General features: G+C 65.6%; 34 protein-coding genes and 1 other annotated feature. Of the genes, 19 read left to right on the top strand and 15 right to left on the bottom strand.

Annotation, left to right across the window (positions count from 1 at the left end):
• Nucleotides 1-78: 78 nt before the first annotated feature.
• On the top strand, nucleotides 79-831 hold the full coding sequence (locus tag QZS21_RS05880; RefSeq protein WP_295581272.1) for an SDR family NAD(P)-dependent oxidoreductase: 753 nt from the start codon (nucleotides 79-81) through the stop codon (nucleotides 829-831).
• Between the two features lie 352 nt (nucleotides 832-1,183).
• Here QZS21_RS05880 and QZS21_RS05875 read toward each other — a convergent pair whose 3' ends face one another.
• Nucleotides 1,184-1,699, bottom strand: a complete 516-nt coding sequence (locus QZS21_RS05875) for a CarD family transcriptional regulator (RefSeq protein WP_295581270.1) — start codon at nucleotides 1,697-1,699, stop codon at nucleotides 1,184-1,186.
• Nucleotides 1,700-1,972: 273 nt separating this feature from the next.
• Here QZS21_RS05875 and QZS21_RS05870 point away from each other — a divergent pair, with 273 nt between their 5' ends.
• The 8 genes from QZS21_RS05870 to QZS21_RS05835 all read left to right on the top strand — a co-directional run bounded on the left by QZS21_RS05870 (nucleotide 1,973) and on the right by QZS21_RS05835 (nucleotide 13,463).
• On the top strand, nucleotides 1,973-2,872 hold the full coding sequence (locus QZS21_RS05870; RefSeq protein ID WP_295581268.1) for a phosphatase: 900 nt from the start codon (nucleotides 1,973-1,975) through the stop codon (nucleotides 2,870-2,872).
• On the top strand, nucleotides 2,848-4,932 hold the full coding sequence (gene ppk1, locus QZS21_RS05865; protein ID WP_295581266.1) for a polyphosphate kinase 1: 2,085 nt from the start codon (nucleotides 2,848-2,850) through the stop codon (nucleotides 4,930-4,932). The genes QZS21_RS05870 and ppk1 overlap by 25 nt, the downstream gene beginning before the upstream one ends.
• Nucleotides 4,933-5,037: 105 nt before the next feature.
• Nucleotides 5,038-5,291, top strand: a binding site (T-box leader).
• Between the two features lie 63 nt (nucleotides 5,292-5,354).
• Complete coding sequence (locus QZS21_RS05860) at nucleotides 5,355-6,872, top strand: 2-isopropylmalate synthase (protein WP_295581274.1); 1,518 nt, start codon at nucleotides 5,355-5,357, stop codon at nucleotides 6,870-6,872.
• A gap of 16 nt (nucleotides 6,873-6,888) precedes the next feature.
• Nucleotides 6,889-8,148 carry a 3-isopropylmalate dehydratase large subunit gene (gene leuC / locus QZS21_RS05855; RefSeq protein ID WP_295581264.1) on the top strand — a complete coding sequence of 420 codons (1,260 nt, stop codon included), beginning with the start codon at nucleotides 6,889-6,891 and terminating at the stop codon, nucleotides 8,146-8,148.
• A gap of 5 nt (nucleotides 8,149-8,153) precedes the next feature.
• A complete protein-coding gene (leuD, locus tag QZS21_RS05850; protein ID WP_295581262.1) occupies nucleotides 8,154-8,651 on the top strand; it encodes a 3-isopropylmalate dehydratase small subunit in 498 nt (165 codons plus the stop codon).
• A complete protein-coding gene (gene leuB, locus QZS21_RS05845; protein ID WP_295581259.1) occupies nucleotides 8,648-9,718 on the top strand; it encodes a 3-isopropylmalate dehydrogenase in 1,071 nt (356 codons plus the stop codon). Before leuD ends, leuB begins: the two co-directional genes overlap by 4 nt.
• A 176-nt stretch (nucleotides 9,719-9,894) precedes the next feature.
• Complete coding sequence (locus QZS21_RS05840) at nucleotides 9,895-11,733, top strand: NAD(P)-binding protein (protein WP_295581257.1); 1,839 nt, start codon at nucleotides 9,895-9,897, stop codon at nucleotides 11,731-11,733.
• Nucleotides 11,727-13,463, top strand: coding sequence for a [FeFe] hydrogenase, group A (locus tag QZS21_RS05835; RefSeq protein WP_295581255.1), 1,737 nt, complete (start codon nucleotides 11,727-11,729; stop codon nucleotides 13,461-13,463). The genes QZS21_RS05840 and QZS21_RS05835 overlap by 7 nt, the downstream gene beginning before the upstream one ends.
• Nucleotides 13,464-13,513: 50 nt before the next feature.
• Here the strand turns inward: QZS21_RS05835 and QZS21_RS05830 are convergent, their stop codons facing one another.
• The 5 genes from QZS21_RS05830 to QZS21_RS05810 form a co-directional block, all read right to left on the bottom strand.
• Nucleotides 13,514-14,077, bottom strand: a complete 564-nt coding sequence (locus QZS21_RS05830; protein WP_295581253.1) for a chromate transporter — start codon at nucleotides 14,075-14,077, stop codon at nucleotides 13,514-13,516.
• Nucleotides 14,074-14,637: a chromate transporter gene (locus QZS21_RS05825; protein WP_295581251.1), complete on the bottom strand. Its 564-nt coding sequence runs from the start codon at nucleotides 14,635-14,637 to the stop codon at nucleotides 14,074-14,076. The genes QZS21_RS05830 and QZS21_RS05825 overlap by 4 nt, the downstream gene beginning before the upstream one ends.
• Before the next feature lie 89 nt (nucleotides 14,638-14,726).
• On the bottom strand, nucleotides 14,727-16,352 hold the full coding sequence (locus tag QZS21_RS05820; protein ID WP_295581249.1) for a gamma-glutamyltransferase family protein: 1,626 nt from the start codon (nucleotides 16,350-16,352) through the stop codon (nucleotides 14,727-14,729).
• 108 nt (nucleotides 16,353-16,460) lie between these two features.
• Nucleotides 16,461-17,666 carry a hypothetical protein gene (locus QZS21_RS05815; RefSeq protein ID WP_295581247.1) on the bottom strand — a complete coding sequence of 402 codons (1,206 nt, stop codon included), beginning with the start codon at nucleotides 17,664-17,666 and terminating at the stop codon, nucleotides 16,461-16,463.
• Nucleotides 17,667-17,703: 37 nt separating this feature from the next.
• Complete coding sequence (locus QZS21_RS05810; RefSeq protein ID WP_295581245.1) at nucleotides 17,704-18,831, bottom strand: M20/M25/M40 family metallo-hydrolase; 1,128 nt, start codon at nucleotides 18,829-18,831, stop codon at nucleotides 17,704-17,706.
• 142 nt (nucleotides 18,832-18,973) lie between these two features.
• Between QZS21_RS05810 and QZS21_RS05805 the strand changes: the two genes are divergently transcribed.
• The 3 genes from QZS21_RS05805 (at nucleotide 18,974) to QZS21_RS05795 (ending at nucleotide 22,128) form a co-directional block, all read left to right on the top strand.
• Nucleotides 18,974-20,314 (top strand): helix-turn-helix domain-containing protein, encoded by a 1,341-nt coding sequence (locus tag QZS21_RS05805; protein ID WP_295581242.1) that lies wholly within the window; start codon nucleotides 18,974-18,976, stop codon nucleotides 20,312-20,314.
• Between the two features lie 190 nt (nucleotides 20,315-20,504).
• Entirely contained in the window at nucleotides 20,505-21,293 is a 789-nt protein-coding gene (locus QZS21_RS05800) for an SDR family NAD(P)-dependent oxidoreductase (RefSeq protein WP_295581240.1), read from the top strand.
• 22 nt (nucleotides 21,294-21,315) lie between these two features.
• Nucleotides 21,316-22,128, top strand: coding sequence for a gluconate 5-dehydrogenase (locus tag QZS21_RS05795; RefSeq protein WP_295581238.1), 813 nt, complete (start codon nucleotides 21,316-21,318; stop codon nucleotides 22,126-22,128).
• Between the two features lie 58 nt (nucleotides 22,129-22,186).
• On the opposite strand, the gene QZS21_RS05790 is transcribed toward QZS21_RS05795, so the two are convergent.
• The gene (locus tag QZS21_RS05790) at nucleotides 22,187-23,227 is read right to left on the bottom strand and encodes a LacI family DNA-binding transcriptional regulator (RefSeq protein ID WP_295581236.1); all 1,041 of its coding nucleotides are present in this window, start codon (nucleotides 23,225-23,227) and stop codon (nucleotides 22,187-22,189) included.
• 490 nt (nucleotides 23,228-23,717) lie between these two features.
• On the opposite strand from QZS21_RS05790, the gene QZS21_RS05785 reads away from it, so the two are divergent.
• The 5 genes from QZS21_RS05785 (at nucleotide 23,718) to QZS21_RS05765 (ending at nucleotide 29,433) form a co-directional block, all read left to right on the top strand.
• Nucleotides 23,718-24,776 (top strand): C4-dicarboxylate TRAP transporter substrate-binding protein, encoded by a 1,059-nt coding sequence (locus QZS21_RS05785; protein WP_295581234.1) that lies wholly within the window; start codon nucleotides 23,718-23,720, stop codon nucleotides 24,774-24,776.
• Nucleotides 24,777-24,893: 117 nt separating this feature from the next.
• Complete coding sequence (locus QZS21_RS05780; RefSeq protein ID WP_295581232.1) at nucleotides 24,894-26,129, top strand: enolase C-terminal domain-like protein; 1,236 nt, start codon at nucleotides 24,894-24,896, stop codon at nucleotides 26,127-26,129.
• 41 nt (nucleotides 26,130-26,170) lie between these two features.
• A complete protein-coding gene (locus tag QZS21_RS05775) occupies nucleotides 26,171-26,674 on the top strand; it encodes a TRAP transporter small permease (protein WP_295581230.1) in 504 nt (167 codons plus the stop codon).
• Nucleotides 26,671-27,957 carry a TRAP transporter large permease gene (locus QZS21_RS05770; protein ID WP_295581228.1) on the top strand — a complete coding sequence of 429 codons (1,287 nt, stop codon included), beginning with the start codon at nucleotides 26,671-26,673 and terminating at the stop codon, nucleotides 27,955-27,957. The genes QZS21_RS05775 and QZS21_RS05770 overlap by 4 nt, the downstream gene beginning before the upstream one ends.
• A 117-nt stretch (nucleotides 27,958-28,074) precedes the next feature.
• Entirely contained in the window at nucleotides 28,075-29,433 is a 1,359-nt protein-coding gene (locus tag QZS21_RS05765) for an acetyl-CoA hydrolase/transferase family protein (protein WP_295581226.1), read from the top strand.
• A 258-nt stretch (nucleotides 29,434-29,691) separates the two neighbouring features.
• On the opposite strand, the gene QZS21_RS05760 is transcribed toward QZS21_RS05765, so the two are convergent.
• From QZS21_RS05760 to QZS21_RS05725, 8 genes are all read right to left on the bottom strand, one after another.
• The gene (locus QZS21_RS05760) at nucleotides 29,692-31,029 is read right to left on the bottom strand and encodes an acetyl-CoA hydrolase/transferase family protein (protein ID WP_295581224.1); all 1,338 of its coding nucleotides are present in this window, start codon (nucleotides 31,027-31,029) and stop codon (nucleotides 29,692-29,694) included.
• 15 nt (nucleotides 31,030-31,044) lie between these two features.
• The gene (locus tag QZS21_RS05755) at nucleotides 31,045-32,250 is read right to left on the bottom strand and encodes an MFS transporter (protein WP_295581222.1); all 1,206 of its coding nucleotides are present in this window, start codon (nucleotides 32,248-32,250) and stop codon (nucleotides 31,045-31,047) included.
• Between the two features lie 58 nt (nucleotides 32,251-32,308).
• A complete protein-coding gene (locus tag QZS21_RS05750) occupies nucleotides 32,309-33,697 on the bottom strand; it encodes an aldehyde dehydrogenase family protein (protein WP_295581220.1) in 1,389 nt (462 codons plus the stop codon).
• A 91-nt stretch (nucleotides 33,698-33,788) separates the two neighbouring features.
• A complete protein-coding gene (locus QZS21_RS05745; RefSeq protein WP_295581218.1) occupies nucleotides 33,789-34,997 on the bottom strand; it encodes a CynX/NimT family MFS transporter in 1,209 nt (402 codons plus the stop codon).
• Nucleotides 34,998-35,044: 47 nt separating this feature from the next.
• Nucleotides 35,045-35,995 (bottom strand): amidohydrolase family protein, encoded by a 951-nt coding sequence (locus QZS21_RS05740; RefSeq protein ID WP_295581216.1) that lies wholly within the window; start codon nucleotides 35,993-35,995, stop codon nucleotides 35,045-35,047.
• A gap of 41 nt (nucleotides 35,996-36,036) precedes the next feature.
• Nucleotides 36,037-37,713 (bottom strand): amidohydrolase, encoded by a 1,677-nt coding sequence (locus tag QZS21_RS05735; RefSeq protein WP_295581214.1) that lies wholly within the window; start codon nucleotides 37,711-37,713, stop codon nucleotides 36,037-36,039.
• Between the two features lie 123 nt (nucleotides 37,714-37,836).
• Nucleotides 37,837-38,655, bottom strand: coding sequence for a helix-turn-helix transcriptional regulator (locus QZS21_RS05730; protein ID WP_295581212.1), 819 nt, complete (start codon nucleotides 38,653-38,655; stop codon nucleotides 37,837-37,839).
• 18 nt (nucleotides 38,656-38,673) lie between these two features.
• Entirely contained in the window at nucleotides 38,674-39,930 is a 1,257-nt protein-coding gene (locus QZS21_RS05725) for an MFS transporter (RefSeq protein ID WP_295581210.1), read from the bottom strand.
• 96 nt (nucleotides 39,931-40,026) lie between these two features.
• Between QZS21_RS05725 and QZS21_RS05720 the strand changes: the two genes are divergently transcribed.
• Together QZS21_RS05720 and QZS21_RS05715 are read left to right on the top strand one after the other, a co-directional pair.
• Nucleotides 40,027-40,398 carry a nuclear transport factor 2 family protein gene (locus tag QZS21_RS05720; protein WP_295581208.1) on the top strand — a complete coding sequence of 124 codons (372 nt, stop codon included), beginning with the start codon at nucleotides 40,027-40,029 and terminating at the stop codon, nucleotides 40,396-40,398.
• Nucleotides 40,399-40,694: 296 nt separating this feature from the next.
• Entirely contained in the window at nucleotides 40,695-43,205 is a 2,511-nt protein-coding gene (locus QZS21_RS05715; RefSeq protein ID WP_295581206.1) for a LuxR C-terminal-related transcriptional regulator, read from the top strand.
• Nucleotides 43,206-43,226 lie beyond the last annotated feature (21 nt).

Here is a 43,226-nt window from a genome sequence, read left to right as displayed (position 1 = left end):
AGTACATGAAGGCCATGGAGAAAATCGTGGACATTGAGCGGGCCGCCAGCCGGTTCGCCAAATAAGGAGGAGATACAAATGAAACAATTGGTGAAGGGCAAGATTGCCATGGTTACCGGCGGCGGCGCGGGCATGGGCGCCTGCGACTGCTGGAAATTTGCGGAGGAGGGCGCCGCGGGCATCCTCATCGTGGACCTGAAGGTGGAGGACGCCGAGAAGGTGGCCGGGGAGATCATGGCCAAGTACCCGGACTGCAAGTGCGTCCCCGTGAAGTGCAACGTGGCCAGCGAGGCGGATGTGGACCACTGCTTCGAGGTGCTGGACCGGGAGTTCGGCACCCTGGACATTCTGGTGAACAACGCCGGCGTCACCAACAAGATTCCCTTCGACGAGATGACGCTGGAGCACTGGAACTTCACCTACGGCATCAACATCACCGGCGCGTTTATGTTCGCCCAGCGGGCGCTGCGGATCATGAAGGCCAAGGGCTACGGCCGCATCATCAACATGGCCTCCGTGGCCGGCCACGTGGGCGGCCTCACCTCCGGCGTGGACTACGCCACCACCAAGGGCGCCATGCTGACGCTGACCAAGTCCGTGGCCAAGCAGGGCGCGGCCTTCGGCGTCACCTGCAACAGCGTGGCCCCCGGCAACATCAAAACCGCCATGGAGAAGGTCTTCGGCAGCGACTGGGACCCCATGGCCGTCCCCATGCACCGGCTGGGGGAGCCGGAGGACATCTCCGACGTGGTGCTGTTCCTGGCCTCCGACATGTCCCGGTACATGACCGGCTGCTGCCTCAACGTCAACGGCGGCCTCTTCATGCAGTAAGCGGCGCTCCGCGCAAGAGAAGTCCCGCCCTCTCCGGAGGGCGGGACTTCGGGCTGTTCAAGCGCCTGGGCGCCATTGGGGGGCCGCGGTCCGCTGCGCCCTTGGCCTCCCGCCGATACCGCCGATACACCTGCGGACCGGGCGGGAGGTTCTGCCGCGCATCTGCCGCGGGAGAACCGCACCGGCTCGTCCCGCAGCGCCTCCGGTGTTCCACGGTTCTGCCGCATACCTGCCGCGGCAGAACCGCGCCCAGCGCTCCGGCGGCGAAAGCCCGTAAGACGCGTTTATACCAAAGAAGTCCCGTCCTCCTGGGAGGACGGGACTTTTTCACACGGAAGGGGAATGCCGGGCGTCAGGACTTTTTCATCTGCGCCACCCGGTCGGCGATGTAGGGGGGGACGGCCTCGAAGGGAATGCCCAGGGCGGCGGACAGCTCCCCGTGGAGCAGGCGCTCCGCCTGGCGCATGTAGCGTTCGTCCACCATGCCCAGGCGGCGCTTCTGGGCTTCCGCCTGCTTCTGCTTGGCGTAGATGGACATCACCATCTCAATCAGGTCCTTGCAGTCGTTGCTGCGGACGGCGGTCTGATAGTGCTGGGCCAGCGCCTGCAGGGTGGGGGCCCGGCAGACCTTCGCCTCGACGGTGGGAATCAGGTCGATGAGGGCCTCCGCCTCCTTGGCGGAGATCACCGGGCGCATGGGGACCTTGCTGCTGTCCGCGGGGGTGTAGATCACGCCGTCCTGATGCAGCGGCTTGAGCAGGTAGTACTGCCGGTCCCGGTCCGGGCCGCTCTTGTTCGGCCGGGCAATCTCCTCCACTCTGCAAACGCCGGTGGTACCGTATATCACCAAGTCTCCTGGCTGAAACATGGAAAATCCCTCCTTATAAAAAACACGTGCCTCCCGGCAACCGAACTTCCGTCTGCCAGGATCACACGCTGCACGTATAGTTTACCACAAAATGACCCGAAAAGAAAGGGGAATTTTACGAAAAATCGGCCAAATCCATAAAAAAGACAACCAATTTTCTGTAAAATGGGAAAATGTTTTTCACAAATTTAACAAAAAAATGCCTGCAAATTTCACAGGGAAACCGATATCCTAAGAGGAGGAGCAACGGACGCTTCCAGAGGAGGAGACGGAATGAAGTACGCCATCGTGGACCTGGGGTCCAACACCATCCGCCTTTCGGTGTACCACACCCTGCCCGGCGGGGGATTTGAGCTGCTGTTTTCGGAGAAGGAGATGGCGGGGCTGGTGAACTATATCGAGGGGGGCGCGCTGTCCCCGGCGGGCATCCGGCGGGCCTGCGCCGCCATCCAACACTTTCAGGCGCTGCTGGGCCAGTTTGACATGGGGACCCTCCACGTCTTTGCCACCGCCTCCCTGCGGAACATCCGCAACACCGCGGAGGCCGTGGCGGGCATCCGCCAGGGCACCGGCGTGGAGGTGGAGGTGCTCTCCGGCGATCTGGAGGCGGAGCTGGGTTACTACGGCGCGCTGCGGACCCTGGAGCTGCGGGACGGCGCCCTGTTCGACATCGGCGGCGGCAGCACGGAGATCGTAGAGGTGCGGGAGGGCCGCATCCTCCGGGCCCAGAGCCTGCCCATCGGCTCGCTGAACCTGTTCCGGCGCCATGTGTCCGGCATCTGGCCCAAGCGGCGGGAGCTGGAGGCCATGAAGGACACCGTGGCGGAGGCGCTGGCGGCGGCCAACCTGCCGGAGCGGCGGGCGGAGCGGGTCTGCGGCGTGGGGGGCACCGCCCGGGCGGTGCTGAAAATTGCCAACGCCCGGGGCGGGCGGCCGTGCCTGGAGCGGCGGATGACCCCCGGGGAGCTGCACAAGCTGAAAAAGGTGCTGCTGGCCCGGGACGAGCAGGCGAAGGGCCTGATTCTCAACGCCTGCCCGGATCGCATTCACACCATCCTGCCCGGCATTTTGCTGATGGACGCCGTCTGCGGCGCCCTGTGCGGCGGGGAGCTTTATATCAGCCAAAACGGCGTCAGGGAGGGATACCTTTGCCACCAATTGATCGGGACCTGAGCTATACCCAGGACCGGGAGCTGAGCTGGCTGCAATTCAACCAGCGGGTGCTGGAGGAGGCCGCCGACGAGACGGTGCCGCTGATGGAGCGGCTGCGCTTCCTCTCCATCTTCACCAGCAACCTGGACGAATTCTTCATGGTGCGGGTGGGGAGCCTGCTGGATTTGAACGTGCTGGACCCGGAGACCCGGGACAACAAGGGCGGCCGCACCCCGGGCCAGCAGCTCGCCGCCATCTACGCGGCGGTGGGACCGTTGATCCGCCGCCGGGACGGCATCTACGCCCAGGTCTCCCGGGCCCTGGCAGAGCGGGGTGTGGAGGATGTGCCCTACGAGGCTCTGCGGGGGGCGGAGCGGGAGTATATCCGTGGGTACTACCGGGAGAACATCCGGCCGCTGCTCTCTCCCCAGATCATCGACCCCAGCCACCCCTTCCCCCACCTGAAAAACAAGGCGCTGTACGCGGCGGCGCTGCTGCGGGACGGGGAGCGGCTGCTGCTGGGTATCGTGGGCGTGCCGGAGACGGCCCCGGCGGTGCTGGAGCTGCCGGCCCGGCCCGGCGCCTTCGTGCGGACGGAGACCGTCCTCTCCCACTATCTGCGGAAGATCTTCAAAATCTACGCCGTGGAGGAGCAGGCGGTGGCGGCGGTGACCCGGAACGCGGACATCAGCTTCGACGAGCGCTTCGACGAGGAGGACCTGGACCTGCGCAGCCACATGGCCCGGCTGCTGCGCCAGCGGGACCGGCTGGCGCCGGTGCGGCTGGAGATGCAGGGGGAGGCCCCCCGCCTGCTGGAGCAGCTCCTGCGGCGGCTGAAGCTGGAGGCGGCCCAGAGTTACGTGTCCACCTGCCCGCTGTCCCTGGGGTACGCCTACCAGCTCACGGCGGACCCGGCGCTGTTCTACCCGCCCCACGCCCCTCAGTGGCCGTCCTACCTCCGGCGGGAGACGCCCATGTGGGACCAGGTGCGCCAGCGGGACGTGCTGCTGTTTTACCCCTACCACGCCATGCAGCCCTTTCTGGACCTGCTGAAGGAGGCGGCGGCGGACCCGAAGGTGCTGTCCATCCAGATCACGGTGTACCGCCTGGCCCGGAAGTCCGCCGTGGTGAAGCACCTGTGCGCCGCGGCGGAGAACGGAAAGGCCGTCACGGTGCTGGTGGAGCTGCGGGCCCGGTTTGACGAGCAGAACAACATCACCTGGGCCCGGGAGCTGGAGGAGGCGGGGTGCCGCATCCTGTACGGCCCCACCGGCTACAAGTGCCATGCCAAGCTGTGCCTGCTCACCCGGCGGGAGAAGGGCGGCCTCTCTTACATCACCCAGGTCGGCACCGGAAACTACAACGAGAAGACCGCCGGGCTGTACACGGATTTCTGCCTCATGAGCGCCAGCCCCGCCCTGGCGGCGGACGCGGTGGCCTTTTTCCAGAACATGCTGATCGGGGACCTGCGGGGCAGCTACCAGAAGCTGCTGGTGGCGCCGGTGTCCCTGAAGCAGACGCTGCTGCGCCTGATCGACGGGGAGATCGCCCGGGGGGAGCGGGGCCGCATTCTCATCAAGGCCAACTCCGTCACCGAGCGGGACTTGATCGACAAGCTCTCCCAGGCCTCCCGGGCGGGGGTCCGGGTGGATTTGATCGTCCGGGGCATCTGCTGCCTGGTGCCGGGAATCCCCGGAAAGACGGACCACATCACCGTCACCAGCCTGGTGGGGCGGTTTTTGGAGCACTCCCGCATCTACTGCTTCGGCGAGGGGGCGCTGCGGCAGGTGTACCTCTCCTCCGCGGATATCATGACCCGCAACCAGGAGCGGCGGGTGGAGGTGGCCTGTCCGGTGGAGAGCCGGGAGCTGAAGGACTTTTTGTGGGCGTATCTGGAGCGAATCCTGGCGGACAATGTGAAGGCCCGGCGGCTGCTGCCGGACGGGAGCTACGTCCCCGTGGGCGGCGGCGCGCCGCCGCTGTCCGCCCAGCAGTACGATCTGGAGCACCCGCCCCGCCTGGCCCCCTCGGAGGAGAAGCGGCCCGCCGGCTGGCTGCGCCGCCTGCTGGGCCGGGGGTGAGGCGGCGGGGGGAGGCGGGCGGCCGCCTCCCCCTAAAAAAGTGAAAATTCCCACTTGACAAAACGGAGCGGGTCCTGTATGGTAATAGGCAACAACAAAAAACCAACAAATACGATGACAGGGAAAAAGTCTCCCCAGGACGCTTCAGAGAGTTGCCGGGCGCTGCGAGGCAATGCAGAGCGGAGAGATGTACTGGCCCTTGAGTATTCCCGCTGAGACGTGCGTTTAGGCGGGGACGGAGTTCCTCACCGTTACCAAAGAGGCGGGATTCGTCCGGCGGGGCCGGGCTGATGCCGGAAGCGGGCATGGAGACATGCCAACAAGAGTGGTACCGCGGAAGCTGAGCTTTCGTCTCTTCAATGGAGGAGACGGGGGCTTTTTTTGTTGCCCGAAACGGGAAAATACGAGCAGGAGGAGCCATGATTATGAAGCGCATCAAAATTTTCGACACCACTTTGCGGGACGGGGAGCAGTCCCCCGGATGCAGCATGAACCTCTCGGAGAAGATCGAGATGGCCCGGCAGCTGGAAAAGCTGGGCGTGGACGTCATCGAGGCGGGCTTTGCCATCGCCTCCCCCATGGACCACAAGAGCGTGAAAACCATCGCCGCCGCCGTGTCCGCGTGCACGGTGGCCAGCCTGGCCCGGTGCACCAAGGGCGACATCGACGCCGCCTGGGACGCGGTGAAGGAGGCCAAACACCCCCGCATCCACGTGTTCCTCGCCACCAGCGACATCCACATGGAGTATAAGCTGAAGATGACCCGGGAGCAGGTGCTCCAGCGGATCAGCGACATGGTGGCCTACGCCAAGGGCTTCTGCGACGACGTGGAGTTCTCCGCCGAGGACGCCTCCCGCTCCGACCCCGCCTTCCTGGCCCAGTGCTACACCAACGCCGTGGCCGCCGGGGCCACCACACTGAACGTCCCCGACACCGTGGGCTACTCCACCCCCCAGGAGATGGCGGACCTCATCGCCTACCTGCGGGCGCATGTGGAGGGCATTGAGAAGACCGACATCTCCGTGCACTGCCACAATGACCTGGGCATGGCGGTGGCCAATACCCTGGCCTGCATCCGGGCCGGCGCCACCCAGGTGGAGTGCACCGTCAACGGCATCGGCGAGCGGGCGGGCAACGCCAGCCTGGAGGAGATCGTCATGGCCATCCACACCCGGCGGGACTTCTACGACGCGGAGACCGGCATCAACACCCGGCAGATTTACCGCTCCAGCAAGCTCCTCAGCAACATCACCGGCGTGCCCATCCCCCCCAGCAAGGCCGTGGTGGGGGCCAACGCCTTCGCCCACGAGTCCGGCATCCACCAGCACGGCGTCATCTCCAACGCCCAGACCTATGAGATCATGAACTCCACCGACGTGGGCATCCCCCAGAACACCATGGTCCTGGGCAAGCACTCCGGCAAGCACGCCCTGCGTGAGAAGCTGGTCTCTATGGGCTACGAGCTCTCCGACGAGGAGCTGGAGAGCGTGTTCACCCGGTTCAAGGACCTGGCGGACAAGAAGAAGAACATCACCGGCAGCGACATCGAGGCCCTGGTCCTCCACCGCCGCAACGCCGCCGTGGGCGCCTGCGAGCTGATGAGCCACGTGGTGAACACCGGCCACGGCGTGCCCAACACCTCCTACATCCGCCTCAAGCGGGGGGAGGACGTGCTGGAGGAGGTGGCCATCGGCACCGGCCCCCTGGACGCCTCCTTCCAGGCCATCAACCGGATGCTAGGGCTGGAGGACGTCCGGCTGGACAGCTTCAGCCTCAACGCCGTCACCGACGGCGAGGACGCCGTGGGCGAGGCCGTGGTGAAGCTGGAGGCCAAGGGCGGCGCCGTCTACACCGGCACCGGCCTTTCCACCGACATCATCGAGTCCTCCATCCGGGCCTATGTAAACGGCATCAACAAGATGATGGAAGCCGCCGACTGAGAAGGAGAGAAGAACAATGGGAATGACCATGACGCAGAAAATCCTGGCCCGCCACGCGGGGGTGGACAGCGTCCGTCCGGGACAGCTGATCCAGGCCCGGCTGGACTTGGTGCTGGGCAACGACATCACCACCCCGGTGGCCATCAACGAGTTTGAGGCCGCGGGCTTTGACCAGGTGTTTGACAAGAGCCGCATCGCCCTGGTGATGGACCATTTCACCCCCAACAAGGACATCAAGGCCGCCACCCAATGCAAACAGTGCCGCACCTTCGCCCGGCGGTTTGACATCGACCATTTCTACGACACCGGCGCCGTGGGCATTGAGCACGCCCTGCTGCCGGAGCAGGGCCTGGTGGCCCCCGGCGAGGCGGTAATCGGCGCCGACTCCCACACCTGCACCTACGGCGCCCTGGGCGCCTTCTCCACCGGCGTGGGCTCCACGGACATGGGCGCCGCCATGGCGGCGGGGGAGACCTGGTTCAAGGTGCCCTCCGCCATCCGGGTGCACCTCACCGGAAAGCCCGGCCCCTACGTCTCCGGCAAGGACGTGATTTTGACCCTCATCGGCATGATCGGCGTGGACGGCGCCAGATACCAGTCCCTGGAGTTCACCGGCCCCGGCGTTGGAGCCCTCTCCATCTACGACCGGCTGACCATCTGCAACATGGCCATCGAGGCCGGCGCCAAGAACGGCATCTTCCCGGTGGACGACGTGACGCGGGCCTATGTGGAGGGCCGGGTGAACCGGCCCTGGACCGCCTACGAGGCGGATGAGGACGCGGAGTACGAGCGCACCGTGGAGCTGGATCTGGGGAAGGTGGACTGCACCGTGGCCTGGCCCCACCTGCCGGAGAACGCCCGCAGCGCCCGGGAGGGCGGAGACGTGGCCATCGACCAGATCGTGATCGGCTCCTGCACCAACGGCCAGCTTCCCGACATGGCCGCCGCCGCCGCGATTTTGAAGGGGCGGCATCTGGCCCCCGGCGTCCGGGGCATCGTCATCCCCGCCACCCAGGAGGTCTACCGGGCCTGCATGCGCCAGGGGTACACCGACATCTTCCTGGATGCGGGCTGCATCGTCTCCACCCCTACCTGCGGCCCCTGCCTGGGCGGCCACATGGGCTGCCTCGCCGCCGGAGAGCGCTGCGTCTCCACCACCAACCGCAACTTCGTGGGCCGCATGGGCCACGTGGAAAGCGAGGTCTACCTGGCCTCCCCCGCCGTTGCCGCCGCCTCCGGCGTGGCCGGCCACATCTGCCATCCTGAGGAGGTATAAAGCTGATGAATGCACACGGAACCGTCCATAAATACGGAGACCACGTGGATACCGACGTCATCATCCCCGCCCGGTATCTGGCCAGCCAAAACCACAAGGAGCTGGCCGCCCACTGCATGGAGGACATCGACAAGTCCTTCGTCCAGAAGGTGAAGGAGGGGGACATTCTGGTGGCCGGGGTGAACTTCGGCTGCGGCTCCTCCCGGGAGCACGCCCCCATCGCCATCCAGGCCAGCGGCATCGGCTGCGTCATCGCCGCCAACTTCGCCCGCATCTTCTACCGCAACGCCATCAACATCGGCCTGGCCATTTTGGAGTGCCCCGCCGCCAGCCGGGGCATTGACGACGGCGACGAGGTGGCGGTGGACTTCGATACCGGGGTCATCACCAACGTCACCAAGGGGGAGACCTACCAGGCGGAGCCCTTCCCCCCCTTCATCAAGGAGATGATCGCAAAGGGCGGGCTGATGGCCTCCCTGAAGGCAAAGGGGGCGGCCCAGTGAACAAGCACATTGCGGTAATCCGGGGCGACGGCATCGGCCCTGAGATTGTGGAGCAGGCCGTCCGGGTGCTGGACGCCGTGGCCGCCAAATTCGGCCATACCTTCACCTACCAGGAGGCGCCCATGGGCGGCGGCGCCATCGACGCCTTCGGCGTGCCCCTGCCGGAGAGCAGCCTGGCGGCCTGCCTGGCCGCCGACAGCGTGCTGCTGGGCGCCGTGGGCGGCCCCAAGTGGGACAGCCAGCCCTCCGCCAACCGGCCGGAGCGGGGCCTTTTGCAGCTCCGCAGCGCCATGGGGCTCTACACCAACGTCCGGCCCGCCCGGATGTTCTCCGACCTGGCCGCCGCCTGCCCCCTCCGGGCGGACATCTCCGCCCGGGGCATCGACTTTGTGGTGGTCCGGGAGCTGATCGGCGGGGTATACTTCGGCGAGCACACCACCCGGGAGGCGGACGGCGAGCAGCGGGCCACCGACATCATGGCCTATTCCGAGCATGAGGTCCGCCGGGTGGCCCACGTGGCCTTCCAGATGGCCCGCAAGCGGCGGGGCCGGGTCACCTCCGTGGATAAGGCCAACGTGCTGGATACCTCCCGCCTGTGGCGGCGGGTGGTGACGGAGGTGGCGGCGGAGTATCCCGACGTGGAGCTGCTGCACATGTACGTGGACAATGCCGCCATGCAGATTGTCCGGGACCCCAGCCAGTTCGACGTCATCGTGACGGAGAACCTCTTTGGCGATATCCTCTCCGACGAGGCCAGCCAGATCACCGGCTCCATCGGCATGATCCCCTCCTCCAGCATGGGGGAGGGCACCCGGGGACTGTACGAGCCCATCCACGGCTCCGCCCCGGACATCGCCGGGCAGAACAGGGCCAACCCCATCGGCACCATTCTGGCGGCGGCCATGATGCTGCGCTACAGCTTCGACATGGCGGCGGAGGCCAACGCCGTGGAAGCCGCCGTGGACGCCGCGCTGCAGGCGGGGTGCCGCTGCGGCGACATCCTGCAAAGCGGCGGGACGCCGCTGGGCTGCCGGGAGATGGGCAGCGAGATCTGCCGGCGCATCTGATCGAAACGGGGCGCCCCGGAGCCATGGGCTTCGGGGCGCTTTTCCGCGCCCGGAGGCGGGGCGGTTTGCGAAAAGGCGGGCAGGCGGAGAAGAATTGCAAGCAGAACTTCCGAAATAACCATTGCAAAAACCAAAGATCTGTGGGATGCTGAGAGGCAAAGGAGTGGACGCCAGATATGAGCAGATTGGAAGTCAAAACCCCCGGCCAGGCCCAGGCTGTGGTGGAGCAGCTATACCGGAATATGGAGCGGCGGATCGCCGGCAGCCCGCCGGGGCTGTGCCCGGTGGACATGGCGCTGAATTTTCTGAATCTGTGCCAGGCCCAGACCTGCGGCAAGTGCGTGCCCTGCCGCATCGGGCTGACGCAGCTGTCCAACATGATCCGGGAGGTGCTGGACGGGGAGCCCGCCATCGGCATCCTGGGGCGCATCGAGAGCACCGCCCAGGTCATTGTGGACACGGCGGACTGCGCCATCGGCATCGACGCGGCCACCCTGGTGCTGATGGGGCTCAAGGGGTTCCGGGACGACTACGAGGAGCACATCCTCCACCACCGGTGCCTGGGCTCGCTGCGCAACCCGGTGCCCTGCGTGGCGCTGTGCCCCGCGGGGGTGGACATCCCCGGCTACATCTCCCTGGTGAACGAGGGCCGCTGCGCCGACGCGGTGCGCCTCATCCGCAAGGACAACCCCTTCCCCACGGCCTGCGCCTACATCTGCGAGCACCCCTGCGAGGCCCGCTGCCGCCGGAACATGGTGGACGACGCGGTGAACATCCGGGGGCTGAAGCGCTACGCGGCGGACCACGCCGGGGAGGTGCCCCAGCCCCGGCGGGCGAGCGCCACCGGCAAGTCCGTGGCCATCATCGGCGGCGGCCCCGGCGGCCTCTCCGCCGCCTACTACCTGGCCCTGATGGGCCACCGAGTCACCATCTACGAAAAGCAGAAGCAGTTGGGGGGCATGATGCGCTACGGCATCCCCAGCTATCGCTTGCCTCGGAAGCTGATGGAGGCGGAGATCGACTCCATTCTCTCCGTGGGCATTCAGGTGCGCACCGGCGTGGACGTGGGCACCGACGTCACCTTCGACGAGCTGAAGGCGGAGTACGACTGCCTGTACCTGTCCATCGGCGCCCACACCGACAAGAAGACCGGCATCGAGGGGGAGGACAGCTACGGCGTGGTGTCCGCAGTGGAGCTGCTGCGCCACATCGGCGACGACGAGATGCCCAACTTCACCGGCCAGAAGGTGGTGGTCATCGGCGGCGGCAACGTGGCCATGGACGTCACCCGCAGCGCCCTGCGCCTGGGGGCGGAGAAGGTCACCTGCGTCTACCGCCGCCGCCAGGAGGACATGACCGCCCAGCGGGAGGAGGTGGAGGGCGCCATCGCCGAGGGCGCGGAGATTCTGACCCTCCAGGCGCCGCTGCGGATCGAGGCCAACGGCGACGGCCACGTGGCCGCCCTGTGGACCCAGCCCCAGATCATCGGGGAGATCGACCGGCAGGGCCGCCCCCGGCCGGCCACCGCCGCGGTGGAGCCCCGGCGCATCCCGGCGGACACCATCATCGTGGCCATCGGCCAGGGCATCGAGTCCCACGGCTTTGAGCAGAGCGGCATCAAAATCCAGCGGGGCGGCGCCCTGCTGGCGGACGCCAGCACCCGCCTGCCGGACATGGAGGGGGTCTTTGCCGGGGGCGACTGCGTCACCGGCCCCGCCACGGTGATCCGGGCCATCGCCGCCGGAAAGGCGGCCGCCGCCAACATCGACGAGGCCCTGGGCTTCCACCACGAGATCGAGGTGGACGTGAAGCTGCCCATGCCCCGCTGCACGGACCTGCGGCCCCGGGGCCGGGTCAACGCCACGGAGCGGGACGCCTGCGAGCGGAAGGAGGACTTCCTGTGCATCGAGTGCGGCATGACCTGGGAGGAGGCCCGGCAGGAGTCCTCCCGCTGTCTGCGGTGCGACCACTTCGGCTACGGAAACTTTAAGGGAGGACGCGTGGAAAGATGGTGACATTCAAAATCAACGACCGGGAGCTCTCCGCCGCCAAGGGCACCACCATCCTCAGGGCCGCCGGACAGGCGGGCATCCCCATTCCCCACCTGTGCTTTTTGAAGGACATCAACGAGATTGCCGCCTGCCGCATGTGCGTGGTGGAGGTGGAGGGCACCAACCGGCTGGTCCCTGCCTGCAACACCGCCGTGCTGGACGGCATGGTGATCCACACCAACTCCCCCCGGGTCCGGCAGGCCCGGAAGACCAATCTGCGCCTGATCCTCTCCCAGCACAGCTCCAACTGCACCGTCTGCGTCCGCAGCGGAAACTGCGAGCTGCAGCGGCTGTCCCACGACCTGAACATCCACTTCCAGCCCTACGAGGTCCAACTGGAGCGGTCCCACGTGGACCTGGAGGCCCCGGTGGTCCGGGAGGCCAGCAAGTGCATCAAGTGCATGCGCTGCGTCCAAATCTGCGACAAGGTCCAGGGCATGCACATCTGGGACGTGGCGGGCACCGGCTCCCGTACCACGGTGGACGTGAGCTACAACCGCGCGCTGAAAAACACCGCCTGCACCTTCTGCGGCCAGTGCGTCACCCACTGCCCCACCGGCGCCCTGACGGTCCGGGACGACACCAACCGGGTGCTGCGGGCCCTGGCGGATCCGGAGATCACCACCGTGGTCCAGGTGGCCCCGGCGGTGCGGGTGGCCTGGGCGGAGGCCTTCGGCCTGGGGCCCAAACAGGCCACCACCGGCCGCATGGTGGCGGCGCTGAAGCGGATCGGCTTTGACTACGTGTTCGACACCAACTTCGCCGCGGATCTGACCATCATGGAGGAGGGCAGCGAGTTTTTGGAGCGGTTCACCCACCGGGGCAAGTACCGCTGGCCCATGTTCACCAGCTGCTGCCCCGGCTGGGTCCGGTTTGTGAAGACTCAGTTCCCCGCCTACACGGAAAACCTCTCCACCGCCAAGTCCCCCCAGCAGATGTTCGGCGCGGTGGCCAAGAGCTACTTTGCCGAGGTGAAGGGCATCAGCCCCCGGAAGATGTGCGTGGTGTCCATCATGCCCTGCTCCGCCAAGAAGGCGGAGCGGGAGCTGCCCACCATGCGCAACGCCTTCGGCGACCCGGACGTGGACGTGGTGCTGACCACCCGGGAGATGTGCCGGCTGTTCCGCAGCGACTGCGTGGTGCCTGCCGACCTGGAGGAGGCGGCGTTCGACAGCCCCCTGGGCAGCGGCAGCGGCGCGGCGGCGGTCTTCGGTACCACCGGCGGCGTCATGGACGCGGCGCTGCGCAGCGCCTACGCCCTGGCCACGGGGGAGAACCCCGACGCCGACGCCTTTTCCCAGGTCCGGGGCGGCAAGCCCTGGAAGGAGGCGGTCTTCCCCATCCCCGGCCTTGGAGAGGTGCGGGTGGCGGTGGCCAGCGGCCTGGGCAGCGCCCGGAAGCTGATGGAGGCCGTGGACAGCGGCCGGGCGGACTACGACTTCGTGGAGATTATGGCCTGTCCCGGCGGCTGCGCCGGCGGCGGCGGACAGCCCATCCGGGACGGCGCGGAGCTGGCGGCGGCCCGGGGGAGCCGCCTGTGGAAGCTGGACGCCGGGGCGGCGGTTCGCTTCTCCCATGAAAACCCCGACATCCAGGCCCTGTACCGGACCTTCCTGAAAAAGCCCCTGGGGGAGAAATCCCACCACCTCCTGCACACGGACCACGGCGCCTGGTCCGCCGGCGGGGAGGCGTAAGACGCAAAAACGAGGCCCCCTTCCATTCGGAAGGGGGCCTCGTTTGCCTGTCAGAAGGACAGCAGGATGCCGATGACGGCGGCGCTGGCGATGTAGACGATGGGATGGAGCTTGAACTTCTTGACGGCGACGAAGGCCAGGGCGAAGAAGATCAGCTTCTTGAAATTGAAGATGTCCAGCAGGACGCCGCTTTGCCGGTACAGGTCGAAGTGGAACATGGACACCTGCACCACGCTGAGGCCCGCGGCGGCGATGAGGCCGGTGACGGCGGGGCGCAGCCCATAGAAGGCGGCGTCCACCAGCTTGCTGCCCCGGAACCGCTCCAGGGACTTGGACACCAGGACCACGATGATGATGGAGGGCAGAATCTCGCCCATGGTGGCCACCACGCCGCCGAAGAAGCCCGCCACGTTGCAGCCCACGTAGGTGGCCATGTTGATGCCGATGGGGCCGGGGGTGGACTCGGAGATGGCGATCATGTCCGTAATGAGGGCCTGGGAGTACCAGCCGGTGGATTCCGCCAGATCCTGGAGGAAGGGCAGGGTGGCCATGCCGCCGCCCACGGCGAAGAGGCCGATTTTCAGAAATTCCCAAAAGAGCTGTAAGTAGATCATTTCCCGTCACCCTCCTTTGCCCTACGGGCGGAAATCCGCTTGGCGCCGATGCCCAGCAGGGCGCAGGCGATGACCAGCAGAATGGGGGAGAAGTCGGTGAACACGCTGAGCGCCAGCATCGCCAGGCACAGCACGATGCCGAAGGCGTCCTTCACGCCCTTTTTCCACATGCTGATGACCGCGTCCAGAATCAGCGCCGCCACGCAGACGGAGATGCCCGCCAGGGCGTGCTGGACATAGGGGTTGTCCTGGAAGCTGGAGAGGAAAAACGCGATGACGGAGATGATGATGATGCAGGGGGACACCATGCCCAGCGCGGCGGCCACGGCGCCGGGGACGCCCCGCCGCCGGTAGCCGATGAACACGGAGACGTTGATGGCGATGATGCCGGGCAGGCCCTGGCTCAGGGCGTAGTAGTCCATGATGGACTCCTCGTCCATCCACTGGTGGTTTTGGATGATCTCACGCCGCAAAATGGGCAGCATGGCGTAGCCGCCGCCGAAGGTCACGGCGCCCATGCGGAAAAACAGCGTGTACAGGATCAGTAAATCGTGCAGCATTTCGGCCCTTCTTTCTCTCGGTTTGACGACAGTGCGCCGCGCACCGATCGGTGCGCGGCCGCAGTCGCGTTATGATGATAGCACACTTCTCACCAGGCTGCAATAGTGCCGTCGGCCCGGGGCTCTGTGCCGCCCACCAGCGTGCCCTCTCCGGTGCGCCAGATGATCTGGCCCCGGCCCATGCCCAGGTTGGTGTTGACGACCTCCACCTGGTGGCCCATCTCGGACAGCTTCTGGGCCACGTGGGCGGGGACCTCCCGCTCCAGCTGGACCTTTTTCTCCCCCACCCACTGGAACCGGGGGGCGTCCAGGCACTCCTGGGGGTTCATGTGGTAGTCCACGGTGTTCACCACCACCTGGACGTGGCCCTGGGGCTGCATGAAGCCGCCCATGACGCCGAAGGGGCCCACCGCCTGGCCGTCCTTGCAGAGGAAGCCGGGGATGATGGTGTGGTAGGCCTTCTTGCCCCCCTCCAGATAGTTGTCGCTCTCCGGGTCCAGGGAGAAGTTGGCCCCCCGGTCCTGGATGGTGATGCCGGTGCCGGGCACGGCGATGCCGGAGCCGAAGCGGTTGTAGTTGCTCTGGATGAAGGAGACCATGTTGCCCTCGCCGTCGGCGGTGCAGAAGTACACCGTGCCGCCGCAGGCGGGGTCCCCGGCCTCGGGATACACGGCCCGGTCGGTGATGAGGGCCCGGCGCACGTCGGCATACCGCTGGGAGAGCATGTCGGAGACCTTGGTGCGCATGTAGCGGGGGTCCGCCACAAACTTCTTGGTGTCCACAAAGGCCAGCTTGGTGGCCTCGATCATCTTGTGGTAGGCCCCGGCGGTCTCCCGGCTGTCGCCCAGGTCCAGGCCCTGGAGCATGTTCAGGGCCATCAGGGCGGTGATGCCGTGGCCGTTGGGGGGCATTTCAAAGACGTCGTAGCCCTTGTAGTTGACGGAGATGGGGTCCACCCACCGGGCGTGGTAGTCCGCAAAGTCGCGCTCGGCGAAAAAGCCGCCAGTCTGGTTGGAGAAGTCCACGATCTTGCGCATGATCTCCCCCCGGTAATAGCTCTCGCAGTCGCTCTCCGCCAGGGATTCCAGGGTGGCGGCGTAGTCGGGGCTGCGGAAGACGTCGCCGGGGCCGTAGGTCCGGCCGTCCTTGGTGAAGTAGTCCATCCAGGGGCCGTAGACCGCCGGCTCCTCCTTTGCAGCGGCGGAGAAGCGGGCCACGTCCCCCGTCCACTGCTTGTAGACGTTCACGGGGATACAGAAGCCCTCCCGGGCGTACCGGATGGCGGGGGCCATTAGCTCCGCCAGGGACTTGGTGCCGAAGCGGCGCCGCAGCTCCGCCCAGGCGCTGGGGGCGCCGGGGACCATGGTGGACATCCAGCCGTTCATGGGGACTGCGGAGAAGCCGGCGGCCTTCACCTTCTCGGCGGAGAGGGCCATGGGGGCCACGCCGGAGCCGTCCAGGCCGAAGAGGCGGCCCTCCCGGGCGCTCCACACCAGGGCGAAGCAGTCGCTGCCCAGGCCGTTGCCGGTGGGCTCCACCAGGGGCAGCGTGACGGCCATGGCGATGGCGGCGTCCATGGCGTTGCCGCCGGCCTTCAGGGCGTCCAGGCCCACCTGGGAGGCGATGGGGGAGGAGGAGCAGGCCATGCCCCTGCGGGCATAGACGATGTTGCGGTGGGAGGGATAGGCGTATTTCAGAGGATCAAACTGAGGCATGGGGAGAACCTTCCTTTCGCGTTTCAGTTGCGGCCCGGAGCGGACTCTGGGCCGGGGGAGGCCTGCGGCGGCGGTGCCGCCGCGGGGCGCGGATGGCGGGGAGGCCCCTCAGGCCCCCATGAGTTTCGCCAGGAAGCTGGCGATGAACACCGACAGGATGGTGACGGAGGTGAAGCCGGAGATGACGTAGGCCGTCTGAATCTTGTTGGAAACGGCGTCCCGCTCCTCCGGGGTCTGGGCCACGGCGTTGGTGATCTCGGCGGCGATGAGCTCCGTGCCGGGATAGCCGATCAGCTGGCACATGGCGATGCCGATGGAGAGGCCCTTGCTGCCCACGATCTTCCAGGCGGGGGTCAGGTAGAAGACGACGAAGGTGAAGAGCAGGACGAAGGCGAAGATCACCAGGGCCTTGAAGCCGATGACGGGCAGCTGGGCCCAGTCCACCTTGGCCAGGGAGGGGATGATGGTGCACAGGGAGAGGAAGGAGAAGAAGCCGTTGGCCTTGGCGTAGTCCCGCAGCATGTTGGAGGGTACCAGACCGGTGTTGCGGCAGGCGATGCCCAGCACCATGCACCAGATGGAGGTGTTGACCCAGCCCTGGCACAGCGTGCCCAGGACGGAGGCCAGCAGCATCATGCCGGCGGCCACGGCCAGGCAGATGAAGGTGGTGTAGTACTTCTTGTACTTCTCCCAGAAGCAGGGCTTCTTCTCCGCGTCGGCGGTGTGGGAGAGCTCATTGTACCAGCTGTAGCCGGGGTCGGCGGCGTGCTTGCTGCGCAGGTCCTCCACAAGCTGCTTGGCCACGCTCAGGCCGCAGTTGGAGGCGGGCAGGGTGCCCACAAACTTTTGCACGGCGTAGACGAAGGTGGCCAGGGCGGCGGCGGTGTCCAGACCCAGCTCGCCGCAGGCGGCCACCATGGTGTTGGTGGCCACGATGCCGCCGTTGACCACGGGGGCGGCGGCCAGGGCGAACTCCTGGCCGATGAGGGGGATGGCCACCACGCAGCCCAGAATGGCGGCGGCCATGCCCACGGTGGCGCAGACCACGGTTCGCCACTCCCGCTTCAGGGCGTTGATGTCCACGGACGTGCCCATGTTGAACAGCAGGAAATACATGCCGATGTTGGCCACGGCGGAGAAGCCGGAGATCTCCATGATGTTGGCCGGGTAGACCCCGGTGATGAACAGGACCAGGAAGCCCATCATGATGACGAACATCGACGAGATCTTGGCCTTGGTGAGGGCCCCCACCAAATCTCCCAGGAAAAAGATCAGCAGTACGGCGAATACCGCCTGATATACATTCATTTCCATTGTTGCGTTACCTCCTAAATGTTATGACACACAGATCTTATAAAGACACGCAGCCCGCTGCGTAGGTCTCAATGAGGGCCGCCGCCAGGCGGCCGGAGAGGAAGAAGTCCTCCAGCACCAGTTGCTCCTCCCGGGTGTGGTTTTTGGTGTAGCCGGTGGCCACGCCCACGCAGGTCATCCCCCGGGCGTTGAAGATGTTGGCGTCCATGCCGCCGCCGCCCACCTCGATGCGGCAGGGGAGATCCAGCGCCCGGCAGGCCGCCCGGGCGATTTCCAGGGCGGGGTCCTCCAGGGGGATCAGGAAGGGGCGGAAGCTCTCCTCCTTGATCAGCTTCCACCCGGCGCCGTGGGCCTCCGCCACGGCGCGGCAGTGGTCCTCGAAGTAGGCCACGTATGCCTCCAGCCGCCGGGCGTCCCGGCTGCGGGCCTCCCCCTGGAAGGAGGCGGCGTCGCAGACCACGTTGCTGGCGGTGGAGCCGGTGCGCAGGATGGGGAAGTTGGCGGTGCTCACCTCGTCCAGCCGCCCCTGGCGCAGGGTGGAGAGCATGTCGCACAGGGTTTTGGCGGCGTCGATGCCCTTCTCCGGCTCGTTGCCCGCGTGGGCGGGGCGGCCGGTGATCTCCCCGCCCAGCCGGTAGTGGCCCGGGGCGCCATGGACAAAGCGGCCCACGGGGCCGGGGGAGTCGAACATATAGCCCAGGCGGGCGCGGAGCCGGGTCATGTCCATGGCCTTGGCGCCGTGCAGGCCGCTCTCTTCGCCCACGGTGAACAGCACCTCCAGCCGCGGCAGGGGCCTGCCCGCCTGGAGAACCTGGCGCACGCCCTCCAAAATGGCGCACACGCCGGAGATGTCGTCGGCGGCCAGAATGGTGGTGCCGTCGGAGTACAAAACCCCGTCCCGCTCCACCGGGCGGATGCCCAGGCCGCCCGGCACCCGGTCCATGTGAGAGCAGAGGAGCAGGGCGCCCTCCAGCTCTCCCTCCCGGACGCCCAGGACGTTGCCGCAGGACCCGCCGAAGGTCTCCCCGGCGCTGTCGGTGGTCACAGTGAAGCCCAGGGCCGCCAGCTTGCGGTGCAGCAGGCGGGCGACGGCGGTTTCTTCACCGGAAGCGGAGTCGGTGGTGAGTAATTCCAACAGCTCCGCATACATGGTTTCGTTGCTCATAAATGTCGCCTCCAGGGGGTTTTCCGGGAAAAACCGGAAAATATATGATTTAAAGTACCATTTGCAAAGAGTCCTTAATAGGTGTAAAATAGTGTCCGAAATATTTCGCAGTGTCTTTAATGGAAAAAGGAGGCGGCAGACCATGAAAATCGGCGTCATCGGGCCGGAGACCACGGCGGCGGTGATCCGCCAGGTGGCGGAGGAGGAGCTGCCGGACGTGCAGCTGGTGCTGCGTTGCTCGGCGTTTTTCGAGGAGTCCGCCGCCATTGCGGAGGCCTTTCAAAACGAGCGGGAGGTGGACGCCCTGCTCTTCACCGGCCCCACCAACTACGCCTACGCCCGCAAGCGGCTGACCCCCACCATCCCCTGGAACCACCTGCCCCACAACCGGACCTCCGCCTTTCAAGCCCTGTTTGAGGCGGCGGTGGTCCACCACAGCGACCTGCGGGCCATCAGTGTGGACCGCTATGAAGTGGAGCTTTTGCGGGAGGTGCTGGAGGGGAGCGGCCTCCGGGGGACGGAGATTCTCCGGGCGCCCTACGACGAGGAGACCTACGACTTTGAGCGAAAGCTCCTGGAGTTCCACCGGGCCTGCTACCGGGAGGGGCGGGTCTCCGTGTGCATCACCAGCATGGAGCACATCCACGAACCCCTGCTGGCGGAGGGCATCCCCTGTATCCGGGTGTATCCGGCCAAGGAGGTGGTGAAGGAGCAGATTTACCACCTCCAGCTGCTGAACCTCTCCGCCGCCGAAAACCGGGGCCGCCTGGCCATCATCGCCATCCACTTCGACTACGTGTTCGACGACGAGCGGGACCTGGTGCTCCGGGAGTGGGAGAAGATGCGGTACCAAAATGCGTTCAAAGAGCGCATCTACACCATCGCCCAGCGTCTGGAGGCGGCGGTGTTCGACGCTGGCGTGGACCACTTTTTCATCGTCACCACCCGGCGGATGCTGGAAAACGCGTTTTTGAAAAACCACGAGCACGCCAAGCTCCTCCAGTTCGGCCGCCGGGCCCCCCAGTACCAGGTGTGGCTGGGCATCGGCATCGGCAACACCCTGCTGGAGACCAAGTCCCGGGCGGCCATGGCCCTGAACCACGCCATCGCAGACCGCTCCGGCGCATCCTATCTGGTGGAGAGCGAGCAGGCCATCTCCGGACTGCCGGCGTCCTGGGACGGGGAGAACACCGCGGCCTACGGCCTCCAGCGCCTGGCCCGGGAGACCGGGCTCAGTGCCGCCACGCTGCGGAAGCTGGCCGCCGCCCTGGACAGGGACGGCGGGGCCGTCACCTCCGAACAGCTCTCCCGCCGCCTGCACATCACCCCCCGCAGCGTCAACCGCCTGGTATCCCGGCTGGAGGAGGCGGGCTGCGTCACCACCGTGGGCAAGCAGACCGCCGGAAAGGGCCGTCCCGCCCGGGTCATGCGGATCACGCTGCCGGACGAGGCTGGCCTCACCGGGCCGAAAAATAAGGAGTGAACGCGTGTAAGATTTCCTTGCACATTCGTTGGCCCTGTGCTATATTGAAAGGGAAAAGAGCACGCCCCGCGCCAGGATTCCAGGCGGTTTGCGGGGAAGGAGGAGGCCGTGGCGGCGGAAGCGGGCAGTTTTGGGTGGTCACGTGTTTACTCCGCCTCTGAACACTCTAAAAAAGGAAGGATGTTTTACAGTGGGAGTTGCGATTTCTCTGGAGGGCAAGAACGCCATCGTCACCGGCGGCGGCGGCGGGATGGGGCGCTGCACGGCCCTGATGCTGGCGGAGGCCGGCGCGAACGTGATGGTGTCCGACATGGACGGCGAGGCCGCCGCGGCGGTGGCCGCCGAGATTGCGGAGCGGTACGGTGTCAAGGCGGTTTCCAACAAGTGCAACGTGACAGTGAAGGCGGAGATCGACGCCATGGTGGCGGCGGCGGTGGAGGCCTTCGGCCGCATCGACATCCTGAACCATGTGGCCGGCGTCTTCGGCGCGGTGGACTTCCTGGAGGCCACGGAGGAGGACTACGACAAGCAGCTGAACATCAACACCAAGGGCACCTTCTTCGTCAACCAGGCGGTGCTGAAGGTGATGCTGCCCAACAAGGCGGGCAAGATTGTGAACATGTGCTCCCAGTCCGGCAAGTACGGCTTCCCCACCAACGTGGCCTACACCACCTCCAAGTTCGGCGTCACCGGCATGACCCAGGCCATCGCCCAGTACGCCGCCCCCTTCAACATCAATGTCAACTGCGTGTGTCCCGGCATTGTGCGGACCAACATCTGGGAGCGGGCCCTGGAGGACATCCGCCGTCAGGGCGGCGATCCGGAGGCGTATTTCGCCTCCCGGCTGGAGAACATTCCCCTGAAGCGGGCCCAGACCATGGAGGACATCGCCCACATGTTTGTCTACCTGTCCTCCGACTTTGCCGACAACATGACCGGCCAGGCCATCAACATCACCGGCGGCCGTGTGATGCACTGAAAATCAGAGAGGAGATCGAACAATGACGAGCAGCGAGATCATGAACCAGTTCTCCCTGGAGGGAAAGACCGCCCTGGTGACGGGCGCGTGCTACGGCATCGGCTTTGCCATCGCCACGGCCCTTCACGCCGCCGGGGCGAAGGTGGCCTTCTGCGCCACCAGCGAGGCGTCTGTGGAAAAGGCCCTGGCCGCCTACGCGGCGGAGGGCATCACCGACGTCAAGGGCTTTGCCAGCGACGTGACGGATGAGGAGAAGGCCCAGGAGCTGGTGGCCACTGTTGAGAGGGAAGTGGCGCCGGTGGACATCCTGGTGAACAACGCCGGCATCATCAAGCGCATCCCCATGTGCGAGATGAAGGTGGAGGACTTCCGCCGGGTGGTGGACGTGGACCTGGTGGCTCCCTACATCATGGCCAAGGCCGTGCTGCCCGGCATGATCCAGCGGGGACACGGCAAGATCATCAACGTCTGCTCCGTCCTCAGCGAGCTGGGGAGAGAGACCGTGTCCGCCTACGCGGCGGCCAAGGGCGGGCTGAAGCTGCTGACCCGGAACATCTGCTCCGAGTTCGGCGGCCAGAACATCCAGTGCAACGGCATCGGCCCCGGGTACATCGCCACCCAGCAGACCGCCCCCCTGCGGGAGCGGCAGGCGGACGGCAGCCGCCATCCCTTCGACCAGTTCATCGTGGGCCGGACCCCCGCCGGCCGCTGGGGCCTGGCGGAGGATCTGATGGGTCCCGCCATCTTCCTGGCCTCCGATGCGTCCAACTTCGTCAACGGCCACGTGCTGTACGTGGACGGCGGCGTGCTGGCCTACATCGGCAAGCAGCCCTGAATGTGAGAGAAAAGGCCGCCCTCCTGCGGGAGGGCGGCCTTTTTTTGCGGCGGCGGGATCAGCGGGAGCGGATGCTCTCCCGGAGGACCAGGCGCACGTCGGGAATCACATAGTCGTAGGTGTCCACGCGGCCCTCCTCCGCCAGCTCGATGAGGCGGGCCACCGTCACCTTGGCGATCTCCTCGCAGGAGGTGGAGACCAGGGACAGGGGGGGCGTGGTGTAGAGGGCGGTGTCCACTTCGTCGATGCCGATGAGGGAGATATCCTCCGGAATCCGCAGTCCCAGGTCCCGGATGGCCTCGAAGGTGCCCATGAGCATGGTGGCGGAGCCGGCGCACAGGGCGGTGGGCAGGTCCTCCCAGCTGCGGCGCAGCAGCCGCTGGGTGGCGTTGTAGCCGCCGGCGCGGCGGTTGAAGGCGCCGTACTCCAGGTTCCGCTCCCGGTCGAAGGGGATGCCGGCGGCGGTGAGGGCCGCCTCAAAGCCCTCCAGCCGGTCCTGGACGGAGAGCTTGTTGGGCTCGCCGGTGACGTGGGCGATTTTGACGTGGCCCCGGCGCACCAGCTCCTCCCCGGCCAGGCGACCGCACTTGAAGTTGTCGTAGTTTACCACCAGAATGTTGGAGGAGGGGCTGCGCCGGATTTGGTTGTACAGCACCAGCTTGTACCCCCGGGCGGAGAACCGGGCCAACACGGTCTGGTCCAGGTGGTCGCCCATGATGATGCCGCCGGTGATGGTGCGGCTTTGAAACAGCCGGTCAATGTCCTCCATATTGTCCATGTGGACGATGTGGGTGAGGAGGTTGTAGCCGTGGCGGCTGGCGATGTCGATGGCGTAGGCGATATAGTCGTAGAAAAACTGGGAGCGGGAGATGGTGTAGGCGTCCTGGTTGGCGGCCAGGTCGATGATGAACAGGCCCAGGACCTTGTTCTGCTTGCCCGCCAGGTTCCGGGCGGCGGCATCGGGGAAGTAGTTGTGCTCCCGGATCACCGCCTCCACCCGCCGGCGGGTCTCCTCGGAGACGTTGCTGTGCCCGTTGAGGACCCGGGAGACCGTGGTCCTGGATACGTGGGCCAGTTTTGCAATTTCAAAGCTGTTCACCCAGCGTCCTCCTTTGCAGATGATGATACGGGCGGCCCGGGAACGTGCTTGGGGGAGCGCGGGGCGGCGCCGGTCGGGATCGAATTGATACAGCTGTGCACAATAATCTCTTTCATTTTATCAATTCTCGTCCCTTTGTCAATTCTTTTGTGGAATTTTTGTGTTTTGCCGCGGCGGGGTGGAAGAATGTGAACGGCCTTTTAACACAATGCACAAAGAATAGGAAAAAAACATAGAAAGAAGGACAATTGACACTAATTGGACGCGTGTAGTACAATGGGATTGCAAAAGCGGCGGCCAGTCCCCGAGGCCCCTCCCTTGCCGGGAGGCCGGGGGAGAAAGTGAACAGCGGAGGGGATGCGGGCGAGTTTGAAAGGGACAATTCGCTCCATTTTTACGCCGTGTATGAACACGTGTTTCACTCCGCGGGCACCCATGGTGCGGCGGCTGAACGAAAAGATGAAAAGGAGATCGTGAAGCAATGAAGAAGATGAAGAGGTTTCTTGCGGTTTTGATGGTTGGCGCCACGTTGTTCGGGCTGACCGCCTGCGGGTCCAAAAAGGAGGAGACCCCTCCCGCGGAGGGACAGCAGCAGCAGACTCCCGCGGAGCCCCCCGCCGCGGAGCCCATCGTGGTGCAGATCGCCTATGAGAACTTCCCCGGCGAGCCCACCGACCTGGCCTGCAACGAGTGGGCCCGCCTGATCGAGGAGAAGAGCGGCGGCACCATGAAGGCCGAGATTTTCCACTCCGGCCAGCTGGGCTCCAAGACCGATCTGCTGGACCAGATGCAGATGGGCGAGCCCGTCATCACCCTGGGCGACGGCTCCTTCTGGGCGGACTACGGCGCGCCGGAGCTGGCCATCACCTCCGCCCCCTACATCTATGACACCTGGGACCAGGCCTGGAAGCTGCTGGAGAGCGACTGGTACGACGAGCAGGTGGAGCTGCTGGCCCAGAACGGCCTGCGGGTCCTCACCGCCAACTGGGCCTACGGCGAGCGCAACATCATGACCACCCGCCCCGTCCGCAGCATTGAGGACATGAAGGGCCTGATTCTCCGCACCCCCAACACCACCAGCTACATGAGAGCCTTTGAGGCCATGGGCGCCGCCCCCACCGCCATGGCGCTGAACGATGTGTACACCGCCACCCAGCAGGGCACCATCGACGGCATGGAGAACCCCATGGCCACGCTGTACGGCCAGTCCTACTATGAGGTTGCCAAGTACATCACCCTGACCTCCCACGTGAAGATGCCCACCCAGTGGGTTTGCAGCGAGAGCTTCTTCCAGAGCCTGACCCCCGAGCAGCAGAAGGTTCTGACCGAGGCGGGCGACGAGGCCGGCCTGTACCAGAATGAGAAGCAGGACGAGATGCTGGCCCAGTACGTGGCGGACATGGAGAGCAACGGCGTGGAGATCATCGAGCTGTCTGAGGAGGAGCGGGCCAAGTTTGCCGACGCCGCCTCCGCGATCTACAGCGATCCCGACGTCACCGGCGCCTGGCGCGACGGCCTGTACGACATGGTTCGCGAGATTATGCAGTAAGGCCCAAACACGCATAGCAACTAAAATGACGTCTGAGATGCGGGGACAAGTCAATGGATTTGTCCCCGCATTCATATTCCGGGCGGCGCCCGCCGTCCGGAGGGGAGGAAGATGCTGATGAGACCCATTCATATCACAGCCGTGGAGATGGAGGACCGCCGCTTTCCCCTGGAAAACGGCGCCGGCTCCGACGCGGTGCACACCGTTCCCGTCTACGCCTACGCGGTATGCCGCCTGAAAACGGACACGCCCCTGGACGGCGTGGGCCTGGCCTTCACCCTGGGCAGCGGCAACGACCTGGTCTGCAAGGCCATCGGGTACCTGAGCGAGGCTCTGGTGGGCCGGGAGATTCACGAGCTGATGGCGGGCTACGGCCAGGTGTTCGCCGAGATCACGGACTCCCCCTGCTACCGCTGGCTGGGCCCCCACAAGGGCGTGGTTCATCTGGCGCTGTCCAGCATCACCAACGCCTGCTTTGACCTGTGGGCCAAGGCGGAGGGGGTGCCCCTGTGGAAGCTGCTGATCGGCCTGAAGCCGGAGGAGATCATCCCCCTACTGGACTTCCGGTACGTGGAGGACGTGCTCACCAAGGAGGAGGCCCTGGAGATCCTGCAAGACGGCTGGCAGGGCCGGGAGGAGCGGGAGACGGTGCTGCGCACCGGCTACCGCGGTTACGACACCTCCGTGGGCTGGTTCAACTACGCCGACGAGCTGGTGGTGGAGAACACGAAGCGGGCGCTGGAAAAGGGCTTTACCGCCATGAAGCTGAAGGTGGGCTCCGCAGACCCGGAGCGGGACATCCGCCGGGCGGCTCTGATCCGGCAGACCGCCGGGGACGCCGCCACCATCATGGTGGACGCCAACCAGCAGTGGACGCTGCACAAGGCGCTGAAGGTCATCGACCGGCTGCGGGACATCAACCCCTACTGGGTGGAGGAGCCCACGGACCCGGACGACGTGCTGGCCCACCAGACGCTGCGGCGGGCCTTCCATCCCATCCGCATCGCCCTGGGCGAGCATGTGCCCAATAAGGTGATCTTCAAGAACTATCTGCAGGCGGGCGCCATGGACATCAACCAGGTGGACGCCGTCCGGGTGGGCGGCATCTCCGAGTTCATCCTCATCAGCCTGATGTCCCGGAAGTTCGGCGTGCCGGTGATTCCCCACGTGGGCGACATGGGCCAGATTCATCAGCACCTGGTGCTGTTCAATCACATTGCGGTGGGACATCCCAATCTGTTCCTGGAGGCCATCCCCCATCTGCGGCAGTACTTCCAAAACCCGGTGGAACTGAAGGACGGCTACTACGCGGTGCCCCAGACCCCCGGCAGCAGCAGTGATTTCGCGGACTGAGCGGAGCGGGCTCCAAGCATGAAGAAGAAGGAGAGGAAACCATGCGAGAGAAAAAAGGCATGAAAATCCTGGGCAATCTGGACGTCACCATCGCCTGCGTGATGATGGTGGCCCTGATTGTCCTGACGTTTGTGGGCGTTTTGAAGCGGTATATCTTCCGCAGCCCCATCACCTGGCAGGAAGAGGTGCAGATGCTGCTGTTTTTGTGGGTGGTGTTCCTGGGGGGCAGCGCCGCCTTCCGGGCGGGCTCCCACATCGCCATTGAGATTGTGGTGGACGCCCTGCCCAAAAAGCTGGGCGCCCTGGTGGAGCGGTTCGACGTGCTGCTGCAGCTGGTGATCCTGGGGTATCTGTTCGTCCAGGAGCTGACCTACTACAACCAGCTGGTCTCCACCGGGAAGGTCACCAACCTGCTGCGCCTGCCCTATGGGATCGCCTATCTGGTGGTGCCCGTGGGCGGCGTGCTGATGATTCTCAGCATGCTCTTTGGCGCATACCGGGAGTTCGGCGGCAAAAAACAGGGAGAAGAGGAGGGAGAGGCATGAGTTTTGGAATTGCTGTGGCGCTGATCGCCATGCTGGTGCTGCTGTTCATCAAGGTCCCCGTGTTCCTCTCCGTCATCGCGGGCAGCGCCATCTACTTCTTCCTGAACCCCGGCGTCAGTTCCATGATTTTGGCCCAGCGGCTGGTGTCCGCCATTCAGAGCTCCTCCCTGCTGGCCATTCCCTTTTTCGTGTGCTCCGGCGTGTTCATGAACTACTCCGGCGTCACCCGCCGGATCATGGCCCTGTGCGACGTCCTCACCGGACGGCTGTGGGGCGGCCTGGCCCAGGTGAACGTGCTGCTGTCCACCCTGATGGGCGGCCTCTCCGGCTCCTCCCTGGCGGACGCCGCTATGGAGGCCCGGATGCTGGTGCCGGAGATGGAGAAAAAGGGCATGAGCAAGGCCTTCTCCTCCGTGGTCACCGCCGCCTCCGCCATGATTACCCCCATCATTCCCCCGGGCATCGCCATGATTCTCTGCGGGTCGCTGGCCAACGTCTCCATCGGCAAACTGTTCGTCTCCGGCATCGGCGTGGGCATTTTGCTGTGCGTGGGCGAGATGATCACCGTGTCCATCATCTCCAAGAAGCGGGGCTACGCCCCCAGCCGCCAGGGCAAGCTGGACTGGAGGGAGGCCGGCCCCATCATCAAGCAGGCCATCCTCCCCATGTGCCTGCCCATCATCATCATCGGCGGCGTGCGCCTGGGCGTGTTCACCGCCACCGAGGCCGGCGCCGTGGCCGTGGTGTACTCCATTATGCTGGGCCTGGTGTACCATGAGCTGGACTGGAAGACCATCAAAAACGGCCTGCGGGAGACGGTGCTCTCCACCGCCGGCATCATGCTCATCATCGGCGCCGCCTCCGCCTTGTCCTGGATTCTGACCAAGGAGCAGATCCCCCAGATGCTGACCCAGGGGATGCTGGAGATCAGCGGCAACAAGTACATCTTCCTGCTGCTGTGCAACCTGTTCCTGCTGTTTGTGGGCATGTTCATCGAGGGCAACGCCGCCATGATCATCCTGGTGCCGCTGCTGTTCCCCATCGCCGTGAACTACGGCATCAACGAGATCCAGTTCCTGATGATGTTCATCTTCAACATGGCCATCGGCTCCATGTCCCCGCCCATGGGCACGCTGATGTTCGTGGTCTGCGGCGAGACCAAGTGCAAGCTGAAGGACTTCATCGTGGAGAGCATCCCCTTCTATCTGGTGCTGATTATCGAGCTGCTGGCCCTGACCTTCATCCCCATCCTGACCACCGGCTTGGTGGACCTGATCTACTGAGCATCCCTTTCCGCTGCCGCCGAACGTTCTTTCGGCGGCAGCGCTTTTGTCCCCGTTGTGTCCTGGGACGGCATCTGGTACAATGGGGAAAGAGACGAGAGCAAACAGGAGGAAGCTATGGATACGAAAGACTTGAAGCCCGTCCGTCGGGGACGGCTGGCGGGCACGGGGGACTGGCGGCGCCAGTACCAGGCGTTAAAGGTCACCGCCGCCGAGGCCGCGGCCATGATCCGCAGCGGCGACGCGGTGGCCATGCCCGGCGCCGCCAGCTGGCCCTATGCGGTGGACGAGGCCCTGACGCGGCGGCTGCGGGCCACCGGCGGCCATATCGAGCTGGACGCCCTGTTCACGCCGGTGGACACGGTGCTGCTCCAGCCGGAGAACCGGGACCTGGTGGAGTACTACGTGAATTTCCTCTCGGCGGACCGGGGGCTGATCCCCCAGGGCAACGTCCGCTTTGTGCCCACCCACCTCAGTGAAAACGGCGACTGGATCTGCGCCCGCCGCCCGCGGGTGACGGTCATCACCTGCGCCCCGCCGGATGAAAACGGCTGGATGAGCCGCAGCATCTCCGCCTCCCATCTGGCCCGGGGGGTGATGGAGCAGAGCGAGGTAGTGATTGTGGAGGTGAACCCCCTGCTGCCGGTTTTGGCCAGCGAGGGGGAGGCCCACCTGCTGTTTCACGTGTCCGAGGCGGACGCCATCGTGGAGAGCAGCCACCCTCTGGCGGAGAACGCCCCGCCGCCCACGGCGGAGGTGGACCGGCTCATCGCCGGGCACATCGCGGAGATGGTGCCCGACGGGGCCTGCGTCCAGTTCGGCCAGGGCGGATTGCCCAATGCCATTGGCGAGTGCCTGGCCTACGCCGGGAAGCGGGACCTGGGGGTGCACACGGAGGTGCTGACCAACTGCGTCATGAAGCTGATGCGCCAGGGCGTGGTGAACAACAGCCGCAAGCAGCTGTGCCCCGGCCGGTCCGTGGGGGCCCTTGTGGTGGGGGACCAGGAGCTGTGGGCCTTTGCGGACCGCAACGAGGATCTGTGCTTCAAGGAGGTCAAATGGGTCAATAACCCCCGGAACATCTGCCAAAACGACGGGGTGGTGTCCATCAACAACGTCATCGAGATCGACCTCACCGGCCAGGCGGACGCGGAGAGCATCGGCCCTCGGATGTACTCGGGCACCGGCGGCCAGCTGGAGTGGCTCATCGGTGCCCAGTGGTCCAAGGGGGGGAAGAGCATCCTGGCCCTGCGGTCCAGCTACCGGGATAAGGCCGGGGTGCTGCGCAGCAAGATCAAGCCGGAGCTGACGCCCGGCAGCATCGTCACCAGTCCCCGGACCATGGTGCAGTACGTGGTGACGGAGTACGGCGTGGCGAACCTGAAATACAAGAGCTGCCGGGAGCGGGCCAAAGCCCTCATCGCCATCGCCCACCCGGACTTTCGCAAGGAGCTGGAGCAGCAGCTCCCCCTGTGAGAAAAGACAAGCGCGCCGCCCAACCGGGCGCGCTTGTCTTTTCCGGGGTGGCCTCTTTGGCGGCCTTTCCCGGGAAAACCCGCCGGGGCCGGACATCTTCCCCGATGGATGTCCGGTCCCGGTGGGTTTGGTATGTGAGAGAAGGGAGATAAGGTGGAGAGAAAGAGCGTTGTGAGGTGCTTTGACCGCGTGCCGGAGGAGAGGAAGGGAGAGACCGCTCGGCTCCGGTCGGGGAGACGCGGACGAAAGAGAGCTGTGTCAGCGCCGGTTAGACCGCCGCCAGATTTTCTGCTGCTGGGCGGCGGCGATGAGCTCCTCCCGGAAGTCCGGGTGGGCGATGGCGATGATCTTCTCCGCCCGCTCCCAGGTGGAGAGGCCGGAGAGCCGGGCCGTGCCGTACTCCGTCACCATGCAGGGGGCCTGGGTGCGGGGGGTGGTGATGACGTCCCCCTCGGTGAACCGGGGCAGGATGCGGGAGCGGAGCGTCCCCTGCTTGTCGGTGAAGGTGGAGCTCATGGCCAGGAAGGCCTGGCCGTGCTCGGCCATGTAGGCGCCGGTGACGAAATCCAGCTGGCCGCCGGTGCCGCTGATGTGGCGGATGCCGGAGGTCTCGGAGCACACCTGGCCGTAGAGGTCCATGGCGATGCAGCCGTTGATGGACACGAAGTGGTCCAGCTGGCGGATGGTCTCGGGGCTGTTCACGTAGCGCATGGGGGCGGAGAGGATGTCCAGGTTGCGGTCCAGGAACTGGTAGAGCTCCCGGGAGCCGGAGCAGATGGAGAAGACACCCTTGCCCCGGTTCAGCGTCTTTTTCTTGTTGGTGATCTTCCCCGCCTGGTAGAGCTTGAGATATCCGTCGCTCATCAGCTCCGTGTGCATGCCCAGGTCCTTCAAATCCGATTCCGCGATCAGCCCGCCCAGGGCGTTGGGCATGCCGCCGATGCCGATTTGCAGGGTGACGCCGTCGTAGAGATAGGGGAAGATGTTGGCGGCGATTTTCCGGTCGATGTCGCTGGCGCTGCCGCCGGGGGAGAGGCAGATGTCCTTGTGCCCCTCCACCACGTAGTCCACCTCGGAGATGTGGATGTGGTCCCCCTCGCAGCCGTAGATGACGGGCATGTGCTCGTTGACCTCCAGAATGATGTGCTCCGCCGCGTCCAGCATCTCCTGCATACAGCAGTTGGTGAGGCCGTAGCTGAAATAGCCCTTTTCATCCATGGGGGCCACGGAGACCATGGCCACGTTCACCGGGGCGTAGCCCCGGGCGTAATAGGACCCGCAGTCCCGGAACAGCATGGGGGAGAAGTAGGCCCGGCCCTGGTCCACGTACTTCCGGTCCAGGCCGGAGCAGTGCCAGGCGTTGTAGGTGAAGGCCCGCTGCTCGGGGTCCTGCTCCACCACCTGGATGGGCTTCATGGCGATGGCGTTGCGGACCTTGACATCCCGCAGCTCGTCCCGGCGCTGGGCCAGGGCGGCGTCCAGGGCCTCCGGGAAGGAGCAGGTCTGGCTGTAATCCACCCAGTCCCCGTCCTTCACCAGCTTCACGGCCTCCTCTGGGGAGACCAGCTTTTTTTGATATTCCTCGTACACGTTCATGGAATCGCTCCTTTCTCAGGCGGCCGGGGGCCGGCGCACCAGCAGTGTCAGCACCGCGCCCACGGCGGCAAACGCCGCGATGGCAATGAAGATGCCCAGATACGACCCGCCGCCGCAGAGGGGGCCCAGATAGGACGCGGCGATCAGGTTCAGGTTGATGATGCTGAAATTCAACGCGTAGTGCTTCCGGCCGAAGAAGTACGCGACAAAGGCGGAGTTGGTGGGGGTCACGCCGCCGTAGCCCAGCCCCACCAGCAAAAAGCCGGCGATGAGGACCGGCAGGCTGCCGGTGCGCAGGGAGGCGATGAGGACCCCGGTGGAGGCGGCGTACAGCACGCTGACGCCCAGCATGGCGGCCCGGTAGCCCACCATGTCGAAGAGCTGGCCGAAGAGGACCCGGCCCACGCCGTTGGCGATGGAGACAATACCGGCGATGGCGGCGGCCCGGGTGAGATCGCCGCCCACGAAGGAGGCGGCGTAGGGCGTGGACTCGTTGATGATGGCCAGGCCCGCGGCGGAGAGGAGGATGGCCCAGAGGAAATAGAGCCAAAAGTTCCGGCGGCGGAGCATCTCCCGCCAGGGCAGCTCCTCCACGGCGGCGGCCTTTTTCGGCCCGCCGGCGGCCATGGCCTCGGCGAAGGCGTCCTCCGCCGTGCGCAGCAGGGCCGCGCCCAGGAGCATGACGGCCGCGAAGGCGGCGGCGAAGATCAAAAAGGTGGTCCGCCAGCCCAGGGCGGTGATGAGGCCGGCCCCCAGGGTGCCCAGCAGCATGCCCCCGAAGCCGAAGCCCATCAGCGTGATGCCGGAGATGAGGCCCTGCTTGTCGGGAAACCACTTGACGATGGTGGAGATGGTGCTGTTGTAGCCAAGGCCCACGCCGAAGCCGCAGAATCCGCCGTAGGAGAGGTAGATGCCCGGCAGAGACTGGACGCGGGAGGCGGCGGCAAAGCCCACCAGCAGGCAGGCGGCACAGCAGACCAGGGTGAAGCGGGGGCCCTTTTTCCCAGTGACGATGCCGCTGACCAGGCCGCCCAGGCAGAACATCATCATGGAGATGGAGAAGGTGACGGAGGTCTGGGCCTTGCTCCAGCCGAACTCTGCCTCCAGCGGGGCCCGGAAGACGCTCCAGGCGTAGATGAGGCCCAGGCACAGCAGCAGCCCCACCCCCAGGATCAGATAGCCCCAGCGGGCTTTTTTCGCTTGTTCCCAGCGTTCTTGCATACCCATTCACCCTTTTTTTTGGAGATGGCGGGGGCGGCGGACCGCCCCCGCGGCGTGCTCAGAATACGGCGGTGCCGTTCCAGACGGCCTCGTGGTCGGGGATCTCGTTTTCCGGATAGACGTAGGCGATGCGGGAGACGTTGATGAGCTGCTCAAAGCCCAGGTTCTCCGAGACGGAGCAGCCGGCCCAGGAGCCGCAGCCCAGGGTGGCGGTGGGGCAGAGGCCGTTGGCCAGGGCGGGGTTGGCGGAGAAGACGCCGGGGCAGTTCACCAGCATCCGGCTCACCGGCAGGGTGGTGGCGGCGTACTCCACCAGCTCCTGGTTGTTGGAGTGGATGACGGAGGAGTGGCCCGCGCCCTCCATCAGGAGGTTGGCCTTGGCGATGCGGATGGCGTCGCGCACGTCCTCGCACTCGATGTGGACCGCCAGGGGGACCATCTTCTCCCGGCACAGCGGCTCGTCGGTGCCGTAGCGGTCCACCTTGATGACGATGATGGAGGTGTCCTCCGGGATGTCCAGCTCCAGCAGCCGGGCGATCTCCTGGACGCCCTGGCCCACGGGCTTGCCGTTGATGGGGCCCAGGCCGTTGGGGAAGAGGAGTTGCCGCGCCCGGTCCCGGACGGCGGGATCGTCGGTGTAGTAGACCTTCTCCGCCTTCATCAGCTCCACCACCTGGGCGGAGATGGACTTGGGGGTGATGAACGCCCGGTTGCAGGCGCAGATGATGCCGTTGTCGAACTTGCAGCCGAAGACCGTCTGGCCCACGGCGGCGGGGAGGTTGTCGTAGTCGGGGTCGAAGATGGTCTGGGAGTTGCCGGGGCCCACGCCGTAGGCGGGCTTGCCGCTGGAGTAGGCGGCCTTCACCATGTTGGGCCCGCCGGTGCCGAGAACGGTGTCGGAGGCGGCCATCATCATCTGAGTCAGCTCGATGTTGGGCTCCTCGGCGTACTGGAAGATGTTGTCCGGAGCGCCGGCCTTTTTCAGCGCCTCGTTAAAAATCTGGCAGGTGTGGACGGTGGATTTCTTGGCCCGGGGATGGGGGGCGCAGAGAATCACGTTGCGGCCCTTCAGGGCGTAGACGCCGTTGAAGAGAATGGTGATGTTGGGGTTGGTGGTGGGGATGACGCAGGAGATGATGCCCTTGGGATGGGCCACGAAGGTCAGGTGGCGGCGGGGGTCGTGGCCGATGATGCCCACGGACTTCTTGTCCTTGATGGCGTACCACACGCCGTCGGGAGAGCCGGTGTTCTTCACGATTTTGTCGGGGACGTTGCCGAGGCCCGTCTCCTCCACGGCCTCCTGGGCCAGCTCCTCCGCGTGGGCCCGGAAGGCCTCGCAGCAGACCCGGCACAGATGGTCGATCTGCTCCTGGGAGTAGTGCTCCAGCTCCGAGAGGGCCTTGCGCCCCTTGGCGACCATTTCGTTAACCAATGCCTGATTATCCATGATGTGTCTCCTTTTTTCAAATTCAGTGGGAAAAGACCGCTCCGGCGGCGCTCCCGGTGGGGAAGTGACCGCCGGAGCCGGAAGGGTAGGGTCAGCCGCCGATCTCAGCGCCCTGCTTCTTGGCAAGGTTCCTGCCGGCGATGGAGCAGATGAGCACCACCACGGAGGCGGCGGTCATCAGCAGGGAGGGAGCCGTCCAGTTGGCGGGGCTGGTGTTGCTGCCCGCCAGGGCGGTGATGACAGGGGTGGAGAAGAATACGCCGATGTAGTACAGGGTGTTCAGCAGGCCCATGCTCAGGCCGATCAGCTGGGGACGCTTTGCCAGCTGGGGGGTGAAGATGAACATGGAGGTCATAATCATGCCGCCGGGGACAATGCCTGTGGCCAGGGCGTAGGCCACGTAGGCCGCGGGGGAGGTGCCCAGGTACGGCATCCAGAAGCAGATGGCGGCGCAGAGCACGGCGCCGATGATGGCCGCGGTGAAGGGCTTGCCGGACTTGCCGATCACGATGCCGGAGATGATGCAGGTGGGAATGCCGATCAGGCCGTTGAGGCTGGCGTAGAAGGCGGAGGCCTGCTGGTCAATGCCGTAGGCCTGGAAGAGGGTGGCGTTGCAGGTGATGAAGCCGAAGAGCACGAAGGCCAGGCACAGCATGGAGAGGCAGGTCACCAGCAGCGCCGGGTTCTTGACGGCCTCCCCCAGGGTCCCGTCGCCGTCGCCGCCGGCGGCGGAGGGCTCCGCCTTGGGCACCTGGACGAACAGCAGCACCAGCACCAGGCAGATGGCGGCCAGAATGGCGATGGCCCACCAGAGGGTCTTCAGGTTGCCGGTGGATTTGTAGAGGGCCACGCTGGCGTTCATGCCGATGAAGTTGGCCGCCGCGGCGAAGGTGTTGAAAATGCCGGTGGCGGTGCCCACGGTGGCGCCGGTGAACCAGTGGTTGATCATGTCGATGCCCACGGTGATGATCAGGGCGTAGGAGATGCCCTCAATGATGCGGGAGAGCATGACCACGGTGAAGCTGCTGGTCATGGCGCCCAGCACGTTGCCCAGAACCAGGGTGCCCATCAGCACCAGCAGCATGTTCTTGGTGCCGGTGCGGGCCATGACGGCGGCGCCGGGGATGGAGAGCACGATGCCGGCCACGGTGAAGAGGCTCATCAGCATGGCGGCCTTGGTGACGTCCACGTTCAGCATGGCCGCCACGTCCCCCAGCACGGGGGAGATTTTCAGCTGGGAAAGGCTCACGGTGATGGCGGAGATCAGCAGGATAAAGAACATGCCCCACTTGTTTTTCATGGAATTTTCCTCCCTCTATATCATGGTGTATCGGAGCGGACGCCGGCTTATTCGATGCCGATGATGCGGGCGGCGTTCTGGTAGAAGAACTTGTCGGCCACCTCCGGCTTGTCGGCAAAGGCGTCCTCGGCGTACTTCACGCTCCAGGTGCAGGTGTCAAAGGGCCAGTCGGTGGCGAACATGATCCGGTCCTCGCCGAAGAGCTCCAGCATCAGGTGCATGCCGTCCACGCCGCGGTGGCTGGACTCCACGTACACGTTCTTGCAGCCCAGCTTCCCCACCAGTTCCGCCAGGGCCTCCAGCTCACCGCCGCAGCTGCCGCCGCCGTGGGCGGGGACCCACACGTAGTCGGGGTACTTCTTCAGAATATCCAGGGTGTAGTGCAGGGCGCCGAACTCCGCGTTGGTCAAGGGCAGCCAGGGGGAGTCGGGCTTGTAGTAGTCGTTGACGCCGCAGTGGTAGGTGATGGGCATGCCCAGCTCGCCGAACAGCTCGATGGGGCCCTCGCAGCGCTTGTCGGTGATGGAGATGTTCTGGATGATGGGGTGGAGCTTCAGGCCCTTGGCGCCCTTGGCGATGTCGGCCTTCAGCTTCTCCATCATCTGCTCGTCGGGCAGGTCGAAGTCCGGGCAGGTGAAGGGGATGAACCGGGGGTCCAGCTTGGAGGCGGCCAGGGCCTCTTCAAAGCTGGTGTTGGGCATGATGGGCATGGAGACCATGTAGTTGATGCCCGCGGCGTCCATGATCTCGCCGCTGGTGAAGATGTTGGCCCGCTCCCAGATGCGGACCTGGCCGGCGTCGATCAGCTTGTTCTGGGCCTCCACGTCGGCCACGATCAGCGGGCGGGTGTAGCCGGATTCCTCCAGATCCTTGAAGGGGTCGAACCCGGTGAAGCCCGGCGGGGGCGGCACAAAGCCGGGGCGCTTGAAGGCGATGTTCTTGTTCTCGTGGAAGATATCGCCCAGGTGGGTGTGGAAGTCGATGATGCGTCTTTTCATGTGAAATACTCCTCTCTTCTATTCCGCTGGGGAATGCAGACTTATGCCTCGTAAACCACCTTGCCGTTGCAGATGGTCATGACCACGTTGGCGGAGCCCACCTCTTCGGCGGGGCAGGTCATCACGTCCTTGTCGAGAATCTGGAAGTCCGCCACCTTGTTGACCTCGATGGAGCCCCGGACGTGCTCCATGTGCTCTTGGTAGGCGCCGTTGATGGTGTACAGCCGGATGGCGTCCTCCCGGTTCATGGCCAGGTCCGGCCGGGCGCAGTAGCCGTCGGCGGTGGTGCGGGTCAGGCAGAACTGCATGCCCTGGCGCCAGTTCATGGAGAAGCAGGTGGAGTCGGAGCCGCCGGTGAGGACGGCGCCCAGATCCGTGTAGCCCTGGTAGTCGAAGATCTCCTCCTTGTCGGTGAGGACGGGGGTGTTCCAGCCGAAGACGATGTTGGCGGCGGTGGGCTGAATGGCGGCCAGCACGCCGTTTTTCACCATTTTGGCGGCCAGGGCCTTGGTGGTGTCGTCGCAGTGGATCAGGAAGTGGCGCAGGTCCTTGCCGGGATAGAGCTGGTTGGCCCGGGCAAAGCCCTCCACGCAGGCGTCCATGGACCCGCCGCCGCAGGAGTGGATGGCGATCTGCCAGCCCATGCGGTGCAGCTCGATGATGGTGCGCTGAACCTCCTCAATCAGTTCGTCCTCCTCCAGGCCCCAGGCGGTGACGAAGGAGCCCTCGGGCCGGACGCCCCTGCGCTGCCAGGTGGGGCCGCCCAGGTCCACGAAGAACTTGATGGCGTCGGCCTTCACCCAGTTGCGGTCCTGGAAGACGGGAAGCTTGGCGCGGTCGGTGCCCCGGATGATGGCGTCGTAGCTCTCGGCGCCCTGGACGGCGGAGAAGACGTTGATGGAGACCCGGGCGGTCAACTGGCCCTTTTCGGCCATCTTCTCGTAGATTTCGATGGGCCGGGTGCCCCAGGTGCCCCGGAACACGTGCTCGCCGCCCTCGCCCAGGATGTCGGTGTGGGAGGTGATGCCCTCCTTGTTCAGGGCGTGCTGGACGTTGCGGATGGCCTCCTCCAGCTCCGCGTCGGAGAGGATGGGGCACTTTTCGCACAGGACGTTCTGGGCGCCCCACTCGTGGAACCGGCCGATGGGCTCGCCGCTCTCGTCCCGGTCAATCATCCCCACGCTTGCGGGAATCTCGGGATAGTGGCGGTCGATGCCGGCGATCTCCAGGGCCTTGGAGTTGCAGACCATGGAGTGGAGGGAGAAGTCGGTGAGGACCACGGGGGTGTCCGGGGAGACGGGGTCCAGGTCGTAGCGGTTCATGATGCGGCCCTCGGCGGCCAGCTCCTTGATGTTGCCGTCCACAAAGCCGCAGCCGAAGACCCACTCGCCGGGGCCGGCCTTTTCACAGGCGGCCTTCACCTTGGAGAGAATTTTCTCCATGCAGTCGTAGGAGGGGCCGGAGAAATCCAGGAAGGAGGGGGACAGGGTATAGCCGGTATGTACCGCGTGCATGTGGGAGTCGTTGGCGCCGGGGAGCACCAGGCGGCCTCCGGCGTCGATCACCTTGGTGTCCGGGCCGATGTAGGCCTCCATCTCGGCGTCGGTGCCCCGGTCGATGATCCAACCGTCCCGGACGGCCACCGCCTCTACATAGTTGAAATTCTTGTCCACCGTGGCGATCTTGCCATGCTTCAAAACCAGATCAGCGCTCACCATTTTCTTGACCTCCTTCATCATATAGGGTCCGGACCGCCGCCGGCCCGGACCGGACCATGCTGGGATGTTACCCATACTGTAGCGCCCCCGGGGAGAAACCTCTTGTAAAAAACGGAACCGGCCTCAGGCGCCGCCGGCGCGGTGGAGGCTCTGGCAGTAGTGCAGGGGGGTGTCCCCGGTGTAGAGCCGGAACTCCCGGTTCAGGTGGGACTGGTCGAAATACCCGTTTTCAAACACCACGTCCGCGATCTCCGGCGGCTCCTCCCGGGAGAGCATCCGGATGGCGTTTTGGACCCGGATGATGTTGGAGTAGCGCTTGATGGAGATGCCGTGGGCCTCCTTGAACTTCTCCCGGCAGTAGCGGCCGGTGTAGCCGGTGTAGTCCGCCAGGTCCTCCACCCGCAGGTTGCCGAAGGCGCGGCACATCTTCAGCTCCGCGTATTCCACAAAGTCCGGGTGGTAGCCCGTATCCGCCAGGGTCTCCAGGGCGAAGCCCCGGATGGCCTGGACCCGCTCGGCAAAGCTGGCGGCCTGGTCCAGCTGCTCCAGAATGCGGCCGCAGGGGGTCAGGTCCCCCAGGTCCGTCCGCTGCTCCCGCAGCTCCGTCCACGGGGCGGTGAGGCTGCGCATCCCCTTGGTGCTGTAGGGCTTGAAGCCGAAGTACACCGCGTCGGGGGCCAGCTCCAGCGTCACGGGGGCGGTCTGCACGCCGGTGACCACGGCAGAGGGGCCGGTCTGGTCCAGGCGGAAGAGGAAGTCCAGGCAGGCGTCGGGCACCACCTGGATGCGCCTGGCCTCCCGTCCGGTGCGGAACTCATAGCACAGCGCCAGGTTTTTGACGGAGAAGGGGTTCCATTTGACGAGCTGCTCCCGGTAGGAGACCTGCCGCTTCAGGGCGGGCTGCTGGGGTACCGCCGGCTGGGCGGGGAGAGGATGGCACATAAGGGTCCCTCCAATCGTTCATTTCCGCTGGGCGGGCGCCGTGTCCCGCAGCCGCAGGGAGATCAAAAAGGAAAGCAGGTTGGTGAAGCCGAAGGCGAAGAGGCTCCACTTCAGGCCGAACACGTGGGCAGCCACCGGGTCTGCCGCCGGGGCCGCGGCGGCCAGGGCGGTGGTGAGCCATCCGCCCAGCACCGGGGAGACGAAGCCCGCGGCGAAGCCGCAGGAGGAGATCAGGGCGAAGGCGGCCCCCACCCGGGAGGGGGTCATCTCCTCCATCTCCATGGGCATGGCGTACATCACCGGCATCCACATGCCGTTGCCCAGGCCGAAGATCGCCGCCCCGGCGATGCCCAACCACACGGAGAGGCCGATGCCCAGGGTCAGCACCAGAATGCCCAGCAGCTTGAGGACCTGCCCGGCGGCCAGGATGGGCTTGCGCATCCCGGTGGCGCTCATGAGAAGGCCGCCCAGGGCGCCCCCCGCCAGGCCCACCGCCGGGAAGGCCAGCGCCGCCCAGACTCCCGCCTGGTTCTCGCCCATGCCCCCGGCCTCCGCCAGGAAGGTGGGCAGCAGTACCACGATGTAGGAGTAGCAGAAGAAGTCCAGCACGAAAATCCAGCACAGCAGCCGGATGTCCCGGTGGCGCAGCAGCAGCCCGTAGACGCCCCGCTCCTCTGGCGCCCCCGGTGTTGGGGCGGGCAGGTCCCGCTCCCGCACCAGGGCGGTCCACAGCGCCAGCAGCGCCAGCAGCCCCACGCCCCAGATGCCCAGGGCCACCCGCCAGGACCCGCCCAGGGCCCGGGTCAGGGGCAGCATGATGGAAAAGCTGATGACGGTGCCGATGAAGGGGAACATGCCGTTGAGGGTGTTCATCCGGGCCCGTCCCCCTTCGCCGTACCAGTTCATGATGGCGGAGCCGATGAAGGGGATGGCCAGTCCAAAGCCCACGGAGAACAGCACCCGCCCCGCCAGGAACAGCAGGTAGGTCCCGGCGGCGAAGTTCAGCAGCGTGCCCGCCGCCAGAAACGCCAGCGCCCAGGTGAAGAGCCGCCGGGTGCCCAGCCGCCCCTCCAGCCGCCCGCCCAGCAGGGAGGCGCAGATGGTCATGGGGTGGATGATGGAGACGCACAGGTTCAAAAGGGCGTCGTTGCCGCCCAGATGGTAGCCCTCCCGCAAAACGCCCAGAATGGGGGAGGGGGCCATTTGCAGGATGTAGGCGATGCCGATAGACACCACCGCCAGGGCCGTCACCAGGGGCAATTTTTTGGGATTCATACCAACACTTCCTTTTTTTACAAGGCTTTTGAACGGCGCCGTGGGAAAATGATCCCGGGGGAGCATTCCCACCATTGATGCAGGAGGTCGTTTGTTATGACGAATCAGGAAATTGAGCAGGTCCGGGAGGTTGTGCAGCGGTATATCACCGGCACCTACCAGGCGGATGTGGAGATGCTGGCCGGGGTGTTCCATCCCCAGGCCCGGATGACCGGCTATCTGGGGGACACCCTGCTGCTGGGTACGCCGGAGCCCTTCTTGCAGGATATGGCCTCCGCACCCTCCATGGAGTCCACCGGGGCGCCCTACCACGCGGAAATCCGGGAGCTGACCGTCACCGGGCCCATCGCCTCCGTGGTCCTCTATGAGACCGGCTTCCGGGGAGACGGGGTGCTGGAGGACCATTTCCAGCTGCTGCTGGAGAACGGGAAGTGGTCCATCATCTCCAAGAATTTCACCACGCTGTAACCTGTTTCGGAGGCCAGCCCTCACCGCCGCGTGTTGGGAAGCGGTGAAGGCTGGCGGGCGTGCGGTTGGCCCCGCGCCTCTCCTGACTGTATCTTACGGGGTCTGCCGAAGGTTTTGCACTATCACAAGTGATAGTCCGGTTGATAGTTCTGCACAATCAAACCGACTGTTCCTATCATGTATATGTGCGAAACGTCAAAAAAATCCAATCCGGCCCGTCAAATTGTGCAGAAACTTTCCTGAGGGCGGGCCGGGTGCTATACTGTGGGTAATGCCACGGGAAGGAAGGGACCCTTATGAAAGACTTGCTGCCTCAGCTGCTGGCGCGTCCCCGCCTGAACCGTCAATTGGAGCACATGTTCACCTACCCGCTGACGGTGATTCAGGCGCCCATGGGCTTTGGGAAGACCACCGCCATCCGGGAGTTTATCCGTATGAACCGGCTCTCGCCCATATTCCTCCCGCTGATGGGCTCCGGCAGCTCCCTGGCCTACTGCTGGGAGCGGATCACCGCCAAGGTCCGCAAGGAGAACCCGGAGCTGGGGGACCAGCTGCTGGGCCTGGGCTTCCCCGAAGACGCCCCCCGGGCCGCCAAAATTGTGGAGGTGCTGGAGGACTGCGCCTTCTCCCAGCCCAAATTTCTCATCATCGACGACTACCAGCTCATCGACTGCCCCCAGGCCGCCAGTATACTGGCCATGGTGGCGGGGGAGAGGATTCAAAATCTCCACATTGTGCTCCTGGCCCGGGAGATGCCGGCGCTGCCGGTGGCGGAGCTGGCCCAGAAGCAGCTCTGCTGGGTGGTGAGCCAGGAGGACCTGCAGTTCCGGCCGGAGGAGGTGGACGCCTACTTCCGCCTGCTGAACACCCCCCTCTCCCCGGAGGAAGTCCGCCGGATCACCCGGTGGACCGGCGGCTGGATTTCCGGGCTGTACCTGATCGGCCGCGGTCTTCAGCAGGGCATTGCCCGGCAGGAGGGGGAGGAGACGGCGCTGGAGCGGAGCAGCGGCGGCATCGAGCGGCTGCTGGAGCTGAACCTGTACAGCACCTACGACCAGCGGACCCGCACCTTCATGGAAAAGCTGTCCTTCCTGGACGCCTTCACCCCGGAGCAGGTGGCCTATGTCTTTGACGACCAGACCGCCCCGGCCTTCCTCTTCACCCTGGTGCAGGGCAACGCCTTCCTCTCCTACAGCCGCTCCGCCAAGGCCTATCAGATGGCGGACCTGCTGCGGGACTTTTTGCAGAAGAAGGCCCGGCAGAACGGCTTTGACCCCACGGAGCTGTACCGCCGCATGGGCCGCTGGTTTCTGGACCGGGGCAAGCGCATCCTGGCCTACGACTACCTCTACCGGGGCGGGGATGTGGAGACCATTCTGGAGACGCTGAACCGGGGGGATTACATCGACGTGCAATTCGCCCAGTTCCCCCAGATCCACATGATTTTCGAGGGGCTGCCGGAGGACGTGTTCTTCCGCTACCCGCTGGCGGCGCTGCAGCACATCCGGGTAAAGGCCCTCACCGGCGGACTGGAGGAGCGGCAGGTGGTGGACGATCTCCTGGCCCGGATGGAGCGGCACTACTTACAGGCGGACATGCCGGAGGAGCTGCGCAGCCGCATCCTGGGGGAGATTCACAACACCTGGATTTTCCCCTCTTTCAACGACGCCCGGGCCATGGTGGACCACGCGGCCAAGGCGGTGACCTTCTTCCGGGGGCGGTACTCCTGCCTGGTCAGCAATGAGACGGAGTTCACCTTCGGCGCTTCCAGCCTGCTGTACTGCTACTACACCCGCGCCGGGGAGCTGGGGGAGACGGCGGCCTTCCTCTCCCGGAATTTCCACATTCTGGCCCAGGCGGTGGAGGGCTGTGGCTCCGGCAGCGAGTCTCTGGCGCTGGCGGAGTACGCCCTGGAGACGGCGGACACCGGCGAGGTGACGGTGAACGCCTATAAGGCCATCTACGAGTCCCGGCTTTACCGCCAGGTGTGCATCGAGCTGTGCGCCACCTTCGCCCTGTGCCGCCTGGCCGTGGCCCAGGGGCGGGAGGCGGAGGCGGACCGCCTGCTCAGCCAGCTGGCCGCCACGGTGGAGGCGGAGCACAACAGCGTCTTCAACACCACCCTCACCATCTGCGTGGCCTATCTGGACTGCTGCCGGGGGCGGCCGGAGCGGGTGCCGGAGTGGCTGCGCCAGCGGGATCTGGGCCAGGGGGCCTTCATGTACCGCAGCCTGGGATTTCACGACATCGTCACCGGCTTTTGCGCCATGCGGGAGAAGCGGTACGTGCAGCTGGCGGTGTACTGCGGCGCCTTCCAGCGGAACTGGCACGCCTTCGGCTGCCAGATGGGCCTGATCTACAACGGCATCTTTCAGGCTGCGGCGGACCACGCCCTCTCCGGGGCGGAGCGGGGGGCGGAGTCCCTCTGCCGGGCCCTGGACATCGCGGTACAGGACGGCGTGGTACTGCCCTTCGCCGAGTGCGGGGAGGAGGTGCTCCCCCTGCTGGAGCAGCCCCTCGTCCGGGGGCGGTACCCGGCGGCGTTTTTGGAGAGACTGGAGGAGGCGTGCCGGAGCCACCTGGCCAACCGGGCCGCCCGGGAGACGGCAAAGGTCCAGCTCAGCGAGCGGGAGGGGGAGATTCTCCGGCTGCTGAGCGAGAGCCGCAGCCACGGGGAGATCGCCGCCCAGCTGTACATCTCCGTGCCCACGGTCCGCTACCACATCAAGAACATCTACCAGAAGCTGGGCGTGAACAACAAGGTGGCCGCCCTGACCAAGGCCCGGGACCTGCGGCTGCTGGACTGAACCATCGGGCGGCGTCCCGCA

This window comes from uncultured Oscillibacter sp. (assembly GCF_900544955.1).
GTDB lineage: Bacteria > Bacillota > Clostridia > Oscillospirales > Oscillospiraceae > Oscillibacter.
The sequence above is the reverse complement of the archived record's forward strand: the minus strand, read 5'-3'. Positions and strand labels throughout refer to the sequence as shown.

Excerpts from the sequence above, each read along its gene's own strand:
- QZS21_RS05880 (WP_295581272.1), top strand. The coding sequence starts at position 79 with ATGAAACAATTGGTGAAGGGCAAGATTGCCATGGTTACCGGCGGCGGC.
- QZS21_RS05875 (WP_295581270.1), bottom strand. The coding sequence starts at position 1,699 with ATGTTTCAGCCAGGAGACTTGGTGATATACGGTACCACCGGCGTTTGC.
- QZS21_RS05870 (WP_295581268.1), top strand. The coding sequence starts at position 1,973 with ATGAAGTACGCCATCGTGGACCTGGGGTCCAACACCATCCGCCTTTCG.
- leuC (WP_295581264.1), top strand. The coding sequence starts at position 6,889 with ATGGGAATGACCATGACGCAGAAAATCCTGGCCCGCCACGCGGGGGTG.
- leuD (WP_295581262.1), top strand. The coding sequence starts at position 8,154 with ATGAATGCACACGGAACCGTCCATAAATACGGAGACCACGTGGATACC.
- QZS21_RS05840 (WP_295581257.1), top strand. The coding sequence starts at position 9,895 with ATGAGCAGATTGGAAGTCAAAACCCCCGGCCAGGCCCAGGCTGTGGTG.
- QZS21_RS05835 (WP_295581255.1), top strand. The coding sequence starts at position 11,727 with ATGGTGACATTCAAAATCAACGACCGGGAGCTCTCCGCCGCCAAGGGC.
- QZS21_RS05830 (WP_295581253.1), bottom strand. The coding sequence starts at position 14,077 with ATGATCTACTTACAGCTCTTTTGGGAATTTCTGAAAATCGGCCTCTTC.
- QZS21_RS05825 (WP_295581251.1), bottom strand. The coding sequence starts at position 14,637 with ATGCTGCACGATTTACTGATCCTGTACACGCTGTTTTTCCGCATGGGC.
- QZS21_RS05820 (WP_295581249.1), bottom strand. The coding sequence starts at position 16,352 with ATGCCTCAGTTTGATCCTCTGAAATACGCCTATCCCTCCCACCGCAAC.
- QZS21_RS05815 (WP_295581247.1), bottom strand. The coding sequence starts at position 17,666 with ATGGAAATGAATGTATATCAGGCGGTATTCGCCGTACTGCTGATCTTT.
- QZS21_RS05810 (WP_295581245.1), bottom strand. The coding sequence starts at position 18,831 with ATGAGCAACGAAACCATGTATGCGGAGCTGTTGGAATTACTCACCACC.
- QZS21_RS05805 (WP_295581242.1), top strand. The coding sequence starts at position 18,974 with ATGAAAATCGGCGTCATCGGGCCGGAGACCACGGCGGCGGTGATCCGC.
- QZS21_RS05795 (WP_295581238.1), top strand. The coding sequence starts at position 21,316 with ATGACGAGCAGCGAGATCATGAACCAGTTCTCCCTGGAGGGAAAGACC.
- QZS21_RS05785 (WP_295581234.1), top strand. The coding sequence starts at position 23,718 with ATGAAGAGGTTTCTTGCGGTTTTGATGGTTGGCGCCACGTTGTTCGGG.
- QZS21_RS05780 (WP_295581232.1), top strand. The coding sequence starts at position 24,894 with ATGAGACCCATTCATATCACAGCCGTGGAGATGGAGGACCGCCGCTTT.
- QZS21_RS05775 (WP_295581230.1), top strand. The coding sequence starts at position 26,171 with ATGCGAGAGAAAAAAGGCATGAAAATCCTGGGCAATCTGGACGTCACC.
- QZS21_RS05770 (WP_295581228.1), top strand. The coding sequence starts at position 26,671 with ATGAGTTTTGGAATTGCTGTGGCGCTGATCGCCATGCTGGTGCTGCTG.
- QZS21_RS05765 (WP_295581226.1), top strand. The coding sequence starts at position 28,075 with ATGGATACGAAAGACTTGAAGCCCGTCCGTCGGGGACGGCTGGCGGGC.
- QZS21_RS05760 (WP_295581224.1), bottom strand. The coding sequence starts at position 31,029 with ATGAACGTGTACGAGGAATATCAAAAAAAGCTGGTCTCCCCAGAGGAG.
- QZS21_RS05755 (WP_295581222.1), bottom strand. The coding sequence starts at position 32,250 with ATGCAAGAACGCTGGGAACAAGCGAAAAAAGCCCGCTGGGGCTATCTG.
- QZS21_RS05750 (WP_295581220.1), bottom strand. The coding sequence starts at position 33,697 with ATGGATAATCAGGCATTGGTTAACGAAATGGTCGCCAAGGGGCGCAAG.
- QZS21_RS05745 (WP_295581218.1), bottom strand. The coding sequence starts at position 34,997 with ATGAAAAACAAGTGGGGCATGTTCTTTATCCTGCTGATCTCCGCCATC.
- QZS21_RS05740 (WP_295581216.1), bottom strand. The coding sequence starts at position 35,995 with ATGAAAAGACGCATCATCGACTTCCACACCCACCTGGGCGATATCTTC.
- QZS21_RS05735 (WP_295581214.1), bottom strand. The coding sequence starts at position 37,713 with ATGGTGAGCGCTGATCTGGTTTTGAAGCATGGCAAGATCGCCACGGTG.
- QZS21_RS05730 (WP_295581212.1), bottom strand. The coding sequence starts at position 38,655 with ATGTGCCATCCTCTCCCCGCCCAGCCGGCGGTACCCCAGCAGCCCGCC.
- QZS21_RS05725 (WP_295581210.1), bottom strand. The coding sequence starts at position 39,930 with ATGAATCCCAAAAAATTGCCCCTGGTGACGGCCCTGGCGGTGGTGTCT.
- QZS21_RS05720 (WP_295581208.1), top strand. The coding sequence starts at position 40,027 with ATGACGAATCAGGAAATTGAGCAGGTCCGGGAGGTTGTGCAGCGGTAT.
- QZS21_RS05715 (WP_295581206.1), top strand. The coding sequence starts at position 40,695 with ATGAAAGACTTGCTGCCTCAGCTGCTGGCGCGTCCCCGCCTGAACCGT.